Below are 56,036 nucleotides of genomic sequence, written 5' to 3'. Positions count from 1 at the left end.
AGCGCGGAGGCGATCTCGGTCATCCACCGCGGATCGGTGCGCCGTCCCGACGCGTACCCGGCACCGATGTCGTCGTACAGGACCACGTCCGCCCCCAGCAGGTCGATGTCCTTCGAACCTAGCGATTCCCCGGCAGGACGGGGTGATGCGGATCAAATTCCAGGTCGTCACCTTCGACGCCGCCGACCTCGCCGCGGAGAGCCTGGGGTGGAGGATCTTTCCGAGGCGTACGACCAGGTCATGGCGCTCGGTGCCACCGTGCTGAAGCCGGCGCGCGGTGCCACCGCCGGGGACGACTTCCAGGTGTACGCCGACCCCGCCGGCCACCCGTTCTGCCTGTGCCGGCTGGTCGCCGAGCAGGGGCGCGCCACCTGAGCCGGAGCGGGTCAGACCTGGACCTGTCCTCCGTCCACGAAGAACTCGGCCCCGGTGGAGAACGAGCTCTGCTCGCTCGCGAGGAACGCGGCCATCGAGGCGACCTCCTCGGGCCTGCCCATGCGCTGGAGGGCGGTCGAGGAGGCGAGCGCCTGCTGGAAGTCCGCGGTGCTCTGGCCGGCCTCGGCGGCGAGACCGGCGATGGCGGGCGTCTCGACCGGGCCCGGCGTGATCACGTTGACCCTGATCCCGCGTGGTGCGAGCTCGGCGGCGAACGTGCGCCCCAGGCTGCGGATGGCGGCCTTCGACGCGGCGTACACGCCCAGGCCGGGAACGCCCTGGCTCGTCGTGGACGACGACAGCAGGATCACCGTCGTACCGGTTCCCATCAGCGGCAACGCCTTCTGCACGGTCTGCAGGGCGCCCTTGACGTTGACGCCGAACTCGTGGTCGAACTGCTCACCGGTGGCGTCCACGAGGCTGGCCGTCGTCCCCAGGCCCGCGTTGGCGACGACGGTGTCCAGGGTGCGGCCGTCCTGGCGGACGACGTCGAAGACGTGGTCGAGGTCGGAGGCCACGGACACGTCGCAGCGCACGGCCACGGCGTTCGGCCCGATCTCCTTCGCGGCCGTCTCCAGCTCGGCCTCGCGCCGGCCGGTCAGGTAGACCCGCGCGCCGTCGTCGGCGAAGCGCTGCGCGATGGCGCGCCCGATCCCGGTCGAGCCGCCGGTGACGAGCGCCGTCTTGCCGGTCATCGTTCCCATGATCCACCAATCGGAAGTAACCAAAACTGTTACATCGGAGGGCGGCGTGAGTCCCGGTCGGGGTCACGCGAGTTCTTCTAGTGAGGGGCGAGGACGTCTCGGAGGACGTCCTCCACGGTCGTGCCGGCCAGTTCGGCCCGAAGGGTCTGCTCGAGCCGGTCGTACACGGAGTTCATGGCGGGCTGGATGTTCGCGCCCACCACGCAGTCCTGTTTCGGCTCGCCCCGGTGCATGCCGAACAGCGGGCCGGGGTCGATCGCCTCGTAGACGTCCAGCAGCGTGATGCCGGCCAGCTCGCGGGTCACCGTCCAGCCGGCGCCGGAGCCGCGCTGCGACTTCACCAGCCCAGCTGCGCGCAGTTCGCCGAGCAGGCGCCTGATCACCACGGGATTGGTGTTGACGCTGGTGGCGACCTGTTCGGAGGTGGCGATCCCGTTCCCGAGGCGCTCGTTCAGACCGATCCACGCCAGGGCGTGCACGGCCACGGTGAGCCTGCTGTTCGCGCTCACGTCCACCTCCTCCCGTTGGAAGTAACCGTAATTGTTACGACGGGCCGGTGCAACTCGCCGCCCGGCCCGGCCGAGATCGCGGGTAACAATTCGGTTGAGCCGATGAACCTCTCCGTACGTACTCCCGGTCATGCGCCGCATGAGCGAGGAGTACGTATGACGCACCGAGTGACGGACAGACGGAAGTTCCGCCTGATCGCTTCGTTGTCGGCGGTGGCCGTGGTCGCGGCGGGCACCGCCACGGTGGCGTTGGCCGCCAAGAACGGTGAGCCGGCACCGCTCACCGCGTTCGTACCCATTGAGCAGGTGGGCAAGAACGTCGTCGAGCCGAAGGTCGGGAAGAACGGCGCCGCGGGCGTGTTCACCGTCGACTGCGGCACGAACGAGAACGGCAAGTTCAGCGCCGACAACCCGGTCGCCCAGCCGGGTCTGAAGCACGGTGCCCAGCACGTCCACGACTTCGTCGGCAACCTCTCGATCAGCGCGGAGTCGACCGACGAGAGCCTGGTCGACTCCGAGACGACCTGCCGCAACGGTGACCGTTCGTCCTACTTCTGGCCTGTCGTGCGCATCAACCCGAAGGCCAACCCGTCGTCCGTGGGCTCGAACCCGGACAAGATCAAGGAGAACGGCCCGGGCGAGGTCGCCTGCCCCGGTGTCGCGAACCGGCTGCCCGCCGTGCCGCAGCGGGTGCGCGACGAGATCATCCGCAACCTCCAGCAGCTCGCCCAGCAGCTCAGGGAGGCCAACGACCGGGTGACGCGCGCTCAGAACCCGGCCGACCCGAACTTCGTCAACAACACCGTCCTCGGCCCGTTGCGCGCCAAGCGCGCCGCGACCCTCGACCGCATCGCGACCGCGCTGAGCCGGTCCGGCCGCAAGCCGAACCTGACCTCCCTCGCGGACTGCGACCTGCGGTGGGGCCACGGCAACCACGGCGGCGGCAGCGGCCACAACCACTCGAAGCCGCGCAAGTTCGCCGCTGACGGCGTTCTGCAGCAGGCGGAGCAGAACGGTGCCGAGCAGGACGCCGCCACGCCCACCATCAAGTGCCCGTCGGTGCGCGAGGCGCTGCCCGGAGTTCCGGACCAGGCACTGGACGAGGTGGACAACAACCTCGATCAGCTGGACAAGCAGATCGCCGAGGGCAACCAGCGCCTGGTGACGACCAAGGGGCAGGGCGGGCCGAACTTCATCGACAACGCGATCCTCGGGCCGTTGAAGGACAAGCGGATCGCGACGATCGACCGGATCGCGATCGCGATCGGCCGAGCCGGCGAGAAGCCGCAGGGCCTGGAGCGCCTCGCGAAGTGCGGCCTCAACGAGGGCGAAGAGGGCAACGGCAACAACGGCGAGAACAACAACGGCAACGAGAACAACAACGGCGGTAACAACAACGGCGGCAACAACAACGGCGGTGCCACCACGGCCGCTCCTGCCACCACGACGGCTCCCGCCACCACCGCCCCGCCGCTGGCCGCCCCGACGGGCAAGAACCTCGAGCTCGTCGGCAACAACGGCAAGATCGTCCGCCCGGCCCAGGTGAAGATCGAGTACCGCGGCAACGCGACCAGCAAGGTCACGGGCATGCCGAAGTTCCTGAAGATGGTCACCGGTGACGCCAAGCCGACGAGCCGCGGCCCCGCCAACGCCCGCGCGACGTGGACCTGCAGCGGGTTCGAGGACCGGCTCTCCGACAAGTACGTGATCTGCCCCAACGGCAGCAAGGTCATGCGCGTGCACGACTTCGCGGGCTGCTGGGACGGTCAGAACGCCGACAGCGCCAACCACCGCGACCACGTCCGGTTCGCCGACAAGCAGACCGGCGCGTGCCCGCAGGGCTTCAAGGCCATCCCGCAGCTGCGGATCAGCATCTCCTACAACATCTCCCGCGACGTCCAGCAGAAGGGCCAGTACCAGCTCGACGCCTTCCCGGAGGAGGAGCACAACCCCTTCTCCGACCACAACGACTTCGCGAACGTCAACTCCGAGCAGACGATGGCGAAGATCGTGAAGTGCGTGAACGACGGGCGCAAGTGCTCGTAACCGTCGTCTGACCCACCACTCCGTGACACCACCAGGCGGGGCCGGCAGCTGCCGGCCCCGCCTTTCCCGTGTTTCAGCGCCGGGGGAAGGTCGAGGTGAGCGCGACCGTCCCTGCGGCGTCGCGGACGACGAGGCCGGAGGCGTTCGCGCGCAACACGGAGCTGTTCAGGTTGCAGCGCAGGAGGTTCTCGCCGGTGCCGATGAACGAACCGGCGGACACCTCGCTGCCGTCGGTGCCGGTGACGGCGACCCGGTAGGTCTGCCCGGAGACGAACCCCTGTCCGTCGAGCTTGATCTCGACGCCCCAGGTGTGCGGGACGAGGGACGCCTCCGCCGTCACGCCCGGTGCCTGCAGGACGAGCGCGACCGGTTCGAGAGGTGCGGTGGGGCGCAGGTACCACCAGGCGGCGCCGCCCGCGATCACCGCGGCGGCCGCGGCGGCGAGCAGCAGGGATCGGCGTAGCCGCCGGCCGCGGTGGGCCCCGACTCGCCGCACCACGAGCTCTTCGAGGTGTGCGGGCACGGTGACGTCGTCGGCGTTCACGCCGGACAGCGCCCGTGCCACGGGAGTGAGCTCGGCGACCGTGAGACGGCAGTCCGCGCACGCGTCGAGGTGGTCCCGCACCGCGGTGAGCTCGGGCTCGGCCAGGTGGTCGAGGACGTAGGCGCCGAGCAGGTCCGTTCGCCGTTGGTGCACGAAGTCGTTCACAGCCGCACCCCCATCTCCTCCATCGCGAGCCGCAGCGCCTTCAGCCCGAAGAAGACCCGGCTGCGCAGCGTCACCTTCGACACCCCGACCTCGGCCGCGACGTCCTCGTAGGACCGGCCGCGCAGGTAAGTCTCCACCAGGGCCACGCGGTGGTCGTCGCTGATCCTCAGCAGGGCCTGCTCCACCAGGCGTTGGTCGAGCACCGAGTCGGCGAAGTCGGAGGTGGTCGCGGGCGGGTCCGCCGCCACCGCGAGAAGCCGCCGCTCGTGCCGGACGCGTGCCCGCGCCTCGTCGATCACGACGTTGCGGGCGATGGCGAAGAGCCACACGCGCAGGCTCGCCAGGTCCGGGTCGAACCGCGCGGCGGAGCGCCAGGCCCGCAGGAACACCTCCTGCACGGCCTCCTCCGCAGCCTGGCCGTTCCCGAGCTGCCGGAGCGCGAAGCGGTAGATCTCCGGGCCGTGTGCGGCGTAGACGTCGCGGAGGTCCAGGTCCCCTCGTTTGCCGATGATCGCCATGAGCTCCCCGTCGCCTCTCCTGGAAGCCAGTTCGGCGCCGGGGCCGGGACGGATGGGTCTGATTTGTTCGGTTCGCGCTTCAACAGCGGCGGCCGACGCGTCGTACACACCCGTGTTCCGCGTTCACCGCACCTGGGAGAAACCATGCGCATCGTTCGCACGACCGTCATCGCCGCGGCGGCGGCACTGCTCGCCGGCGTGCTCGGCGCGGCGCCCGCCTCGGCGTCCGGCGACCAGCTCCGCGTCCACCTGCTCACCGACGACGGCGTGCTCAGCACCCGCACCTGGTCGTCCCCGCTGTTCGCCCAGCACCGCGTCCGCGTCACCGGCCTGAAGGCCCACGACCGGCTGGCGGGCATCGACGTGCGCCCCGCCACCGGCGTCCTCTACGCGATCGCCCGTTCCGGTCAGCTCTACACGCTCGACGCCCGCACCGGCCGCGCCACCGCCGTCGGCACCCCGGTCGCCCTCGACGGCACGGCGATCGGGTTCGACTTCAACCCGACCGTCGACCGCATCCGCCTGGTCACCTCGAACGGCCAGAACCTGCGCCTCGTTCCCGACACCGGCGCACTCGCCTCGACGGACGTCCCGCTGTCCTACGCGCCGGGCGACCGCGCGGCGGGCTCCACGCCCAAGGTGTCCGCGGCCGGCTACACCAACAGCGTCGCCGGAGCGACCTCCACGACGCTCTACGACCTCGACGCCGGCAAGGACACGCTCGTCACCCAGGGCACCGCCGCGGGCGTCACCCCGGTCGTGTCGCCGAACACCGGCCAGCTCTTCACCGTCGGCAGGCTCGGCGTCGACGTGGAGAAGACCAACGGTTTCGACATCGCGACCGTCAACGGCCGCCACCACGCCCTCGCGGCCGTGCGTCCGTCGCTGCTGGGCGGGTCGCTGCTGGTGAGGATCAACCTGGAGACCGGCCGGGCCTCGGCCGTCGGACTCGCGGGCGGCGAGGTCGTCGGCGTGGCGTTCGCGAAGTAGCGGCCGTGCTGCCGGAGTTCCTCCGTCACCGCCCCGCGAGGGCATGGCGGAGGAACTCCAGCACGACGAAGCGCGCGGCCTGGGCGGGGATCGAGCCCCAGACGAGGTCGAAGCAGTGATCGGCCCGCTTGAGCGCGACCAGCGTCGGCAGTTCCGGGGCCACCATGTACGGCGTGATCGTCTCCAGCGGCACCCACTGGTCCTGGGCCCCCGTGACGACGCAGACGCGTGCCGGCGCGGACTCGACGTGAGCGAGGGGCGAACTCCACTCCCAGCGGTCCGCCACCTCCCGCGGCGTGCCACCGAGGAAGTCGACCAGCGGAGACACCTCCCGGTCGACCGGACTGACGCGCCTGCGCCGCAACGTGTCGTAGAGCGACAGCAGGTCCACCGGCCCGTACACCGACACGACCGCCCGCGGGAGCTCGTCAAGACTCGCCGCGAGCAACGCGAGGTGCCCGCCCGCGGACGAACCGAACAACGCGATCCGATCCGGATCGACACCGAGCTCACCCGCGTGCGCCTCCACCCACCGCACCCCGTCGACCACGTCGAACGGAGCGACGTCCCACCGGGCAGGGGGAGCCAGCCGATAGCTGATGCACACGGCGCGATAACCGTTGTCCGCCAACCAGTTCGCGTACGCGCGCAGCTGCCGCCAGTTCCCGCTCGCCCACCCGCCGCCGTGCACAAGCACCACAGCGGGTCCTGTCGTCGTGCGGTCCGCCGGATGCCAGACACCGAGCGGAAGACGAACGCCGTCGCGCGAGACGAGCTCGTGCGTCTCCGGCGCACGAGCGCGAAGGAACCCGGTGAGGTCGAAGAACGCGGAAGTCAGGGAGGGACGAACACCTATCGCCAGCGCCTGCCCCCACTGCGCTCCGGCCACGCAGACCTGCGCGCCCGCCGTGACCGCCGCGACGACCGCGAAGACGAGGTCCCCGTCGACCGCGGCCACGACGGCCAGCGCGGTCGCGAGCAGTGCCAGAGGAGGCGCGAGGCTCAGCGCCAGCGCGCGCACCACCCACAGCACCGGTGCGGGGGAGGGGAGCAGCGACACCGCCGCGAGCACGGCGATCAGCACGATGCCGGTCTGGTACAAGCCGATCGGCCTCTCGGACGGGCTTCAGCGCCGAGCCACGCCGCCCAGCGCCGCGGACACCGGTGATTCGGCGACTTCCGCGGTGCGGATTGGTGTCGACGCGAAACGCGGCGCAGGCCGGGAGACGGGTCCCTCCCGGAGCACGCCGCCGGGGACTCCGCGGGACGGCGTGAACCGTGCCACCGGTGGTCGGGCAGTCCACCGCTCCCGGCCCGGCCAGGAGAGGCCCGGGTTCTCGGCCGGCCTTCCCGGTTCAGACGGTGGCGATCCCGGCGATCGGGTACCGCACCAGGCCCGTGCGGTGGTCGCCGTGCGGGACCAGGGCGTTCGAGGTTTCGTTCCCGGCCACGGTGACGACCTCGCGGTCGTCCCCCCGCTCGGCGAGCGTGGCGCGGAAGAGGTCGTCGAGGTAGTAGCGGTCGGGGCCGGCGATCTCGACCACGCTGCCCCTCTCCAGCGTGGTGACGGCCTCGGCGAGCAGTTCGACGACCTCGTCCAGTTCGACCGGCTGGATGAGCGATCTCGGGGCGAGGACCTTTCCGTCCACGGTGTGCTGATCGGCCAGGACCGGAACGTAACTCTGGAACTGGGTGGCGCGCACGATGGTGGCGGGAATCGAGCCGGACCTCGCTGTCCTCTCCTGCGCCACTTTGCCCAGGTAGTAGCCGACCTCGGAAGCGTTCTCGTCTCCGACTCCGACGATGGAGAGCACGACGTGGTGGCGCACGCCTGCCCGCTCGCCTTCGGAGATCAGGTTCTTCGTGGACGTCTCGAAGAAGGAGATCGCCCCTTCGGGATCGAAGCGGTCGGTGTTGAGCACGTTCACGATGGTGTCGACTCCGACGAGTGCGTCAGCGAGCCCGTCGTTCGAGATCACGTCGATCCCGTCCTCGAGCCCACCGGACACGACCTCGATTCCTTTCTCCTCCAGATTGGAGGCGAGACGAGCCCCCACACGACCGCGTCCACCTGCGATGAAGACCTTCACTTCGCGACTCCGTTCGAGGCAGCGCCCGCTGCCCTCACCTCTATGACGACGCAACGGAGAAGAATGTGAGGCGAGCACGCGGGAACGCCGTCCTGGCTCCTCGGCCGCGTCCGCTTCTCGTGGTGAGTGCGACGGCCGGCCCCCTGTCTCACTCGACCGGGCGGTGGTCCTCGCTGTTCAGCCAGTCGTCGAAGGTCGTCTCGCCTTCCAGACGAGGTGGGGTTCCCCGCAGCGCGCCGGAAGCCAGCCCCCTTCCGTACAGACCGGGCAGTCCGAGCTCCACGGCCCGGCGCCTGGAGCCGTCGTGGGCCAGCATGCGGCGGACGAGGTCCGCGAGCCGTTCGTCCTCGGGGCCGACGAAGTCCACGGCTCGACCGACCGGACCCGCCTCCGCGACGTCGACCAGATGTCCTCCGGCCTCACGTGCCGAGACGGATCGCAGCAGCGTTCGGGGAACCAAGACGACCGGCCCCCTCATGGTGGACAGGAGTTGCTCGGCGAACTCGTGGAACTGGCCGGTGCGCGCGATGCTGTAGGGCACTCTCCCGGCTGCCACCGCGCGTTCCTGTGCGAGCTTGCCCGCGTAGTACGACGCGTCCAGATCGTCGATGCCCACGATCGAGAGAGCGATGTGATGGCCCACTCCGGCTTCTTCCCCGGCCTTGAGCAGAGTGCGCGTCGCGGTCTCGAAGAACTTCCGGGACCTGCGTGCGGACATCGTCGTGAGGTTGGTCGTGTCGATGACCGCGTCCACTCCGGCGAGCGCCGTCCTCAGTCCGGCGCCGGTGATGACGTCCACCCCCTCGGCGCGCGCGAGAACGACGACGTCGTGTCCTCGACTCCGTGCGGCGGATACGACATGACGGCCGACGGTTCCTGTTCCGCCGGCCACTGCGATCTTCACTCTCGTTCTCCGATGCTCGTTCTCACCCGCATTGGTGGGCCGGCTCGCCGGCCGTCAACGCCCTTCGCCGACATGACGACGGAAGAGCGAGAAGTGTGAGACGAAGCGCCGCACCTCACACTTCGTCGATCTGCATCGTCATTCCCCTGAGTTGAACGCCGGACAAGAGCGCTCGGAACCCTAGGAACCGTTGATGGAACTCGATGAGCTTTTCGGCGAGCGGCGTCGGCTGATGTCGCTCGCCTTTCGCATGACAGGGACCCTCGCGGACGCGGAAGACGTCGTGCAGGAGACCTATCTGCGCTGGTACCGGCTCGAGGAGGCGGAGCGCGAGGCGATCGCCAATCCTGTCGGGTGGCTGACCCGCGTCGCGAGCCGCGTCGCCCTCGACCTGCTCGGATCGGCACGCCGACGACGGGAGCGGTACATCGGGCAGTGGCTGCCCGAACCCGTGAACGCCGAGCTCTTCAGGTACACCGCCCCTCACCGCGACGGTCAGGTCCGGGGAACCGCGGATCTCGTCGATCCGCTCGATCGGGTGACTCTCGATGACGCCGTCGGCTCCGCTCTGCTCGTCGTGCTGGAGGCGATGACGCCCGCGGAGCGCGTCGCGTTCGTGATGCACGACGTCTTCGGCATCTCGTTCAACGAGATCGCGGAGGTCGTCGGGCGGTCTCCCGCGGCCGTCAGACAGCTCGCCACGGCTGGACGGCGGCACGTTCGCGAGAGCCGGGTGGCCGGCGTGTCCCGCGCGGAACACGATCGCGCGGTACGGGCGTTCCTCGCCGCCAGCCGCACCGGAGACGTCCAGTCGCTCATGCGGACGCTGGCGCCGGACGTTCAGCTGCGCGTGGACGGCGGCGGCTACGTCAACGCGGCGGCCAACGTCGTGGAGGGCCAGGACCGGGTCGCGCGCTTCCTGCTCGGGTCTCAGGCGAAGCTGCCGATGCTCGCCCTCGAGGAGCAGCGGTTGGGAGACGGACTCGGTGTGCGGATCCAGAACGGTCACGTGCTGACCGGTGTCGTGAGCTTCGGCGCGCACGAAGGGCTGATCACCCAGGTTCTGATCATGATCAATCCGGAGAAGCTCACCAGCTGGATCCGGGTCCCGGGCGACAGCGGAAGAGGTGAGGGGAATGTCTGAGACGTCGGCACGAGGGCGTGCGGCGGCCCACGGCGCGGAACATGCGGGCCCCGTTCAGAAGGGGGCACTGGTCGCCTCCGTCGTCATCGCGGGGGTGGTGGGGGTCTGGTCCTACTTCTTCGCGGAGTCGTTCTTCGACCACTTCCCGGTGGTGCTGGGGGAGTGGATCTCCCAGGACGGTCCGTACAACGAGCACCTCGTCCGCGACCACGGTGCGATGTACCTCGCACTGGGAGCCGGGAGCGTGTTCGGACTCCTCCGCCCTTCACGACACGTCTACCAGCTGCTCGGCATCGCGTGGACGGTCTTCGGGGTGCTGCACATCGCCTACCACGTCGCCCACCTCGGCCACATGTCCCGGGCGGACGCCATCGGCCAGGTGACCGTGCTCGGGGTCGCCGTGCTCCTCGCGGTCGCACTCTTCGCACCCGGTCGGAGCCCGGCCTCACGATGAGTCCGCACAGGCCGGAACGTCCTCTCGCGACCTGAAGTCGCGCGGTCGAAGGACCGTCCGGCCAGGAGCACGTCCTGGTCGGACATGCCGCCACCTGGTTCAGGCCCGGAGCGAGCGCGGTTCGTGAGAACCCGGACGCGCTGAACAGGTGGCGGCGTGCTCGCGCCTGCCCGCGCACACCGCTTGTCGCAGAACGACTTCCGGGCCGCGTGGTGCACGGGCCAGCAGTGCGCGGAGTGTGACCCACAGCGCTGAATGACCATTTGACCGAAACGGTCAGTGGTTCTACGTTGGTGGCATGACCAAGACTCAAGACGGAGGCCACCGGGTCCTGGTGGTCGGCCTGGGAATCAGCGGGATCACGACGGCGCTGCGCCTGAGGGAGATCGGCTGGACGCCCGTGATCATCGAGAGGGCGCCGGAGCGGCGCACCGGCGGATACTTCGTCGGGCTGTTCGGCGCGGGCAAGGCCGCGGCACGACGGATGGGCGTGCTCGACCGGATCAAGGACAGGACGTCGGTCGGAGGGCACAACTTCGAGATCGACCGGACCGGCAACAGGCGTGTGTCGATCGGATTCCGCGATCTGCCGGGCAAGCCGCTGATGTTGTTGCGCGGTGATGTCGAGCAGGCGGCGTTCGAGGGGCTCCCGGACGACGTGGAGATCCGCTTCGGCACCGTCCCCACGGCGATCACGCAGGACGCGGACGGCGTCACCGTGACCCTGTCGGGCGGTGGGCGGACCAGCACCGAACGCTTCGACCTCGTCGTCGGTGCGGATGGGCTCCGGTCAAGCGTCCGGCAGATGGTGTTCGGGCCGCACGAGTCGTACCTGCACAGGTTCGACAAGATGGTGGCGGCGTTCGCCCTTCCCGACTCGTTGTCCGAGCTCGCCGGTGGGGACGGTGCCACGCTGCTGGAGCCCGGCAGGTCGATGTGGATCTTCCCGTTCGCCGATCACGCGCCGTGCGCCATGTTGTCGTGGCAGACGGAGGACGTGGACGCGGAGTTCACCAAGCCCCACGCGGAACGTCTGCGCGAGGTGTTCGGGCCGGAACCGCTCGGCAGGGCGCTCGAGGAGACGCTGGCCGCCGCCGAGCACGCGGAAGCCATGCTGTTCGATTCGATCGCGCAGGTGCGGATGGGCAGATGGAGCCGGGGAAGGGTCGTCCTCGTCGGTGACTCGGCCTGGTGCGTGACGCTGTGGGCGGGCATGGGGGTGTCGGCAGGACTCGCCGGCGCCGACCTGCTCGCGACGATGCTGCAGCGGTACCCGGTGGACCGGGCGCTGGCCGAATGGGAGCGGCGACTCCGCCCGTACATCGACTTCTACCAGCACAACGCCGTGCAGCAGCGCGCGTTCTTCCTGCCCGTGAACCGCTGGGAAATGCTGCTGCGGTGGTTCCTCACGCGCGGCCACAAGATGCCCGTCGTCGGCCGGTTCATCGAACAGCAGCGGACCTCGGGCAAAGCGAGCCGGATGAAGGAAGCCGACATCGCGTGCGTGTGACCGGTAGTTTCCCGCCCATGGAAGCACTGGTCGAACACGAGTCACCCAAGGCTGCCCGCATCCTCGCGGTGGCCGGGGAGCTCGTCCTCAAACGCGGGGCGAAGGGGGTCTCGATCGCGGAGATCGCCGAGAAGGCCCACGTCGGAAAGGGCACGATCTACCTGTACTGGGCGACCAAGGAGGACCTCGTCCTCGGACTGTGCGCCCGGGACTTCCTCGCTGAGATCGACGGGTTCATCGTGGCGTTCACCGAGGATCCCGGTGTGGTGGTACCGCGGAGGTTCTGCGCGATGCTCCAGCAGAGCGCCCGCGACCACCACTTCATCCGAGCCATCCAGTACGGCGACACCGATCTCCTCGGGGTGCTGACCGAACACCCCAACGCACAGGACCTGCTCTCCCGGTTCGGCTACGGTGCGATGCTGCGGGTGGTGCTGCCCGTGTGGCGTGCGCACGGCATGGCCCGCACCGACTGGTCCGTGCAGGACCAGGCGTACGCACTGCAGGCGGTCCTGGCGGGATTCGTCGAACTCGACGGTGCGGCGAACCCGAGTGACGTGTCCAGCCCCGAGGTGCTGGCCGCCACCGTGGACGCGCTGCTCGGCTCGTCCTCCGCGGAGCAGCACGACGTCGAAGCGGTTGCGGCGGAAGGTCTTCGGCTTCTCGATGAGGCGCGGACCGCCGTCCTCGCCACCATCGCGAGCACGAGGGCCAGGCAAGGGCAGCAGTGAAAGGCCTCCACGACTCCGGGCCGCGACGTCACCGCTGTTCCCGTTGTCCCAGCGGGAGAAGTCGCAGGCGTTTCGTGGTAGGGCTCGCCGGCCGGGCGCGGTAGGTGTCCGCCGTAGCGCTGGTGTGAGCACAGGACCATCGGCTGCCGGCGTTCTCCCGCTGATCGAGTGGCGTGGAAGTGCGTGAGGTGTTGTTCGTCGGTGATGACCGGGCCGAAGGTCATCACCGACATCGAGGTGGTGGACGCGCGGCGTGCCGCACAACGCCGCACTGCGCCACCTCGTCGGCATCCCCCACGGCTGTTTCACCAGCCGCACCACCTACCACGAGACCACCGCCCGGGCCTGCCACCTGGCTGCGGCGTGAGCCCTTGATCCCAGGGATGTCCTCGGGCTCGCGAACCATGATCCAGAGCCACGAAAGGCAGAATTCGGATGAGTACGCGAAAAGCAGAGAAGCGGGTAGAGACGAATCTCTACCCGCTTCTCCGGTGTACGCCGCCAGGGACTCGAACCCCGGACCCGCTGATTAAGAGTCAGCTGCTCTAACCAACTGAGCTAGCGGCGCTTGTTTGTGTGCCGGAGGCTTGCTCGTTCCGACGTGAAGAACGTTAGCACAGCGCCTTCGCGCGCTCCCAATCGGCTGGTCAGTGCCGGTTTGGGGGAGCATCGGCCACGTAACGATCCGGCCACTCGCGCAACTCGGGGCCACCTCGTGTCGTCACCTAATCGGGGGACGCCAAAACGCCTTACGTGCAGGCAGTCTCGGGAGTGGCGACAAGCAGATCGGAAGTACGCCGATGGGGATGTGGAGCAGGCGCGGTCGTGGGGTGGTCATGGCGGGAGTCGCTGTGATGCTGATCGCAGGCTGTTCAGGTGGAGCCGACACCGCGAGCGGGGGTGCCGGTGGTGAGTCGAGCAGTGCTCCTCCGCCGCCCAAGCCCGTCACGCTGACGCTGGCGCTGAACAACGGTGCGGCCGACGTGTCGCCCGGCCTGCCCGTGATCGCCACGGCCGCGGACGGGAAGCTGACCGACGTCAAGCTGACCAACCCCGAGGGCAAGGTCGTCGAGGGGAAGATGAACCCCGAGTCGACGCAGTGGACGAACACGGAGCCGCTCGGGTACGCCAAGACGTACAAGCTCGTCGCGACGGCCACGGGTGCGGACGGCAAGACGGAGACCAAGGAGTCGTCCTTCACCACGGTGAAGCCGCGCACGCTCACGTACGTGTCGACGAACCCCCAGGACGGCACCACGATCGGCGTGGGGCAGCCGCTCGCCTTCTACTTCGACGAGCCGGTGGCCGACAAGGTCGCGGCCGAGAAGATGCTGGAGATCACCACCGAGCCCAAGGTCGAGGGCGCCTTCTACTGGTTCAACAAGAAGGAGGTGCACTGGCGTCCGGAGAAGTTCTGGAAGTCGGGCACCAAGATCACCATGCACGTCAAGGTGTACGGCAAGCACGTCGGTGACGGCATCTACGGCCAAGAGGACCGCACGATCACCACGACGGTCGGCGACGAGGTCATCCACGAGGCCGACGGCCAGACGCACCAGGTGATCACCAAGGTCAACGGCCAGGTCGTGCGCACCATGCCGACGTCGATGGGCAACGCCGCCAACACCACTCCCACCGGCACCTACGTGCTGATGGAGAAGCACGACCACATGATCATGGACTCGACGACGTACGGCCTCGCGCTGGAGAACGGCGGCTACAAGACGCCGGTCGACTGGGCGTACCGCATGTCCAACAGCGGCATCTTCTTCCACAGCGCCCCGTGGTCGGTCGGGGACCAGGGGCACCGCAACGTGAGCCACGGCTGCCTCAACCTGTCGCCGGAGAACGCCAGGTGGGTGTTCGACAACAGCAAGCAGGGCGACGTCGTCATCGTCACCAACTCCGGCGGCCCCGCGCTGGAGTCGTGGGACGGCTTCGGCGACTGGCAGGTCCCGTGGTCGACCTGGGTCCAGGGCAACCGCTAGTGGTGTGGCGCCGACCTCCTGGGACGCGCCACTAGCTACGACACCGTCACCTGGCCGGCCGCCACGGTCAGGTGACGGTTCACCTGCACGGCCTCCAGCATCCGCCGGTCGTGCGTGACCAGCAGCAACGTGCCGGTGTAGCTCTCGAGCGCCGACTCCAGCTGCTCGATCGCGGCCAGGTCCAGGTGGTTCGTCGGCTCGTCCAGCACCAGCAGGTTCACGCCGCGGCCCTGGAGCAACGCGAGCGCCGCCCGCGTCCGTTCGCCAGGGGACAGCGACGCGGCGGTCCGCAGCACGTGCGCCGCCTTCAGGCCGAACTTCGCCAGCAACGTGCGCACGTCGGCCGGGTTCATCTCCGGCACGGCCTCCTGGAACGCGTCCACCAGCGGCAGGTCGCCCAGGAACAGGCCGCGCGCCTGGTCGACCTCGCCGACGACGACGCCGGACCCCAGGGTCGCGTGGCCGGAGGACAGTTCCGCCCTTCCGAGCAGGGCGGCGAGCAGCGTCGACTTGCCCGCGCCGTTCGCGCCGGTGATCGCGACCCGGTCCGCCCAGTCGATCTGCAGGTCCACCGGGCCCAAGCGGAATCCACCGCGTTCGACCACGGCCGCCCGCAGCGACGCCACGACGGCGCCGGAACGGGGTGCGGACGCGATCTCCATCCGCAGCTCCCACTCCTTGCGGGGCTCCTCGACGACGTCCAGGCGTTCGATCATGCGGTCGGTCTGCCGGGCCTTCGAGGCCTGCTTCTCCGTGGCGTCGGCACGGAACTTGCGGGCGTTCTTGTCGTTGTCGCCCGCCTTGCGCCGTGCGTTCTTCACGCCCTTGTCCATCCACGCCCGCTGCATGCGCCCACGGGCCTCCAACGAGGCCTTGGTGTCCGCGTACTCCTCGTAGTCGTCACGGGCGTGCTGACGCGCCCGTGCGCGCTCCTCGAGGTACGACTCGTAGCCGCCGCCGTACATGCGCACGGAGTTCTGGTGCAGGTCCAGTTCCAGCACGCTGGTGACCGTGCGGGCCAGGAACTCGCGGTCGTGCGACACCAGCACGGTGGCGGCGCGCAGACCCGTGACGAACTTCTCCAGCCGCTCCAGGCCGTCGAGGTCCAGGTCGTTGGTCGGCTCGTCGAGCAGGAAGACGTCGTAGCGGCTCAGCAGCAGCGACGCCATGCCAGCCCGTGCGGCCTGGCCACCGGACAGCGAGGTCATCAGCGCGTCGAGGCCGACCGAGAGCCCGAGGTCGGCGATGACCTCCAGCGAGCGTTCCTCCAGGTCCGCGCCGCCCAGGGCGAGCCACTGGTCCAGCGCGTCCGAGTAGCCCTCGTCGTTGCCCGCGGTCAACGCCTCCGTGGCCACGTCCAGCGCACGCTGCGCCTCGGCGACACCGGTGCGGCGGGCCAGGAAGTCGCGCACGGTCTCGCCTTCGAGGCGTTCCGGCTCCTGGGCGAGGTGCCCGACGTTGGCCGACGGCGGGTTCAGCGTGACGCGGCCCGACTCGGCCGGGATCAGCCCGGCGAGCGTTCGAAGCAAGGTCGACTTGCCCGCGCCGTTCACCCCGACCAGGCCGATTACGTCGCCGGGAGCGACGACGAGGTCCAGGCCGGAGAACAGGACGCGATCACCGTGACCGGCGGCGAGGTCCTTGGCGACGAGCGTGGTCATGAAGGCTCCCGTAAACGTGAAGAAAGGCCCCCGCAAAAGCGGAGGCCTTTCGACAAAGGGTGAGTGACGGGACTTGAACCCGCGACACCTGGGATCACAACCCAGTGCTCTACCGACTGAGCTACACCCACCACGTACCGGTCTCTGACCGGCGGGGAAAGCATAGCAACGGCAGCCACCGATATTGAAATCGGGGTCTACTTGACGTCCTTCAGCAGGTCAGCGGCCACCGCCTGGGCCTGCTCGGTCGACGGCCCCGGCTGCGGCACGAACGCCGTCCGCCGGTAGTACGCGAGCTCCCGGATCGACTCGACGATGTCGGCGAGCGCCCGGTGCGCGAGACCCTTGCCCGGCTGCGCGTAGTAGATGCGCGGGTACCAGCGCCGGCACAGCTCCTTGATCGACGACACGTCGACCATGCGGTAGTGCAGGTGGGCGTCCAGCGCCGGCATGTCGCGGGCGATGAAGCCGCGGTCCGTGGCGATAGAGTTGCCGGCCAGGGGAGCGGTGCGGGGGTCCGGCACCCACTCCTTGATGTAGGCCAGCACGGCGGCCTCGGCCTCCTCCAGGGAGACGGTGGACGCGCGCACCTCCTCGGTCAGGCCCGACTTGGCGTGCATCTCCATGACGACTTCCGGCATCGAGGCGAGCACTTCGTCGGAGGCGTGGATCACGATGTCCACACCCTCGCCGAGCACGTTGAGCTCGGCGTCCGTGACCAGTGCCGCGATCTCGATCAGAGCGTCCTTGCCCAGGTCGAGTCCGGTCATCTCGCAGTCGATCCACACCAGACGATCCATCACGGGCTGAACATTACTGCGCGGAGCGTCAACTTCGAGTGGCGGCGTGCAGCAACCTGGTTACGCTCCCCGTGCATGACGGCTCAAGCTGAGATCGCCGCGGGGTACGCGTCCGAGGGCGCGGCCATCGAACTCGGCGCCGTGCTGGTCGACGGGACCGTCGAGCCGGCCGCGCACGTCCGCATCCCGTTGTCCATGGTCAACCGCCACGGACTTGTCGCGGGCGCAACGGGAACCGGCAAGACGAAGACCCTCCAGCTGCTCGCCGAGCAGCTGTCGAACAACGGCGTTCCCGTGCTCATGGCGGACGTGAAGGGCGACCTGTCCGGTCTGTCCCGGCAGGGCGCGGAGAGCGACCGCACGAAGACCAGGGCCGCCGACACCGGCGACGACTGGCAGCCGCAGTCGTTCCCCGTGCAGTTCCTGTCGATCGGCACCGGCGGCATCGGCGTGCCGCTGCGGGCGACGGTCACGAGCTTCGGGCCGGTCCTGCTGTCGAAGGTGCTCGGCCTGAACGACACGCAGGAGTCGACGCTCGGCCTGATCTTCCACTGGGCCGACTCGCGGGGCCTCCCGCTGCTCGACACCAAGGACCTGCGCAGCGTCATCCAGCACCTCACCGGTGACGAGGGCAAGGCCGACCTCAAGGGCATCGGCGGAGTCTCCAGCTCCACGGCCGGTGTGATCCTGCGGGCCCTGGTGAACCTGGAGGCGCAGGGCGGCGACCGGTTCTTCGGCGAACCCGAGCTCGACCCCGCCGACCTGATGCGCGAACGCGACGGCAAGGGCGTCGTCAGCCTGCTGGAACTGGCGGAGCTGCAGGGCAACCCGGCGCTGTTCTCCACGTTCCTGATGTGGCTGCTGGCCGAGTTGTTCGAGACGTTGCCGGAGGAGGGGGACGTCGAGAAGCCCAAGCTCGTCTTCTTCTTCGACGAGGCGCATCTGCTGTTCTCAGGCGCCTCCAAGGCGTTCCTCGACCAGATCACCCAGACCGTGAAGCTCATCCGGTCCAAGGGGATCGGCGTCTTCTTCTGCACCCAGCTGCCGACCGACATCCCGAACGACGTGCTGTCGCAGCTCGGCGCACGCGTCCAGCACGCCCTGCGCGCGTTCACGCCGGACGACCAGAAGGCGTTGGCCCGCACGGTGAAGACGTACCCGACGACACCGCACTACGACCTGGAGAAGGCGCTCACGTCGCTCGGCATCGGCGAGGCGGTCATCACCGTGCTGAGCGAGAAGGGCGCGCCGACGCCGGTCGCGTGGACCCGGTTGCGGGCGCCGCGGTCGTTGATGGACACCATCGGCAACGACGCGATCAAGCAGGCCTCGTCCCAAAGCGACCTGCACGGCAAGTACGCGGAGACCGTCGACCGCGAGTCTGCCTACGAGCAGCTGATGCAGAAGGTCGCGCCACCACAGGAAGAACAGCACCAGGCCCCGGAAGCTCCTCCTCAGCGGCAGGAGAAGGAGGAACCGGGGCTCGTCGAGAAGGTGCTCGGCAACAGCGCCGTGAAGTCCTTCCTGCGGTCAGCGGGCAGCGCCCTGGCGCGCGAGATCACGCGCGGCATCTTCGGGACCTCGCGCAAGCGACGCTGACAGCGCCGCCGCGCCGATGCAGAGCCCGCCCGCGACGTACCAGGCCAGGTCGTAGCTGCCCAGGTGGTCGCGGGTGAGGCCGGCCGCCGACGCCGCGAGTGCCGCGCCGAGCTGGTGCGAGGCGAAGACCCAGCCGAACACGACGGGCCCGGACATGCCGAAGTACTGGCGGCACAACGCGACGGTCGGCGGCACGGTCGCGACCCAGTCGAGGCCGTAGAAGATGATGAACACCAGCATCGACGGGTGCGCCGACTCGCTGAAGAGCTGCGGCAGGATCATCAGCGACAGGCCGCGCAACGCGTAGTAGCCCGCGAGCAGCATCCGCGAGTCGACCTTGTCGGTCAGCCAGCCGGACGCGATCGTGCCCACGATGTCGAACACGCCCACCAGTGCCAGCAGGCCGGCCGCGGTCGTCGTCGGCATGCCGTGGTCGTGCGCGGCAGGGATGAAGTGCGTGCCCACCAGGCCGTTCGTGGACGCCCCGCAGATCGCGAACCCACCGGCCAGCAACCAGAACGGCCGGGTCCTCGCGGCGGTGGCCAACGCGCCCAGCGCACGACGAGCCGCGCCACCGGACGGCGGCGGGGGAGTGTCCTCGGTGGCGCCCAGCGGCAGCAGCCCCACGTCACGCGGGTACTCGCGCAGGAAGAACGCCGCCAGCGGCACCACGGCGAACGCGGCGATGCAGATCACCAGCGACGCGGGCCGCCAGCCGTAGCTCTCCGACAGCCACGCCACCAGGGGCAGGAACACCAGCTGCCCGGCCGCGCCACCCGCCGTCAGCACGCCCGTGACCAGGCCGCGGTGCTTCACGAACCAGCGCCCGGTGATCGTCGCGACGAACGCGAGCGCCATCGAACCGGTGCCGAGCCCGACCACGACACCCCACAGCAGGATCAGCTGCCAGGACGCGGTCATGAACACGGTCAGCCCGCTGCCGATCGCGACCATCGTCAGCGCGTAGGTCACCACGACCCGCACGCCGAACTTGTCCATCAGAGCGGCCGCGAACGGCGCGGTCAGCCCGTACAGCAACAGGTTGATCGAGATGGCGAGCGAGATCGTGCCGGTCGACCAGCCGAACTCCGCCCGCAGCGGCTCGATCAACGCACCCGGCGCCGCGCGGAACGACGCCGCGCCCACCAGGGCGATGAAGGACACACCTGCGACAACCCAGGCCCAATGCAGTCTCACGCCGACCAGGTTCGACGATGACCGACGCTCCAACCAGTGGCCCGATGGCCAACATGTGAAAGAATCGGGCCATGCACCGGATCGCCGTTCTCGCGCTGGAGCAGTCGGTGGCGTTCGACATCGGCAGCTCGACGCACATGTTCGCCCGGCTCGCCGACCGCTACGAGGTCGTCGTGTGCTCGCCGGACCGCCGCCCGATCCCCACGACCGGCGGCTTCACCATCGCGCCCGAGCACGGTCTCGAAGCTCTGAAGGACGCGGACACGGTGCTCGTGCCGGGCACCCACTACCAGCCCGCACGGGAGGGGTGGCTCGAACCGGCCGTCCTGGAAGCGCTCACGACGACGAACGCGTCGCGGATCATGTCGATCTGCACGGGCGCGTTCGTGCTGGCCGCGGCCGGGTTGCTCGACGGCAGGCCCGCGACCACGCACTGGCGGACCACCGACGAGTTCCAGCGGCTGTACCCGAAGGTGCGGCTCAACCCGGACGTGCTGTTCATCGACGACGGCGACGTGCTCACGTCGGCGGGCGTCGCGGCGGGCATCGACCTGTGCCTGCACGTCATCCGGTCCGACCACGGCAGCGAGGTGGCGAACTGGATCGCCCGCTACTGCGTCGTTCCGGCGTGGCGGCAGGGCGGCCAGTCGCAGTTCGTCGACCGGCCGGTGCCGAGCTATCCGGACACCTCCACGGCGCTCGCCCGCGAGTGGGCCCTGGAGCGGCTCCAGGAACCGCTCGACCTCGCCGCGATGGCCGGGCAGGTGCGGATGAGCGTGCGCACGTTCACCCGCCGGTTCCGCGCGGAGACCGGCATGTCACCGGGCCAGTGGCTGACGCAGCAGCGCGTCGACAGGGCCCGGCACCTGCTGGAGTCCACCGACCTGCCGATCGACCAGGTCGCGAGCCACGCCGGCTTCGGCACCGGCGCGGCCCTGCGTCAGCAGCTGGCGGCCTCGATCGGGGTCTCGCCGAGCGCCTACCGTCAGACGTTCCGTTCCGCCTGACCGTCCACATCGGACTCGACCAGGAACGGCCGCAGCAGGTCCGGCACGGCCTCGTCGGCCAGCGCCAGCCCGTGGGACTCGCCGACGTCCGTGACGTGGTAGATGCCCGCACCGGCCGCCGTGGTGGCGCCGATCGTCATCAACCCGCTGCGGCGCTGGAAGAACGACCGCCGGATGCGCCAGCCGATGATGCCGGTGCGTTGCAGGGCGACGGTGCTGCGCACGACGGAGTTGTTGCGCGTCACCAGGTAGCGCTCGTCCATCGCGTTGCCGAGCGACCGGTAGTTGTCCCAGCCGACCAGCGCGGCGAGCGGGATGACGGCGGCCGGGATCGGCCACGCCCACGAGGGTGCCCAGACCGCCAGGCCGACCGCGATCACGACCCACGGCACCACGTGCCGGAAGACGCTGCGGCGCAACGCGGCGAACGGGTGCTTGCGCAGGCGCAGCGTCGTCGGGTCGTTGCCGACTTTCAGCACGTCCCGTGACACCTGGTGCGCCACGGACAACGGCGCGGGCGGCAGCAGCAGGTTGCTCTCGCCCTTCGAGCCGAGGCCCGTCGTCACCGCGGCGAGCTTCGCGCCCTTGCCCGCGCGCACCAGCAGCGGTTCCTGGATGTCGACGCCCCGGAGCCGTTGCTCCTCCACCGAAACCGAGCGGGTGGTGAGCAGACCCCGTTGCACCCGCAGGGTTCCGTCCGGCTCGCGGGTCAGCCGGTAGTTCCAGAACTGCAGGACGTAGAGCGGGATCGACAGCACGAGCCCGACTACGGCCAGCACGACGAGGAACCCGGCGAACAGCGCGAAGCTCGGGTTCTCGAACAGCCACTCCCACAGGTCCTGCACCGGGTGCAGGCCGAGGTCGTCCGCGTAGTTGGACAGCACGCCGAACAGGGCGCCGATCGCGACGAGACCGGACAACGACAGCGGCGCGAACTTCAGCCACTTCAGGTCGAGCTGCGAGATCACCTCGGACTCGGGCAGCGGGACCGGTTCCGCGCCGGGCTCGTCCGGTGAGGCCGCCTTGGGCGCGGCACCCTTCTGCAGCAACAACAACCGCAGCCGTTCGGCCTCCTGCTGCGTCACCGCGTCGAGGGTCAGCCCGTCGGTGCCGGGCACGTCCTGCTGGCCCGTGCCGATCCGCACCGCCGAGAGCCCGAAGATCCGGTGGCCCGGCTTGGAGGTGAGGTCGACCGTCCTGATGCGATCACGCGGCACCGCGAGCTGCTTGCGGGTCAGCAGTCCCGTGTGCAGCTCGACCTGGTCGTCGGTGATGCGGTACTTCGTGGTGCGCCAGATGAGGTAGCTGAACGACAGGATCGCCGCGACCGTCACACCGCTCGCGATCAGCCGCCACTTCTCGCCGTTGCCGGTGAACAGCAGCACGAGGATCGGCACCAGCATCGCGATGCCCTCGTTGAGCGGCCGCACGACCAGCATCCGCACGTGCAGGCGGTGCCACTCCTGCAACGGCTCCGTGAACTCCGGTGCGGCGGGGAGCCCGGCCGGCACCTCGGACGGCAGGCTCACGTCGCATCACCCGGCGTGGCCTGGGTGGTGTTCGTCAGTTCCACGACGAGCCTCTGCGCGGTCTCGTGCTCGAGCCCCTCGATCTCCACCGGACCGGCGGCCGACGCCGTCGTCACCGTGACGGTCGACAGGCCGAGCAACTGCTGGAACGGGCCGCGTTTCGTGTCGATCGTCTGGATGCGCGACACGGGCGCGACCCGCCACTCCTGGTTCAGCCAGCCGGAGAGGGTGTAGACGGCGTCCGGCGTGGTCTCCCAGCGGTGGACGCGGTAGCGCCAGCTCGGTTCGACCGCGGTGTGCACGAGGCCGACGACCCCGGTGGCGACCAGGAGCACGAACTCCCACGTCGGCGGGTTCCTCACCAGCAGGTACACGACCAGCTGGGGCACGAACAGCACGAGCCAGAAGAGGGCGGCCTGCATCGTCCACAGCAGGACCGACTTCGGGCTCACCTGGTGACGAGGCGTGCGCAGTTGCAGAGTCACCCCACCAGGGTGCCTCACCGGAACCCGGTGGTGTGGACAGGTGTGTCAATTGGTGTGTCGGTGGTGTGGTGGTCCCGCATGCGAGGGAGGCAGGACCACCGCACCACCGACGACCGGTCAGGGCTGTGCGCAGTACGGCGGCGTGAAGACCGGCGGTTGCACGGACTCAGCCGCGGACGCGCCGCCACTGGTCGCCAGCAGTGCGCCCAAACTGAGGAGCACGGCGGCGGCGGTGCGGGCGATAGTGTTCAACTTCATGAAGGGGCTCCTTCGTTAGGTGGCGGCCGTGACTGAGGGCAGGAAGTCGTTGACGAGGTTCGGTGCGCGGTTGCGGGCGGTCCGGCTGCAACGCGGTCTGTCGCAAAAGGACCTCGCCTGCCCCGGCGTCTCGATGAGCTACGTGTCGCGCCTCGAGTCCGGTGAACGGGTGCCGTCGCCCGCGGTCGTGCGCAGGCTCGCCGAGGTGCTCGGCGTCGACCCGTCCGAGCTCGTGGCCGACGAGGACGGCACCGCGATGCAGGACGAGGCGCTGACGTGGTGCGAGGCGGTGCTGGCCTACCACGACGGCGACCTGGTGCTGGCGGGCGACCTGCTGGAGGCACTGGGAAAGCGGTCCGACGAGGAGATGTTCGGCTGGTGCGTGCGCTGGACCCGCCTGGGCGTGCTCGCCCGGCAGCGGGACCACGAGGGCCTGCTCCTGGCGGCGGCGAAGCTGCGCAAGTCGTGGTCTCCCGGTCCGGCCGTGGACGCGCTCGTGGAGATCCTGCGCGCATCCTCGTTGCGGCGCCTCGGCCGGACGGCCGAATCCGTGAAGGCCGCGACCGAGGCCGTGGAGCTGGCGGCGGGGGACGGCGAACGGGTGCGCCGCGTCCACACCCGCGCGCTCGTCGCGCTGTGCGCGGAGCTCACCGCGGCAGGCCGTCTCGCCGACGCCGAGCAGGTCGTGGACCAGCTCTCCGCGCGGCTGCCCGAGCTCGGCGGCGACCGGCTCGCGATCTCCACGTGGTGGGTGCGCGCGAAGGTCGCTGATCGGCTGGGGGACCGGATGGAGGCCGCGCACTGCATCCGCGAGGCGCTCGCGCTGCTCGAGGACTTCGACGGCGACCCCGAGTACCGGTGCCGCGTCCGCCTCGCCGGCGCCGCCATCGCGCTGCGCGCACCGGAGGCGAACCTCGGCGACGTGACCGCGGCGCTGGACGAGGTCGAGACCACGGTCACGGCGTTGCGCCGGCACGAGAACCTCCTCGCACACGCCCGCGCCCTGCGGGCGGAGCTCGCGTTGCGCGACGGCGAGGTCGGCCGGGCGCGCGAGCTCGCGGAGGCCGCGCTCGCGACGGGGCGCCTCAACGCCGAGCAGCGGCTGCGGTGCCACCTCCTGCTCGTGCGGGCCGCGGACGAGGACGACACCGACGGCGGCGCCGCGCGGGAGGCGCTCGCCGCACTGCTGGAGCACATCGACCCCGAGGGCGTCGACCCGCTGCTGTGGCGGGACGTGGCGCGCATCGCGCTGCGCAAGCACTGAGGCCCCGTGTCCTGGCGCCGGGCGGCGTTGCCTCGTCATGACCGCCCCTCGCTCACTCACCGGGCACCTTGTTAACGGAGCATGACACAGACCAGTTACCCATCACATCACCCAATTGCGCCGCACGTACGTGGGTAGAACACCCGGTAACCGGCAGTTCCCCGGGAGGGGCAAGCGGCCGAACGGGCGATGATCAGCATCGCCCGCACGGACTACTTGTCAGCGGCTTGACAACGCATGACTACGTTGCCGTCAGGTTCATCCACCACACGATGGCGCCGGCGCGGCCGTTGACGTCCAGAGTCGTGTAGATGCGCTGGAGGTGGTTCTGCACGGTCTTGGGGGACAGGCCGAGCGACTCCGCGATCATCGCCGTGCTCGCCCCGGCGGCCACGAGCCGCAGCACCTCGATGCCGCGTTTCGTGAGCCCCGCCCTCAAAGCGCGGGCGATGCGGGTGTTCGTGTGCTCCGCGGTGCCGGTCTCGTGCAGTTCGCCGGAGTGCGGGACGCGCATCGCGGTGCCTTCCCGTTTCGGCTCGAAACGCTTGTGCGCCAGCTGTTCCACGAGTCGTGACGACAGGTCGTGCTCGCGCATCCGCAGGAGGTCCCTGCCCTCCTGCAGCTCCCACAACCGGTACTGCTCCAGCTGCATCCGCGCGTGCCGCAGTGCGCGTTCGAGGTCGCCGGACCGTTCGTGCGCCTCACTCAGCTGCTGGTGCGCGTGCACCGCCACCTCCCGGGCGAGGCAGCTCATCGCGAGCTCGGCGGCCTGGGTGAGCTGGGCGATCTGCTCGGGGTGCCGCTCCCGCGCACCGCTCAGCCGCGCCCGTGCCATCAGCGCCTCCGCCCGCGCCACCGGGCGGTTCCTTCCGGCAAGCAACTGGTCAGCGCGCTGCCAGCTGCGGTGCGCGCGGTCAAGTTCACCCAGATCGATGCGGACGTGTGTCAGCAGGACGTTGACCATCGCCATCCGCACGGGGTCGCCGAGCGTCTTCCACCGGTCGCGCACCTGGGCGCACAACGCCTCCGCGCGGCGGAGTTTGCGCACGCACGGCTCCCCGTCGAGGTTGCAGCGGTTCTCCTCGGTGCGGATCATGCAGTGCTCGTGGTACTGCGAGCGCAGCGACTTCGCCTGTTCGAACAGCACCGAGCCGATCAGCTCGTTGTCACCGGTGAGCTCCGCGAGTCCGAGCGCGCGGGCGAACGAGTGGAAGCTCCGTTCCCGCGAATCGAGACGCAGTTCCACCACGGCACGGGAGAAGCTGCACCGCGCCTGGAGTCCGATGTGGCGGTTGGCCGCCGCGATCGCCTGCACCTTGTCGATCGTGTCGAGCGCGCTGGGCCACAGCCCCCGCTTGCCCAGCGCCACCGACTGCGCCAGCACCCCCTCGGCGACGCCTTCCGCGTCGTCCAGCCACGAGAACGCCGCCACGGCCTTCTCCGCGTGCTCCAAGGCATCGCCCGGTCTGCCTTCGTCCAGTGCGATCCTCGCCTCGCGCAGGTTGTGCACGGCGGTGGACCGCGGATCCGCGGTCCTGCCGGGAACCGTCATGGTCAAGCCCCCTCGACTCGGGGCTGACTCTAGCGCCGCGGCGACCGGCCGCCGCGGTGCTAGTGCTGCTCGCGCAATTGACGTTTCAACACTTTTCCGGCCGCGTTGCGCGGCAACTCGTTGACGAAGAAAACATCGCGGGGAACGGAGTACCGCGCCAGGTTCGCCTTCACGTGGTCGCGGATCTGTTCGGCGGTCAGGGTTTCCGCGCCGACGACGAAGGCGGCGAGGCGCTGGCCCCACTCCTCGTCCGGCACCCCGAGCACCGCGACCTCCGTCACGCCGTCGAGCGTCGAGAGGAGGTCCTCGACGTCGTGCGGGTAGACGTTCTCGCCACCTGAGACGATCATCTCGTCGTCGCGGCCCGCCACGAACAGCAGGCCGCCCTTGCGGTAACCGAGGTCGCCGGTCGACATCAGGCCGTCCAGCGACTCCTTGCTCGTGCCGTTGGTGTAGCCGTCGAACAGCATCTCGTTGCCGACGAAGATCCGCCCGGTCTCGCCCTCCGGCACCGGCCTGCCCTGGTCGTCCACAATGGCCAGTCGCGTGCCGAGTGGCGGTTTCCCCGCCGTGCCGGGCTCGCGCAGCATCTCCTCGGGCGTGGCGATGCTCGCCCAGCTCACTTCCGTTGAGCCGTAGAGGTTGTACAGCACCGGGCCGAACTCCTCGAGCGTGCGGGCGGCGACCTTCGGCGGCAGCGCCGACCCGCTGGAGGCGATGATCCGCAGTTCCGGCCGGTGCTCCTGCTCCAGCATCCGTTGCAGCATCACGGGAACGACGAACATCGCCGTGCACTTGTCGGCGTCCCGCAACGCCTGCGCCGGGTCGAAGCGGCGGCGCAGCACCAGGGTCGCGCCGAGCACGAGCCCGAGCTGGAACGCGGCGAGTCCCCAGGCGTGGAAGAGCGGGGAGGTGATGGAGATGACGTCGCCGTGCCTCAGCGGGATCCGCGACAGCAGCGCGGCGGCGGGGGCGAGGCTCGCGGGTTCCGGTCTGCGGGCGCCCTTCGGCGTGCCGGTGGTGCCGGAGGTGAGGATGATCAGCCTGCCGCGCGGAGGCCTGCGGGGCAGCGGCGCGGCAGGCCCGCCGGCGATCAGCGACTCGAGCTCGTCGGTGAAGTGCACCGGGAGGTCCGGCAGCACGCCGGCGAACTCGCGGTCGGCGACGATCCTGTCGATCTCCTGATCCGCCGCGACCTGCGCGAGCTGCCCCTGGCTCAACCCGGTGTTGAGCAGGACGGCGTCGGCGCCGACCTTCGTGCACGCCGTCATCGTCTCGATGAACGCACGGCCGTTGCGGCACAACAGCCCGACGCGTTCCCTGGGGCGGAAGGCATGTGCCAGACGGCTGGTGCGCTCGTTCACCTGCGCGTACGTGAGCACGCCGTCGTCGTCGATGATCGCCGCACGGTCCGGGTGGCGCCCGGCCCCCGTCTGGTAGCCCCACGCCAGCGTGATGTCCCAGTGCAGGTAGCCGCGCACGGTACCGGCGAGCCCTCGCGGGCCCAGCGGCCGGATCACTCCGGCTTTGACCAGGGTCAGCAGCACGCGGGTCACCATGGGACCCACTGTGCCATCAACCTACTTGCGAGTAGGTAACGGTGTGACGGCGGTCACGCCTCAGTGTTGGACGCGCTCACGACGGCGTCGCGCAACGCGGCCCGCAGCCGGCCGACCTCCAGAGGCGTCAGGACGGCGGCCTCTCCCGGCGGCACGGTGATCACTATGTGCCCCTGGCTGACGAACACCGTCATGTCCCGTCGGCGCGAAGCGATGTCGCGGCAGCTCACCTGCCACTCCTCTTTGGCTCCCACGGGGTTCTTCCTCCAGCTCACTCGATGCACCGGCCCGGTGTACCCGGTGCCCACGAAGAAGAGACGTGCGTCACCGGAAGTCATGACGAAGGTTTCCGTTCTTCGTCGAGCGACTGCGCCGAGCTGCGGATAGCGTCGCACGTGGGACGAGTTCAGGTCACCTGGAGGGGTGAAAATGGCGGAACCGCAACGCATCGTGATCGTGGGGACCGGCCTCGCCGGTGCCTCTGCGGCAGGCGCGCTCCGAGACCGCGGCTACGGCGGCGAGATCGTCGTGTACGGCACCGAACGCCACCGCCCGTACGAACTTCCCGCGCTGTCCAAGGACGTCCTGCTGGGCAAGGCGGGCGAACCGGCGTGGGTGCACGAACCGGGTTTCTACGCCGACAACGAGATCGACCTCCGGCTCGGGGTGTCCGTGTTGGAGCTGCGACCGGGTGATCACACGATCGTCGACTCGGACGGAGCAGTGCGCTCCTACGACCGGTTGCTGCTCGCGACCGGGTCGCGCCCCCGCGTTCTGCCTGGGGCGCAAGGACATGTGCTGCGCACGCTGGACGACTCCCTCGCGTTGCGGTCCGCGTTGCGCGAAGGCAGGCACGTCGTGGTGATCGGCGCGGGCTGGATCGGCTGCGAGGTGGCCTCCGCCGCTCGCGCGCACGGTTGCCGCGTCACGGTCGTCGACCCGCTGGCCGAACCGCTCGTGCGCGTGCTCGGACCGGAGATGGGCGCGGTGTTCCGCGGCCTGCACGAGGAACACGGCGTGGAGTTCGAGCTCGGCACGGGCGTCGAGGGCTTCTCCCCCTCCGGAGTGCGCCTCTCCGACGGCACCGAACTGCTGCCGGACGTGACGGTGCTGGCCGTGGGTGCGACACCCCGCCTCGAACTCGCCGAGGCCGCCGGCCTGGAACTGGCCGAAGGCGGCGTGGCGGTCGACGCGGCACTGCGCACCTCCGCGCCGGACGTGTTCGCGGCGGGCGACATCGCCGCGCACGACCACCCGCGCCACGGCGGGCGGGTGCGCGTCGAGCACTGGGCGAACGCGAAGGACCAGGGCACGCACGTCGCGGGGTCGTTGCTCGGGCTGGACGAGCCGTACGCGAAGTCGCCGTACTTCTTCACCGACCAGTACGACCTGGGCATGGAGTACCGCGGCCTCGCCGGCCCGGACGACGAACTGGTGGTGCGCGGCGACGTGTCCGCGCGGGAGTTCATCGCGTTCTGGCTGCGCGACGGGCGGCTGCGGGCCGCGATGAACGTCAACGTCTGGGACCACGGCACGGCGTTGAAGGCGCTGGTGGACGCGCAGGCGACCGTGACGTCGGAACAACTGCGCGAGGCGGACCTCGGAGCGCTCGTCTAGAGCTAGATGCAGGAGCCGTGCATCGGGCCCTCGCCGCGCGAGAGGTCCTGCAGGGCCTTGCGGATGATCACCATCTCCTGGTGGGTGAAGCGCGCCTGGAACGCCCTGTCGACCTCGGCGAGCGCGTCGCCCGCCTCCTTCTGCAGCTCACGGCCCTTGTCCGTGATCACCGGCGTGCGCACGCGCCGGTCGCTGGGGTCGGGCACGCGCTGGACGAGGCCCGCCCGCTCCAGCTTGTCGAGCTCGCTCGTCAGCGTGGTCTTGTCGAGGCCGAGCATCGCGCCGAGCTTGAGCTGCGTGCGCTGGAGCTCCTCGTTGGCGAGCGCCTGCAGGACGAGCTGACCGCGCAGTGAGATCCCGAACTTCGCGATCTCCTCGGCATACGCGGCGCCGACGCGCTGAGTGGCGCGGTGCAGCAGCCAGTTGAAGTCCCACTTCTCCACGCAGGCTTCGACGAGATCCGGCTGCTCCTCCATGTGTCCCATCCTACATCCCGGGAGAGATGTTCTCGGCTAGGAACATCTTGACTCGGAAGTTCTTAACTCGTATGTTCTGGGTATGACCACTCTGCTTCACATCGACACGAGCATTCGGTACGAGGGGTCCGTGACCCGCGAGATCTCCGGTGCGTTCGCCGAGAACTGGCGTGCCGCGAACCCGGGGTCCGGCTACACCTACCGGGACCTGCACGCGTCGCCGATCCCGCACAAGGACGGCACGGAGCAGGGCATCGCCGCCGACCTGATCGCCGAGGTCGACGCGGCCGACGTGATCCTCCTCGGCGCGCCGATGTACAACTTCTCGATCCCGTCGACCCTCAAGGCCTGGATCGACCAGGTCGCGACCTCGGCGAACTTCGCCCGCGAGGACGGCACGTTCGCGTGGGGCGGCAAGCGCGTCGTCGTCGTGACCGCCCGCGGCGGTTCCTACAAGCCGGGCACGCCCCGCGAGGGTTTCGACTTCCAGGAGCCGTACCTGCGCGCCGTGCTGTCGATGGTCGGCCTCGACCAGAACCTGGAGTTCGTGCACGCCGAGCTGACCCTGGCGGACGTGGTGCCGCAGATGCACCAGTTCCGCGAGCTCGCCGTCGAGTCGCTGGCCGACGCGCACCGCGTGGTCAAGGAGCTGGCCAGCGCCTAGGGTTCGGCCTTGTGATCGACAAGGTTGCTTGGATCCATCTCAGGGACGGCCAGGTGCTCGGCACCCGGTCGAAGGGCAAGGACACGTTCTACCTGCCCGGTGGCAAGCGCGAGCCGGGCGAGTCCGACGTCGAGACGCTCGTGCGCGAGATCCGCGAGGAGCTGTCGATCGAGATCGACGCGGCGTCGGCGGAGCACCTGGGGACGTTCGAAGCGCAGGCACACGGCCACTCGTCGGGGGTGACCGTGCGCATGACCTGCTACACCGCGTCGTTCGACGGGGAACCGGTGGCATCGGCCGAGATCGAGGAACTCGCCTGGCTGACCACCGCCGACGCGGACCGGATCTCCCCGGTCGACCGGATCATCTTCGCCCACCTGGAGTCAGCGGGCCTTCTTCGCTGACCCCTGAAACGACGAAAGGGGGAGAGCTCCGCTCTCCTCCCACTTCAACATATAGCGCACCGGGGGCCTTGCCACAAGACCCCGGGCGTACCCCATCATTTCCCGGCCAACGTCATCCACCTGGGGAAATGGGGAACTCCATGATCGACGTCATCATCGCCGGCGGCGGGCCGACCGGCATGATGCTGGCCGGGGAACTGCGCCTGCACGGCGTGGACGTGGTCGTGCTGGAACGGGACGCGGAGCCGACGAAGGTCGTCCGGGCGCTCGGGCTGCACGCCCGCAGCATCGAGGTGATGGACCAGCGCGGCATCGCCGGCCGGTTCCTGGACGCGGGCACGACCCATCCGCTCGCCGGGTTCTTCGCGGGCATCGACCGGCCGGCGCCGGAGCGGCTGGACACGAAGTACCCGGTCGTCCTCGGTCTGCCGCAGCCGCAGATCGAGCGGCTGCTCACCGAGCACGCCGTCGCGGCCGGTGCCGACGTCCGGCGTTCGACCACGGTCGTCGGGCTGGCGCAGGACGACGAGGGCGTGACCGTCGAGCTCGCGGACGGCACCTCGCTGCGGGCGCGGTACCTGGTCGGATGCGACGGCGGCCGCAGCACCGTGCGCAAGCTGGCCGGCATCGACTTCCCCGGCGAGCCCTCGCGGGTGGAGACGCTGCTCGGCGAGATGGAGATCGGCATCCCGTGGGAGGAGGCGATGCCGCTGATGCTGGAGGTCCGCAAGACGCAGAAGCGCTTCGGCGTCGGCCCGATCGGCGGTTCCGCGACGTACCGCGTCGTCGTGCCCGCGGAGGGCGTCAACGAGGACCGCGCGGTCATGCCGACCCTCGACGACTTCAAGCAGCAGCTCGTCAGGATCGCGGGCACCGACTTCGGCGTGCACTCGCCGCGGTGGATGTCCCGCTTCGGCGACGCCACCCGCCAGGCCGAGCGGTACCGGTCGGGCCGCGTGTTCCTCGCGGGCGACGCCGCGCACGTCCACCCGCCGACCGGCGGCCAGGGCCTCAACCTGGGCGTGCAGGACGCGTTCAACCTGGGCTGGAAGCTCGCCGCGGCTGTGCACGGGTGGGCGCCCGCGGACCTGCTGGACACCTACGAGGCCGAGCGGCACCCGGTGGCCGAGGAGGTGCTGAACAACACCCGCGCGCAGATCGAGCTGATGAAGGTCGAGCCCGGCCCGCAGTCGGTGCGGCGGCTGCTGACCGAGCTCGTGCGGTTCGAGGAGGTCAACCGGTACCTGATCGAGAAGATCATCGCGGTCGCCGTCCGGTACGACCTCGGGTCCGACGACGAGCTGGTCGGGCGGCGGATCGGGGACCTGGCGCTCAAGCGCGGCGGGCTCTACGACCAGATGCACGCCGGACGCGGCATCCTGCTCGACCAGGCCGGGACGCTGTCGGTCGGTGGCTGGGCGGACCGGGTCGACCACCTGGTGGACGTGAGCGAGGACCTCGACGCACCCGCGGTGCTGATCCGGCCGGACGGGCACGTGGCGTGGGCGGGAGAGGACCAGGCGGGGGTGGAGGGGGCGCTGGCGCGCTGGTTCGGGGCCGCGCGCTGAGCACCCGGCCGGGGTGGCGGGACGGGGCCGCCACCCCGGCCGCGGTCCGCCGCCCGAGGTCACCCGTTCGAGGGCCGGAGGCGCTTTGTCACACTGGTGCCCGTGTCCGAGCCGATGACAGCGGTTCTCCTGCGCGCCGCGGAACTCACCGCCTCGGGGAAGCCGCGGCAGGCCGTCGACCTGTTGCGGCCCCTCGTGGCGGCGAACCCTCGGCACGCCGAGGCGTGGTGCCGCCTCGCCGCCGCCCACCTCGACCTGGGTGAGGCGGACCAGGCACTCGACTCCGCCAAGCGCGCGATGATCCTCGACGGCGAGCCCGCGTGGCCCCAGCGGCTCGCGGCGCTGGCGCTGAGCGACCTCGGCCGGCACCAGGAGGCGGCGGTCGCGGCGCGGGAGTCCGTGCGGCGCAAGCCCGGTGACTGGCGCGGCTACGTCGTGCTCGCCGAGGTCCTGGCCGACGTGCAGGACGGCGCCGTCGAGGCGTTCGACTCGGCCCTGCACGCCTCGCAGCTCGCCCCGACCGAGGCGCGCGCGTTCCAGGTGCTGGGTGACGCGGCGCTGCGGATGCGCGACTGGGGCACCGCCGAGCACGCGTACCGCTCGGCGATCAAGCTCGACCCGTCCGACGCGGACTCGAAGGCGAACCTCGCGACCGTGCAACGGCGGCGTTCGGCCAGGCCCGCGCCGCAGCGCCTCAACAAGGTGCAGGTGTGGCGTTCGCTGCGCACGCTCTCGTTGCTGCTGGTCGGCGGCGGTTTACTCGCGCTCGTCGCCGGCATGCCCCGGCCGACGCCCTACCTCGCGTTCTTCACGGGCGCGCTGGTGCTGTGCTGCCTGGTCGTGGCGCTGCGGCTGCGTCCGTTCAAGCTGCTCTTCAGCCTGCGCAAGCTCGCCGTGACGGTGTCGCTGCTCGCCGCGTCGGCGCTCGTCCTGCTCGGCTGGACCGTCGCGTTGATGTTCGGGGCTACGACGATGCAGCCACTTGTGCTTTCCTGGTTGTGCGCTGTCGTCGGGGGAGCGCTCGTCTACGTCGGCGGAGGCAGGAAGCGGTGATGCGTCGCAACGCGGTCGCGCTCGCGTTCCTGCTGTTCCTCGGACAGCTGTTCATCGTCGCCGCGCCCGCCGAGCCCACCGCCTCCGGTGCCGTCGTCCGCCACGGCCACGACTACGCGAACCTGCCGGTCACCGCGCCCAAGCCGCACAACCCGAACGCCGCCCAGGTCCCGCAGACCCAGGTGCCGTCCGACGTGCCACCGGTCGCGAAGCCCGCGCTGCCGATGCGGTACGTCGTCTCCTTCGCCCGGCGCGTGCACCGCACGCCCGAGGGCATCCGCTGGACCCCGCAGCCCGCGCGCTCCCCGCCTTCCGGTCGCTGAAGTCCCTTCTCCAGCAACCACTTTCTTCTCCGGAAGGCCTTTCACCCATGTCGCGCGACACCGCGCGACGGGGCCTGCTCGTGCGCGGTCTCACAGCGCTCGGGGTCCTCGTCGCATCCGCATTCCTGCTGCTCACCTCCGATCCGCGCCTCGGCCTCGACCTGCGCGGCGGAACCCAGATCGTGCTCGAAGCCAAGGGCGACTCCGACGCCGCCGACCGTTCCATGGAGGTCCTGCGGCGCCGCGTCGACGCGCTGGGCGTCGCCGAACCGGTGATCGCCCGCTCCGGCGAGAACCGCATCGTCGTCGAACTGCCCGGGGTCCAGGACCCCGAGGAGGCCGTGAAGGTCCTCGGCCAGACCGCGCAGCTCACCGTGCAGCGCAACGGCCAGACCGTCATGACCGGCGAAGGCATCTCGGACGCTTCGGCCAACGCCAACCCCCAGGGTGCGGGGTTCGTGGTCAACGTCCAGTTCCAGGGCGAGGGCTCGAAGACCTGGCAGAAGGTCACCGGCGAGGCGGCCTGCGAACCGTCCGGCACGCCCGGCCGCCAGATCGCGTTCGTGCTCGACGGCAAGCCGATCTCGTCACCCGAGGTCAGCCTCGACACGCCCTGCGGCGCCGGTCAGGCCGGGGGCGCGACCACGATCACCGGCCGCTTCTCCCAGCCGGAGGCCAAGGAACTCGCCCTCGTCATCCGCTCCGGCGCGCTGCCCGTGCCGGTCGAGGTCATCGAACAGCGCACCGTCGGCGCCACCCTGGGTGCCGACGCCATCGAGGCCAGCGCCAAGGCCGCGATCATCGGCATCGCCCTGACCTCGTTGTTCCTGATGTTCGCCTACCGCCTGGCCGGATTCCTGGCCGTCGTCGCCCTGGTCGGGTACGCGGGCGTCGCCTACGCCGGTCTGCTGGCCGTGGGGGCGACGCTGACCTTGCCGGGCCTGGCCGGCTTCGTGCTGGCGATCGGCATGGCGGTCGACGCGAACGTCCTGATCTTCGAACGAGCGCGCGAGGAGTACGCGCGCAAACCGAACCTCCGGCGCGCCTCGGAGAGCGGCTTCCGCGGCGCGTTGAGCGCGATCGCCGACTCGAACGTGACGACGCTGCTGGCGGCCGGCTTGCTGTTCTGGCTGGCCACGGGCCCGGTGCGTGGCTTCGGCGTCACGCTCACGATCGGTGTGCTCGCGTCGATGTTCAGCGCCCTGGTGCTGTCGCGCGTGCTCGTGGTGTCGATCGTCGGCAGCAGGTGGATGGCGCGTCGCCCGAAGCTGAGCGGCCTGCACACGCTGGGCTACGTCCGCCAGCGCCTGTCGGTCGTGCTGTACCGGCGCCCGTCGCGGTGGCTGATCAGCGCCGGCGTGCTGGTGCTCGTGGCGTTCGCCGGACTGTTCGTGCGCGGCCTCAACCTGGGCGTCGAGTTCACCGGCGGCCGCATGCTCGACTTCACCGCGGGCGGCGCCGTGGACTCCGGCCGCGTCCGTGACGCGTTGTCCGATGCGGGCTTCTCCGACGTCGTCGTGTCGTCCTCGGGCAACGAGGTGTCTTTGCGCACCGGCCCGATCGACGACGCCACGTCGTCCCGCATCGGCCAGGTCGTCTCCTCGGCCGTCGACGGCGGCGCCCGCCAGTCCAGCAACGAGCTGATCGGCCCGTCGCTCTCGTCGGAGCTGCGCCGCAACGCGCTGATCGGCCTCGCCATCGCCGTCGCCGCTCAGCTGGTCTACCTGGCCATCCGCTTCGACTGGCGCCTCGGCCTCGCCACGGTGGCCGCGCTGATCAGCGACGTCCTGGTGCTGGTCGGCCTGTTCGCGTGGATGGGCAAGACGGCGGACGGCGTGTTCCTCGCGGCCCTGCTGACCGTGATCGGCTACTCGGTCAACGACTCGGTGGTCGTCTTCGACCGCCTGCGCGAGCTCCGCGGCTCCCGCTTCAAGGGGTCGTACCCGGACGTGGTGTCGGACGCGGTCGTGCAGACCGTGCCACGCACCGTGAACACGGGCATCGGCGTGCTTTTCGTCCTGTCCGCGCTGCTCGTGCTGGGCGACGGTTCCCTGGCGGACTTCGCCGTGGCGCTGCTGATCGGCCTCGTGGCGGGCACGGTGTCCACAGTGGTCACCGCCGCGCCGATCGCCATCTGGCTCGAGTCGCGGTGGCCGCGGCAGGGGGCGTCGTCGAAGAAGCGCCCGGCGGCCGCGCGGGTCTAGCCCGTGCCGCCCGCTTCTAGCAGAGTGGGCGGCATGACCTCCTTCGCCTCGTACCAGAACGAGATCTACCTGCAGGGGCTCGGTGGCGCCGTGCCCCCGTTCACCACCGACCCGGACGCGCTGGAGCAGTCGGCGCGCGACAGGCTCGGGCCGGGTCCGTTCTGGTACGTGGCGGGAGGCGCGGGCTCCGGCGCGACCGTGCGCGCGAACCGCGCCGCTTTCGAGCGCGTGCAGCTCGTGCCGCGGATGCTGACCAACGCGACCGAGCGGCACCTCGGCGTGACCGTGCTGGGTACCGAGCTGCCCGCCCCGGTGATGCTCGCACCCGTTGGCGTGCAGGCGATCCTGCACCCGGACGGCGAGCTGGCGACGGCGCGGGCGGCGGCCGAGCTCGGCGTGCCGATGGTGTTGTCGACGGCGTCCTCCCACACCATCGAGGAGGTCGCGGAGGCCTCTGGTGACGGGCCGCGCTGGTACCAGCTCTACTGGCCGAACGACCCCGACGTGTGCGCGTCGCTGCTGGAGCGGGCGAAGAAGGCCGGGTACACGGCGCTGGTCGTCACGCTGGACACGTGGACGCTGGCGTGGCGGCCGCACGACCTGGACCAGGCCTACCTGCCGTTCCTGCGCGGCATCGGCACGGCGATCCCGTTCAGCGACCCGGCCTTCCGCGCGGGGCTGCAGAAGTCGCCCGAGGAGGACATGCCGATGGCGATCCTGCGGTGGGTGCAGCTGTTCACCGGCACCGACAAGTCGTGGGACCAGCTGTCGTTCCTGCGCGAGCACTGGGACGGCCCGATCGTCCTCAAAGGAATCCAGCACGCGGACGACGCCCGCAAGGCTGTGGAGTGCGGAATGGACGGTGTCGTCGTCTCGAACCACGGCGGGCGCCAGGTCGACGGCGCGGTCGGGTCGCTGGACGCGTTGCCGTCGATCGTCGAGGCGGTGGGGGAGCAGGTCGACGTGCTGTTCGACTCCGGGATCCGCACCGGCTCCGACATCGTGAAGGCGTTGGCGCTGGGCGCCAAGGCCGTGATGGTCGGGCGGCCGTTCGCGTACGGGCTCGCGCACGGCGGGCAGGTCGGGGTGAAGCACGTGCTGCGCAGCCTGCTCGCGGACTTCGACCTGACGCTGGGGTTGTCGGGTCACCGCAGCCCGGCCGACCTGGGGCCGGACGCGCTGCGGTTCTCCTGAAACGACAACGGGTGGGCCGCGATCGCGGCCCACCCGGTTCGCTTGTCTCTCAGGGCATCGTGGCCGTCATGTGGGCCAGCGTCCCGAAGTCGGCCGGCTGCACCCGCAGCCAGCCGTCGCTCTTGGCCGCGAGGTACCGCCCGCTCGGCGTGTCGATGTAGGTGAGCGGGTTGACGCAGCGCTGCTTGCGGCCCAGGTGGTCGCGCTTGGCCGAGAAGACCTGACCACCGCCGGTGCGCGGCTGGCTCATGATCTCCGTGAGCTGCGCGACGAGCTGGTCGTTCGGCGTGCTCGTCGGCCTGCTCTGCTGCAGGAACGAACCGGTGTCCTCATAGGACGGTTGCCGCTTCGGCTGCAACGCGTCCTCCGGCAGCGTGATCGGGGCACCCCTGCCCGCCGGGGTGGGCGGCAGGGCACCGACCAACGCCTGCGGTGCCTCGTCCGCCCTAATCGGTTCGAGCACGAACTGCTGGTCCGCCGTGAGCACGATCCGCAGCGCGTCCTGGCCGTTCGACACGACCAGCGCGCTCTGCTGCGGGCCGTCCTTGAGGCTGAAGAACGCCCAGTACTCCACGCCGGCCTCGACCACGAGCCGCAGCGCGTTGGCCAGGTCCGGGTGGATCTGGTTGCCGCGCGCGAGCCCGTACTGCTCGAGCTGCGCCCACGCCGAGCGCTGCAACCGTTCGAGCTCGCTCACGTCGCCCGACTCGAGGAGTGCCTCGTCGAACTCGACCTGGGCGAGCAGCGCCCGGTGCATCGTCGGCAGGCCCGCGGCCTGCCAGGCCTGATAAAGCGCCGTGACAGGGATGGCGACCCTGCTCCGCAGCACGTTTCCCCCTTATCCGCCGATGACCGGCGGAGCAACCATCGTTCCGTCGCCGAAGATGTCCTCGGTCTCCTGAAGGTAGGACGCCGACTTGTGCTCGGAGTCTTCCGCTCCGTCACCACGCGCGCCACCCGCGCCCATGCCGCCGGCACCCATGCCCGCCGCGCCACCACGACCGGCGGCACCCGCGGCACCACCGGAAGGTCCGAAGCCACCGGCGCCACCGGAACCGCTGCCGGCCACACCGGCCGCGCCGCCGAAGCCACCGCCCATGCCACCGGGCCCACCGAGACCCTTCGCGGCCGCGGCACCACCGAGGCCACCGCCACCGGGTCCACCCAGACCACCGGCACCACGCCCGCCGCCTCCGGCACCGCCACCACCGCCACCGGGTCCACCGACCCCGCGGCCACCAGGACCGTTGGGGTTACCGGGCCCGCCGGGACGGTTGCGCGGGTTGTTGGGGTCGAGCGGTCCACCGGGCCGCCGCGGGTCGTTCGGGTTGAACACACCGCCGGGCGGATCGGTCGGGTTGCCGATGTTGGGCGGCGTACGCCGGCCGCCGTCGTCAGTGGGCGGCGGGGTGAACTTGGGGTCGTTCACGCCGGCCGTGTTGGTGCCGTCGCTGCCGCCGTTGTTGCCACCGGTGCCGGGCGGGGTCCAGCCGGACGTGCCCGTGTCGGTTCCGCCGCTGCGGTCGCCGCCGCCGGGGTTGCCGATGCTCGGCGGGGTGTTGTTCCCGACCTTGCCGACCTCGTCGACGTTGTACTGACCGCTCGACTGCTCGTCGACGGAGCCCTCGGTGGCGGTCGGCGCGATGAACGTCGGCTGGTTGTTCATGCTCGCGTTGACCGCACCCGCGTACTGGTTGAAGGCGCGGATGTTCTGTTCGCTGACCTGCTGGTTCTTTTCCAGCGCCTTGTCGTAGTCCGTGTCCCACGGGCGCAGGTCGTTGAGGAAGGGCTTGTCCGGGACGGACGGCGGCATGGCCATCGAGTTCTTGGCGTCGACGTATGCGCTGCCAACCGTGTCGGCCGTGGTTCCTGCCTGAGTCGCCGAGTCGCCCGTGACGGTTGCCCAGGTGGCGAGCGGTGAGGTGCCGCTGCGGGCCGAGTCACCGGCGGAACCCTCCCAGGCAGCCCCGGAGTCGCGCACGGCCTTCTCGATCAGCTGGGCGACATCTCCGTGACCACTGGACAGATCACGCCATGCCTGCGCCATGAGCGACGTGCTCTGACCAGGGCCACTGCCGTTCTCGAACCACTTGTAGATCGTTTCACCGCCCGCGAGGGGCAGAAAGGCGAAACCGCCGATGTTCGGCTCATCCCCAGCCATCTCGCTACCCCTTCAGGTTTGTGATGATCAGCTGTGCGACCCGCTCGGACTCCTGGCAGGCGGGTTTGCTCGCACGCTCTTCAGCGGCGGTGGAGACCTGCACCGTGATCGAGTCGGTCTTGGACGCTTGCAGAGAAGTCAGGCAGCCGGTCGACGCGTCGGTCTGACTGGTCGAGATGACCCTCACGCCATCGATCGTCTTGTCCGTGAAGACCGGGTTGGCTTTGACGTTGGCCACGAGGTCTTCAAAGGACTTGTTCTCGGTCACATGCACCGTGTACTTCGAGTTCTTGATGACGTCCTGGCCCATCCACACGCAGTTGGGGCCCAGCGTTCCCGATCCGGGAGCGGGCTCGCGGACCGAACCCAGCGAGGACACCTGGCTCGCGGTGAGGATGCTGCAAGGGCTGCTCACGTACTTGGCGATGCTGAGCCCCGCGTCAGATCCGTCGCTGGTCGGCTGGCTGCTCGTCTGTCCGGCGCCCGTCGTGGATGCCGAGGTCGGATTTCCGCCGGTCTGGGTGCTGGTGCACCCCGCCAGCACACCGAGAGCGAGCACGGCGGTCAGCAGGGCGGTCATGCGCTTCAAGGTCTGTCAGCCCTTCATCGCGGACGTCGCCGCTTCGTCGGTCTTCCGGTACTCGGCCAGAGCCTTCTCGATGTTCATCACAGTCTGTTCCAGGGCCTTCTGCGCTTCCTGGTTCGCCCACAGGTACCCGCCTTGCTCAGCACCTGCGGTTTTGCGCATCGCGAGCGTCGCGTAGCCGCTGTAGGGATCTGGACCGGGAGCGCCTGACGCCTGGATCTCATCGGACTTGTCCCGAAGTTGGACCAGCTTCTCGATGGCGAGCTTCAGGCCGTCGATCATCTTCTGCGCCTGGTCCGGGTCGACGCTGAACTTCGCCACACCGCCGCCACCAGCACCGGCAGCAGCCCCAGCCGCCGCGCCGAGCGCCGCTCCGACGCCCTTGCCGACGGACCCGGCGGTCTTCACGGGTACGAGTGCGTCGAACATCAGCATCTCAGCCAGCTCCCCTCAGAACTCTCCACACCCCTGTTGGAGGATTTTCGCATAGGACCGGTTCCCGGAGGAGGCGAACGAATCAGCAGATCAGGTCACATGGCCGATTCGTTCAAGACCGCGTGTCACGATCGGCCTAGGTTCGACGCATGATCGAAGAAGCGAGGACCTTCCTCTGGCTGAACGCCCGCACGCTGGAACAGCGCTGGTTCGAGCACGCCTTCGACGGCGGGAGTGCGGACGCGGTGGTCAGGGCGGTGCTGGCCTACCGCAACGACGACGGCGGGTACGGGCACGGGCTCGAACCCGACCACCGGGGGCCGACCAGCCAGCCGTTGCACGCCCTGCGCGCGCTGCAGATGTTCGGGCAGGCCGGTGCCCCTGAGCAGGCCGAATCGATCCTTGCCTGGCTGACCGACACCTGTCCTGACGGCAGCGTGCCGTTCGGGTTCTCCACCTCCAAGGACCACCCCAAGGCGCCGTGGGTCGCGGCCGACGACCAGGGCGGGCTCCTCATCACCTCGCAGATCGCCGCGGCCCTGCACGAGCTCGGGGTGAGCGACCCGTGGCTCGACAAGGCGACGGACTACTGCTGGCGCGAGATCGAAGAGCTCGAGCAGACCCACCCGTACGAGCTGCGGGGTGCGGCGATGTTCCTCGACGCCGTGCCGGACCGGGCGCGGGCCGAGCTGGTGGCCGAGAAGCTCAGGCACCTGACGCCGAGCACCGAGGGGTACGCGGAGGGCGAGGGGCTCGACCCGCACGAGTTCGCGCAGAAGCCCAGTAGCGTCGCGAGCCGCTGGTTCACGCCGGAGGAGATCGAGAAAGACCTCGACGCGCTCCAGAACGGCCAGCAGGCGGACGGCGGCTGGAACTTCGGCTTTCCCGCCTTCACGCCGGTCGTCAACTTCGAATGGCGTTCGATCGCCACCCTCGACTCGTTGCTGACGCTGCGCCGCTACGGCCGGATCAGCTGACCCAAAGACACCCCTGCCAGCGCCTTCACCTCGCGGGCCAGGTGCGCCTGGTCCGCGTAACCCGCCTCGAAGGCCACGGAAGCGAAAGGTCGGCCCGCCCAGGCGCGCTTCACCGCGAAGTCGAACCGCAGCACGCGCTGCAGCACCTTGGGCGGGTAGCCGAACGCGTCGAGGCACCGGCGTCGCAGCTGGCGCGAGCTCAGGCCGATCTCCCACGCCGCCGAGGCCACGTCGCCGGTGCGCAGCAACGACGCCGTCGCGGCGAGAGCCGGATCGACGACGACCCGTGAGGCGCAGAACTCCACCATCGAAGAGAACGACGTCAGGCGCGCCGAAGGCACCAGGTCCGACAGCGGCACCCGCAGGTCGCGCACAGCATGGGCGGGCACGCCGAAAACGGACGGGAACGCGCCCGGAGGCAGTCGCACTCCGTACAACGTGCCGGGAGCAACGGAGGCGAGCTGTGCGACAGCGTCCGGGCCGGCCACGAAGAGAGCGCCGGAGGCAGGTGTCCACATGAGGTCCGTGCAGCCGTCCGGCACGACGCGCTGCACGGTCGGCGACGACACCGTGCGCGTCCAGAGGCAGGCCAGTCCGGCGGGAGCGGGACGTTCGGCGTACACGGGTCCATCAAAGCAAATGGCGCCGCGTCCCGGAGGACGCGGCGCCAGCTGAGCGGGGTCCGGGGGTTGCACCCCTGGAAAACACAACGGAGCAAGTCGGTTCGCGCTTTCCGCGAACACAACTCGCTCCGAGTGGAGTGGACGATACTGGGATTGAACCAGTGACCCCTACCGTGTCAAGGTAGTGCTCTCCCGCTGAGCTAATCATCCGTGGTCGTGCGGATGTCATCTTAGCGGACGGGCCTCCCCGACACCGAATCCAGGGGTCAGGTTCCGAACTTCACCCAGTTCACGCTCACGTACGGCGCAGGCTGCCCGCTCGTGAAGGTGATGTAGACGTCGTGCGTGCCGGAGATGTTCGAGATGTTCGCGGGGATGGTTCTCCACGCGTCCCAGCCCCCGGTGTTGCCGACCGCGATCGAGCCGACCGGTGTGGCCGTGCGCGAGCCGAGGCGGACCTCGACCAGGCCGCTCACGCCGCCGGCGGCGCCCGAGGCGACTCGCGCGTAGAACTGCCGGGCCGGTCCGGTGCCGAAGTTGACGCCGGAGAACTTCAGGTAGCCGCCGTTCGCGATCTGGTGGACGCCGGAGCCGCCGTCACCGGGGGCGACTGAGCCGCCGGAGCGTTCGGAGGCGTTCTCCGCCTGCAGGTCGCTGTACGCGGAACCCCCACCGCCGGGGTTCGACGTCGTGGTCGTGGTCGTCGGGGGAGTGGTGGTCCCGCCACCAGACGAGTAGACGGCCACGTAGTCCACGACCATGGAGTGCCCGGACTGGGTGGCCGCGACAGGGGTCGGCTGGTTGTTGTTCAGCGCGTTCGGGAACGCGCCGCCCATCGCGAGGTTGAGCAGGATGAAGTGGCCTGCGTGCGACGTCATCGCGTTCCACACGTTGACGCCCACGCGGGCCTGCGTGACCTGGTGGAACGACTGGCCGTCGACGAACCAGGTGAACGTCTTCGCGGCGTCGTCCCACTCGAAGCGGTACGTGTGGAAGGCGCTCTGGCAGGACGAGCCGGGGCACGCCCGCGAGTTGCCGATGCCGGTGAACTCGCCGCAGGCGCCGCCGGGGGCGACGTCGCAGTGCAGGACGCCCCAGACCGAGTTGAGGCCGTTGACGTTCTCCATGATGTCGAACTCGCCGATGCCCGGCCAGTTCCAGTAGTTGCCGCGGTAGGGCGAACCCAGGGTCCAGAACGCGGGCCAGTAACCCAGGGCCGCTTCGCCCGTCACGTTCGGCATCTGGATGCGGCCCTCGATGGCGAGCTTGCCGCCCGCCGGGGGCTTGAAGTTGGAGCGCTGGGTCTCGATGCGCGCCGACGTCCAGTTGCCGGCACCGTCCTTCAGGGCGGTGATGCGCAGGTTGCCGTTGCCGTCGAGCTTGAGGTTGTTGGTGCTGTTCGTGTAGTTCTGGATCTCGCCCGTGCCCCAGTTGGCGGGGCCGCCCGGGTAGCCGTGGCCGGTGTCGATGATCCAGTTGGCGCTCGACGGCAGCGATCCGTTCGAACCGTTGAAGTCGTCACCCCACACCTGCGTCCATCCCGATGCAGGGGGTGGGATCGAAGCGTTGGCGGACATGGCGGCGATCGCCAGGGGTACCGCGGCAAGAAGAGCTGTCGAGGCCGCGAGGACGCGGCGGCGTTGCTTCATGCGCGAGTGACCTCCTCGTCACGGGTGCAGTCCATTTATGAGAGCGCTCTCACGGTGCAAGAACAAGCGACCAATCGGCGTAACGGGGAAATTACGCGGAGTCTCGTTTGGACTCACTTCGCGTCGGCGTAGCAGGTCACGGGCACCGCGTTCATCGGGAAGCGCACCGATGTCTCGCCGAAGAGCAACCGCGTCGCCTCGCGCCCGGCCTCGGCGATCGCCTCGACCACCGCGTCCGCGTCGGCGCGCGGGCAGTGCACGAGCACCTCGTCGTGCTGGAAGAACACGAGCTGCGCCTCGGCGGGCAGACGGCCTCGCAGCACGGCCAGCAACGCCGCCGTCCAGTCCGCCGCGCTGCCCTGCACGACGAAGTTGCGGGTGAACCGGCCCCAGTTGCGCGCCGCCTGCCGCGACGACCGCGACACGTCCCCCGAGTCGTCCGCGCCCCCGGTCAGCTCCTGCCAGGCCGCGGACGGCGTGGGCGAGGTGCGCCCGAGCCGCGTGCGCACCATCCGGCCCTGTTCACCGGCCTGCGCCGCCGCCTCCACGTACCCGACGGCGACGGGGAACCTCTTGCGCAGCACGGCGAGCAGCGGCCCGGCCTCACCCGACGTGCCGCCGTACATCGCCGACAGCATCGCGATCTTCGCGCGCGGCCGCTCGCCCCGGAACGAGTCCGCGGCCAGCGCGGCGTACAGGTCGTCGTCCCCGCACACGTCGATCAGGCGCGCATCCCCTGACAGGGCAGCGAGAATCCGCGGTTCGAGCTGCGACGCGTCCGCCGCCACGAGCACCCAGCCGTCGTCCGCGATCACGGCCTGCCGCATCAGCCGCGGGATCTGCAACGCCGCACCGCCCCGCGACGCCCACCGCCCCGAAACCACGCCTCCCACGACGTAATCCGGCCGGAACCGCCCCTCCGACACCCACGCGTCGAGCCACGTCCAGCCGTGCGCCACCCACAGCCGTGCGCGCTCCTTGTAGTCCAGAAGCGGTGCCACAGCAGGATGATCGACCTTCTTCAGCACCCACCGCCGCGCCGACGGCACCTCGACGCCCGCCCGCGCGAACGCCCGCACGATGCTCGCGGGCGCGTCCGGGTTGATCTCCTTGCCGCCGAACGCCTCCTGGATCCGATCGGCCAGGTCCTGCAACAACTTCGGCCGCTGGCCGGGGGCGGGACGGGGCCCGAGCACCTCCTCCAGCAACCGCGTGTGCACGTCCTCGCGCCACGGCAGCCCGTGGAACGTCATCTCGGCCGCCACCAACGCCGACGCCGACTCCGCCGCGATCAGCAGCCCCAGCGCCGGATTCCGTTGCTGCGCCCGGAAGACCAGCGACAGCGCGGCCAGCTCGTCCGTCCCGCCCGGCAGCATCACCGGTTCCGGCCCGAACAACGTCAGCGCGTCGTCCTTCTTCGGCGGTCCCACGTCGGCCGGGGCGGGCAGCCCCAGCACCCGCGCCAGCGCGCCCGCCAGCTCGCGCGGCTCGCGGTGCCGCCCCTCGGCGCCGAGCAGCAACGCCTCCGTCAGGTGCAGGTCCCAGCACCGTTCGACGCGCACGCCGGCACGCAGCAGCACGGGGTAGACCTCGGACGTGTCCGCCCACACCCACCGCGGCCGGTGGGCGCGCTCCAGCGACGCGACGGCCGCGGCGGCGGACGAAGCCGCCATCGCGGGACCCGCCGGGCTCCCGTCGTCGTGCAGCTTCTGCCACCGCCCCGCACCGTCCGCGTCCAGAACCAGGGCGACCAGCACACCCCAGATTGTGCAGAGGAGGTCCGACAGTTTCAGTGCGGGCTGAACAGAAAACGTTTGCAGTCAGTGGCTATCCGGTGGAGGTTCTCCAAGCCAGTCAGCAAAGGTGTGAAGGAAAAACGGCAAAAGACCACGATGGTGTGGTCTTGCTACCCCTGACCTGAGCCGCGACCGACTATGAACTGGTGGACCGAGCACTCAGCGTCGCCGCTTTGCTGGATCCCACCCGTCAGGTGGTCCCCTTTCACGGCAGAGAATCCGAGCTCCGCTCGCTCGCGCTCTGGCGCGACAGCCCCGTGCCCCAGGCGTCGCTGCTGCTGCACGGCCCGGCCGGTGCGGGCAAGACCAGGCTGCTCCAGCACTTCCGGGACGAGCACTGGGCCGACGAGGAGCACGGCAGGCTGCTGGTCGTCGACGACGCCGACCGCCTCCCGTGGCAGGACGTCTTCCGGCAGCTGCAGGACACGCTGCGCCACGGCCCGGCGCGCACGCGGGTCCTGCTGGCCGCGCGGACCACGGGGTGGTGGTGGTCCTCCACCCGCCAGCGCATCGCGGACTTCGACCACGAGGTCACCGCCGTCGAGCTGGCGCCGACGCTCGACGGCCGGGAGGAGTCGTTCACGCTCGCCTGCCAGCACTTCGCGAAGCACCTCGACGTCACCGCCCCGGACGAGCCGCCGCCCAACATCGCCCAGGAGACGGTCCTCGACCTGCACGTGGCCGCGCTGACGGTCGTGCACGGCGACCCCTGCGACGTGAACCGCACCCAACTGCTCCGGCAGCTCCTCCAGCGCGACGACGGCCCCGCGACCGGCCGCCTCGCCGAGGACCACCTCGCGGTCGCCACCCCCGCCACGCCGGACCCGGACCTGCTCGCCCGAGCCGCCCAGCGGTGGCCGGCCCTCCGGCCCAGGCTCGACGAGTTGATCACCGGCGACCCCGGCGTCGTGCACGTCATGGCCCCCGACAGCCTCCGCATCGCCGCCGAGATCGGGTCGTGCGCGACCGTGGAGGCCATCGCGCGCAAGATCTTCCGCGACGAGCGGTTCGCCACCGACGCCCTCCCGTCGATCCTCACCCGGCGCCTGGCCGAGCGCGCCGAGGACGTCCTCGACCGCGCCGAGATGTACGGGATGCTCAGCGCCCGCACGATGGTGTGCGGCCTGCGCCAGGAGTCCGTCGAGGCGTCGCAGGCCGAGGTCGCCTGCTACCGCGAGCTCGTCGCGCGGGACCGCGAGAACCGGCCGCTGCTCGCGGACGCGCTGGGGGACCTGGGACTCAGGCTGATCAACGCGCACCGCAACGACGAGGTGCTCGCCGTCTCGGAGGAGGCGATCGACCTCTGGCGCGAGATCGCGGAGGACGACCCGGAGACCGTCCCGCAGCTCGCGTCCGCCCTGGAGCAGATCAGCTACCGCTACCAGGCGCTCGGCCGCGACGAGGACGCGATGACCGCGATCAGCCGCGCCACCCTGCTCTTCCAGGAGCTCGCCAAGAACCACCCGGCGCTCTTCCGCGCCGACTTCGCGCGGGTCGCCGCCGCGATGGCCCGCCGCTTCCACGTCGAGGGCAACAGGCAGCACGCCGCCGACTCGATGCAGCTCGCCATCGCGAACTGGCGGGTGCTCGCCCAGGAGGACCCGCGCTTCGAACCCGAGCTCGCCCGCAACCTCGTCGCGGCCGGCACCATGCTCACCGACCTGGGCAGGGCCGAGGCCGCGAGCGAGACGCTGAAGGAGGCCGTCGACCTGTTCCGCCGCCTCGCCGTCGCCAACCCCGGCACGTTCGGCAAGGAGCTCGCCGAAGCGCTGACGCACCGCAGCAAGGCGTTGCTGGAGCTGGCCGACGACGTCGACGCCGCGCTCACCGCCCGCGAGGCCGTGATGCTGTGGCGGGAGACGGGAGACCTCAAGGGGCTGGCCGCGGCACTGCTCAACGTCGCCCAGGTCGTCGGTGACGTCGGCGCGGCCGAGGAGGCCGTGCGGGTGTACCGGGACCTGGTCGCGCAGGACCTCGTCTGGAACCAGGCCGGACTGGTGATCGCCCTCGCGACCCTAGTCCGCCAGCAGCTCCTGCACGGCCAGGACGGCGAAGCGCTGACCACCGCCGACGAATGCCTCGACCTCTGCCGCCGCCTGCCGTCGCAACTGGTCGAGTTCTTCGGCGCGAACCTGGCCCCACCGCTGCAGAACACGGCCCGCGCACTGTCCGATTCGGACCACCACGTCCGCGCGCTGGGCATGTCCGAGTTCACCGTCGGGGTCTGCGAGGCGATCAGGTCGAGAACCGCGCCCACCGTCTACCTCGACGCGCTGCAACGGCATGTGTGCCGGCTTCGGGCGGCGGAACGCAAGGAGGAGGCGCGCGACACGGCGCACACGGCCGTCGTGCTGTGGCACCTGGCCGGCGTCGAGCTCGACCGGCACGTGGACTACGCCGACGCCCTGACGATCTACGGAAAGCTCTGCGCGGAAACGCGGTTCGAGACCGGGAAAGCACTCCGGCTCACCCACCGCGCGGTCGACATCCTGCGCGAGGTGGGTGAGCCGGTGAAACTGCAGTTCGCCCTGGCGACGGCCGAGGAGCTCAGCTCTTGGTGAGCAGCGACCGCGCGAAGAACGCGACGTTGGCCGGGCGCTCCGCGAGACGGCGCATGAAGTAGCCGTACCACTCGTCGCCGTACGGCAGGTACACGCGCATGCGGTTGCCCTCACCGGCGATGCGCTTCTGCTCCTCGGGCCGGATGCCGTACAGCATCTGGAACTCGTAGCTGTCCTTGGAACGCGAGGACGCCAGGTCGGTGGCGATCGCGATCAGACGCGGGTCGTGCGAGGCCACCATCGGGTAGCCCTGACCCTCCATGAGGATCTTCAGGCAGCGCACGTACGACAGGTCGACGTCGTGCTTGTCCTGGTAGGCAACGGTTGCGGGCTCCTGGTAGGCGCCCTTGCACAGCCGCACGCGCGAACCGGAGTGCGCGAGGTCGCGGCAGTCCTGCTCGGTCCGGCGGAGGTAGGCCTGCAGCACCGCGCCGACCCACGGGAAGTCCACGCGCAGCTCCCGCAGGATGCCCAGCGTGGAGTCCGTGGTGGTGTGGTCCTCCATGTCGAGCGTCACGGTCGTGCCGACGACAGCGGCGGCGGCACAGATGCGCCGGGCGTTCTCCAGCGCGATCTTCTCGCCGTCCACGGCCAGCGACTGACCGACGGCCGACAGCTTCACCGACACCTCGGCGCCCTCGGTGAGCCCGTGCGCCTCCAGTCGCGACAGCAGCGTCAGGTACGCCTCGACGGTGTCGTTCGCCTGCGACTCCTCGAGGGTGTCCTCACCGAGGTGGTCGAGGGTGACCAGACGGCCGTCACCGAGCACCTCGGCGGTCGCCCGGATCGCGGACGAGACGTCGTCACCGGCGATGAACCGGTCGACGACCGGCCGGGTCAGCGGCGTCGACTCGACGAGCTTGCGGGCACCCGCGCTGCGGGACGCCAGAAGGAGGCTGGAGCGCAACATAGGTTCACGTCCTCAGGGTGTGAAAGGTGAGGGGAACGTCGAAGTGCTTGTGGCACAACGACGTTCCCCTCACTCGGGAGGGCCGGATCTAGCCCTGGTGCGGGTGGAGGTGGGAGGTGGGCGCCGCGAAGGTCTCCTTGATGGAGCGCGGGCTGACCCAGCGGAGCAGGTTGTGGACCGACCCCGCCTTGTCGTTCGTGCCGGACGCGCGGCCGCCGCCGAACGGCTGCTGACCCACGACGGCACCGGTGGGCTTGTCGTTGACGTAGAAGTTGCCGGCGGCGAACCGCAGCTCCTCCTGCGCGTGCGCCACGGCGGCGCGGTCACGGGCGATGATCGAGCCGGTCAGGCCGTACGGCGCCGCGTTCTCCATCTGCTTGAGCACGGTCAGGTAGTCCGCGTCCTCGAACACGTGGATCGCGAGCACCGGACCGAAGAACTCGGTGGTGAACACGGAGTTCGTCGGGTCGGTGCCGAGCAGCACGGTCGGCCGCACGAAGAAGCCGTCCGAGTCGTCCGCGGTGCCACCGGCGGCGATCTCCAGCGACGAGTCGGCGCGCGCGGCCTGCAGCACGCCCGACAGCTTGTCGAACGAACGGCGGTCGATCACCGCGCCACCGAAGTTCGAGAAGTCGGTGACGTCACCGTAGGTCAGGGCGTTGACCTCGTCGAGGAACCGGTCCTTGATCTTGTTCCACACCGAGCGCGGCACGTAGGCGCGCGAGGCGGCGGAGCACTTCTGGCCCTGGTACTCGAAGGCGCCGCGGATCAGGGCGACGCGCAGCACGTCCGGGTCGGCCGACGGGTGGGCGAGGATGAAGTCCTTGCCGCCGGTCTCGCCGACGATGCGCGGGTACGAGCGGTAGTTCGCGATGTTCGACCCGACCTGCGCCCACAGCTTCTGGAACGTCGGCGTGGAACCGGTGAAGTGGATGCCCGCGAGGTCGGGGGAGTTGAGCGCGACCTCGGACACGGCGAGACCGTCACCGGGCAGCAGGTTGATGACGCCGGGCGGCATGCCCGCCTCTTCCAGCAGCCGCATGGTGAGGTGCGCGGCGAACGACTGGGTGGGCGACGGCTTCCACAGCACCACGTTGCCCATCAGCGCGGGCGCGGTCGGCAGGTTGCCGGCGATGGCGGTGAAGTTGAACGGCGTGATCGCGTAGACGAAACCCTCGAGCGGACGGTGGTCCGTGCGGTTCCACACGCCGGGGGAGGAGATCGGCTGCTCGGCCATCAGGTTGCGGGCGAACTGCACGTTGAAGCGCCAGAAGTCGATGAGCTCGCACGCCGAGTCGATCTCCGCCTGGATCGCGGTCTTCGACTGGCCGAGCATCGTGGCCGCGTTCAGGGTGGAGCGCCACGGGCCGGCGAGCAGGTCGGCGGCGCGCAGGATGATCGCCGCGCGGTCGTCGAACGACAGCGCGCGCCACGCCGGGGCGGCCTCGCGGGCCGCAGCCAGGGCGTCGACGGTGTCCTGCTGGGTCGCGCCGGCGAGCGTGCCGAGGACCGAGCGGTGGTTGTGCGGCTGGACGACGTCGAAACGCTCACCGCCACCCATGCGCTGCTCGCCACCGATGGTCAGCGTGAGGTCGAGCGGCTCCTTCTGCAGCTCGACCAGCTTGGCCTGCAGCTCAGCGCGCTCCGGGGTGCCGGGGGCGTACTGCAGGACCGGCTCGTTGACCGGGGCGGGAACCTGGGTGACCGCGTCCACTCGCAACTCCTTCTGGGCTTGTTCGGTACGCACACCGTAAGTCCGCGCGACCTGGCCTCGGTTGTCCGAACCGCCAAGATTCACCAGGTCAGATGTACGATCGAACAGTGTCGAGCCTCCGCCACGTCCTCATCGCACTCGGCGATCCGCTCGTCGAACTGCAGGTCGCCCCGCAGGGCCTGGAGGTGGACGTGCGCGAGGTGGTGATCGTGGACCCGGACGACCCGCCGGACGTGTCGGCCGGTGATCTCGCCCTGGTGATCGGTGCCCGCGGCCGGGCCGCGTTGCCGCTGGTCAGAGCTGCGGGACGGGCGAAAGCGGCGGCCGTCGCGGTCAAGGAGAGTTCCCAGGCGCTCGAACAGGCGGCAACGGACGCGGGCGTGGCGCTGCTGGAGGTCAGGCCCGAGGTCCGCTGGGGGCACCTGGAGTCGCTCGCCAAGGGCGTTCTCACCACGACCACCGACGACGGCGAGGTCCTCGGCGACCTGTTCGCGCTGGCGCAAACGATTGCCACCCTGACCGGCGGCATCGTCAGCATCGAGGACACCGCGAGCCGCGTGCTGGCCTACTCCCGCTCGTCCGACGAGGTCGACGAGCTGCGCCGCCTCTCGATCCTCGGCCGCCAGGGTCCCGAGCCGTACCTGAAGATGCTGCGCGAGTGGGGCGTCTACAACCTGCTCCGCTCGGGCGAGGAGGTCGTCCGCATCGACGAACGCCCCGAGCTCGGCATCCGCAGGCGCATCGCTGTCGGCATCCACGCGGGGCAGCAGCCGCTCGGAACGATCTGGGTGCAGGAGGGCGACCAGCCGCTGACCGAGCAGGCCGAACGAGCCTTGCTCGGCGCCGCCCGCGTCACCGCCCCGCACCTCATCCAGCAGCGCAACCAGCCCACGTCGAGGTTCCGCGAGAACCTGCTGGCCGCGTTGCTCACCGGCCGCATGGACGCCGCCACGGTCGCCGGCCAGATCGGCGCCGATCCCGGGAAACCCGCCGCCGTCGTGGTGTTCGCGGTCCGCGGCGCCGAGGGCGACCGCAGCGAGCACGAACTCCGCCGCGCCGAGATGACCGGCCTGATCTCCGTGCACGCGGCCGCGTACCGGCGCAGCGCGCTCGTCAGCGAGTCCGGCGGCCGCACCTACGTCCTGCTCCCGGACCTCGCCCCGAACGCGCAGCTGCTGAACCTGACGCGGGAGATCGTCACCACCGCACGCCGCCACCTGCACACGGCGGTGCAGGCCGCGGTCGGCTCGACGGTGTCCACACTGGACGACGCGCGGATCTCCCGCCAGGAGGCCGAACGCGTGCTGGACGCGATGGCGCGCGACCTCGACGCCGAGGTCGCGACGCTCGCCGACGTCCGCTCGCAGGTGCTCGTCAGCGAGATCCTGGCCCTGCTCCAGGACAACCCGAGGATCCGCGATCCCAGGATCGACGCGCTCGACCCGGAACTCGCCAAGTCACTACTGGCGTACCTCGACGCGTTGGGCGACGTGCGCGCGGCGGCAGACCGGCTGCACGTGCACCCCAACACGTTGAGGTACCGCCTCAAGCGGATCGACCTCGACCTGGACGACCCGCTCGTGCGGTTGATCGCCCAGCTTCAGCTCAGGATGCGGTAGAGCAGCGCGCGTTCCGCGATCGTCCACGTCGTGGTCGTGAGCAGGTACACCCCGGCGGCCAGCGGCAGGTAGGCCGCCACCAGGATCGTCCCGAACGGCAGCACCTTGACCAGCCCGGTCATGAACCCGGGCTGCGGCGCGGCGGTCATCCGCGACTGCTGCCACTTCACGGTCAGATAGGCGACCACGGCCAGCAGCCCGAACAGCACGAAGAACACCCACGCGAAGCCGGTCGTGAAGTGCGAGCCGAGCGAAACACCGAACAAGGTGCCTTCCAGCAACGGGTTCGGTGTCGTGACCACCTGGTAGATGACCATGAAGAACGGGATGGTGGCGAGCATCGGCAACATGCCCGCGAACATCGACACGCCGTTGCTCTTGTAGACCTTCTGCGACTCCTCCGAGAACCGCATCAGGTCCTTGCCGTACTTCTTCTGCAGCTTCTGGATCTCCGGTGCCAGCCTGGCCTTGGCCTTCTCGCCACGCACGGCCGCGCGGTAGAAGGGGTGCAGCGCGAGCCGCACGACGATCGTGAACAGAACGATGGCGAGCGCGGGCGTGCCGAAGCTCGCCAGGGCAGCGCCCAGGTCAGCGAACAAGGGGGTTTTCTCCGTCTTGAGTTGGGACTTGCGGACGTGTCAGAACGTCCGGCATCCCGGTGCTCGGGGACGGGGTTTCCCTGCCGCGTCGGGGTTTCGCAGACGCAGCTGTGCCGTGCGCTGGGCTCGTTCCCGGATCGAGAGCGACCGCGCCGGCGCCACCGAGAGCGGCACCAGCGCGACGACCACGATCAGCGCGAGGGCGAGCGCGGTCACGGCCGCGACGACCTCGGTCGGCGACGAGAACAGCGTGAAGGCGTAGAGGGCGGGCAGGAAGACGGCGAGCACGAGCATCGCCCGCTGCTTGGTCTCCGGCCGCCACATGCCTTGCAGACTACCTGTGTTCGACGGGAATCGGGGCGGTCTGCAGGACAACGCCCGCTTCGTCGAGGAGCCTGACGTCCTTCGGCCTGCCCAGGCTCGGCCACCAGGCCAGAACCCGGCCGTTGCCGATGGTCGCGGTCACCTCCAGCCCGTCCTCGGTGCTGATGACCACCTTGCCGACCGCGCGGCTCACCCGTCCGTTCAGGACGGTCATGGCGTTGCGACCACCCACGTCGTGCATGCCCACGACCGGGGAGAAGTCGGCGAACAGCCTGTCGCCGAGCGGTTCCTGGTTCTGGAGGTTCCCCCTTCCGCTCCCGCCGACGCCCGCCGGTGTCCGCAGACACAACATCTCGGACTCCGGACCGATGTACTGGACCATCGTCATGTCTCCGCGCTGGTCGACGACGGCCACGTCCCGGGGAGCAGGCCAGTCCGGCCCGTTCACCCCCCGTTCGGCGTCGTGCCGGTCGAGCGTCTTCCCGCAGTCCGCCAGCACGGGTGCCAGATCGCCGGGGGCCCGCGGTTCGGCGGTCCACGACGCGGAGGCGTCCTGGTTCGTCGGTGTCCACAGCACCAGCGTCACGGCCACGGCGGCCACGAGAGCCGTCGCGGGCACCGTGAAGCGCCACCACCGGCGCGACGGCTTCGCGTCGATCTCGTTCAGCAGTGCGTGCTTGCGGGTCTGCAACCGCATCGGGTCGAGCTGCGGGATGTCGGGCGTGATGTTCACAGTGCCTCCTCCACCAGGGCGCCACGCACGGTGCGTTGCGCGCGAGCGAGTCGGGACTTCACCGTGCCGACCGGGATGCCGAGCACCTGGGCGATCTGGGCCTGGGACAGGTCCGACCACGCGGACATCTCCAGCACCTCCCGGTCCCCGGCGGGCAGGTTCTCCAGCTCCGCGATCACCGCCCGTGTGCGAGCCTCCGCGTCCACGCGCCGTGCGACGTCATCGGCGTGGTCGTCGTCCGATCCGTGTGGCGGAACCTTGCCCAGCGCTGCCTTGTACCGCGTGCGGGCGCGTTGGTGATTGCGGGTGGCGCCCAGGGCGACGGTGTACAGCCACGGCAGCAGGGACCCCTCGACCGTCACGGACGTGCGTTTGCGCCAGGTCTCCATGAACACCACGGACACCAGGTCCTCGGCGACCGCCCAGGTGCCGGTGCGGCGCAGGCAGTACGCGAACACGGCTTGGGCGTGGCGTTCGAACAGCAGCCCGAACGCGTCGCCGTCACCGGCCCGGACCTGCCCCCAGAGTTCTTCGTCGGTCACGGACCCTCCTCTCTGCTCCACTCATGTCCGCAGAGAGGCGTCCGGTTCACGACTCGACCAGACCCGGCCGTTCGGGGTGGTCGTAGCGCACGAAGAGGTCGGCCACCGGGTCGTAGTCGTCGAACGCCGGCAGCGTCCACTCCTCGTCCGTCTTGCGCTTCAAGGCACCGGGGGAGAGCCAGAGGTGCACGGTCAGTTCGGCGGGCAGCCAGCGGTCGAGCATCAGGGTGCCGTCGACGAGCACGACGCCGTTCTCCGGCAGGTCGACGTACTCGGCGCGGCTCGCGCGGTCGGTGGCGGCGTTCCACAGCGACGGCAGCACCCTGCCGTCCAGCGCCGGGTCGAGCACCTCCCGTTGCAGGCCCTTGTAGTCGAACCAGTCGTGCCGGTACGAGTACGAGTCCGTGCGGCCGTGTTCGAGCCGCACCGACGCCGGGCGCAGGAAGTCGTCGAGGGACACCCGCTGCACCGCGCGGCCCAAGGCGCGCAACGGTTCCACGACGGCGTCCGCGAGCCTCCCGGGTTCGGCGGCGGGTGCGCCGTCGACGAGGACGCGCACCCGTCCGTCGAGCTCCGACACCTGGTCGACGATCTCGGCGACGAGCGTGTCGAAGGTCAGCGGCCGAACCTTCACGGCTGCCAGTCCGCCCAGGCGGTGCCCCACCAGACGTCCCCGGAGGCCAGCATCTTCTCGATCTTCGACGCCTCGGCCCTGATCGACTCGGCCTCGGCCGCCGAGTACTTGCCGGACGCCACCTGCTCCTCGAACTCGTCGAGGTCGCGCTGCGCCCACGTGCCGTCCGGGGCGACGGTGTAGTCCAGGGCGTGGTCGAGCGTCTCGAACCCGTCCTCGACGCGGCGGTACGGCGCCTGCAGGTTCAGGTAGTAGTTGCCGAAGACCCGGTTCTCGCCCTTCCAGAACAGGTCGACGGAGTAGGCGTCCTGCGGGCGGTGCAGCATGAGCTTGCCGTGGCCGCGCCAGAAGCCTCGGTCCGGTTTGTCCCACGGGTGCGGGTGGTGGTGGTCGGGGTAGGTGAGCCGCGTGCCGGGCTCCACGAACACCGCGAGCAGCCCCGGCTCGTCGACGACCACCCTGGTCGGCATCTCCGACCAGACCTTGCCGTGCAGCACCTCGCGCCGCACCACGACCTCACCCGGCGCGAACAACCTCATGCGCCGAACTTACGTGATCACGCTCGGCGGCGTCCTCGGCCATCATCTTCCGCTTGAGCGGCGGCACGGCGTTGGTCACGCGCAGGAACGTCCGCGAGAACGCCGCCACGACCCGTCCGATCACGGGCTTGTGGACGAGGCCGCGGCCGTCCATCATCTCGCGCGACGCCTCCACGGCCTGGAAGCCGTACTCGACCATCTCCCGCTCGTACTCGCCGACGGCCTGCACGACGTCCTTGCCCCCGGCGGCCTCGGTGAGCTTGCGGGACAACAGTTCCGCGTCCCGCAGCGCCGTGTTCGCGCCGATGCCGCGGCCGGGCGTCATGAGGTGCACCGAGTCGCCGATCAGCGTGACGTTGCTCGGCTGCCAGGGCTCCAGCCGTTCGGACGTGCGGACCTTGATCTGGAACACGGTCTCCGGAGTGGCCAGCGCGAACAGCTTCCGCAGGTCCGGGTGGAAGCGCGGGGTCAGGTTCAGCACGACCTGC

The 56,036-nt window shown here is 70.0% G+C and carries 56 protein-coding genes and 3 tRNA genes (2 of these 59 only partly in view); 22 read left to right on the top strand and 37 right to left on the bottom strand.

Features of this window, described 5'->3' with window-relative positions; translation table 11 throughout:
• Window positions 1-86: the start of a class I SAM-dependent methyltransferase gene (locus ND450_RS25045; protein WP_371927410.1), read on the bottom strand. Its footprint begins 652 nt before the window's first position; the window shows 86 of its 738 coding nt (coding positions 1-86); it begins with the start codon at window positions 84-86; its stop codon lies beyond the left edge, outside the window.
• 121 nt (window positions 87-207) lie between these two features.
• On the opposite strand from ND450_RS25045, the gene ND450_RS25040 reads away from it, so the two are divergent.
• Window positions 208-375 carry a VOC family protein gene (locus tag ND450_RS25040; protein ID WP_253321112.1) on the top strand — a complete coding sequence of 56 codons (168 nt, stop codon included), beginning with the start codon at window positions 208-210 and terminating at the stop codon, window positions 373-375.
• Window positions 376-386: 11 nt separating this feature from the next.
• Here the strand turns inward: ND450_RS25040 and ND450_RS25035 are convergent, their stop codons facing one another.
• Window positions 387-1,130, bottom strand: a complete 744-nt coding sequence (locus ND450_RS25035; protein ID WP_253321111.1) for an SDR family NAD(P)-dependent oxidoreductase — start codon at window positions 1,128-1,130, stop codon at window positions 387-389.
• Between the two features lie 86 nt (window positions 1,131-1,216).
• Window positions 1,217-1,648: an Rrf2 family transcriptional regulator gene (locus tag ND450_RS25030; RefSeq protein ID WP_253321110.1), complete on the bottom strand. Its 432-nt coding sequence runs from the start codon at window positions 1,646-1,648 to the stop codon at window positions 1,217-1,219.
• 156 nt (window positions 1,649-1,804) lie between these two features.
• Between ND450_RS25030 and ND450_RS25025 the strand changes: the two genes are divergently transcribed.
• Window positions 1,805-3,694, top strand: a complete 1,890-nt coding sequence (locus ND450_RS25025; protein ID WP_253321109.1) for a DUF1996 domain-containing protein — start codon at window positions 1,805-1,807, stop codon at window positions 3,692-3,694.
• A 73-nt stretch (window positions 3,695-3,767) separates the two neighbouring features.
• Here the strand turns inward: ND450_RS25025 and ND450_RS25020 are convergent, their stop codons facing one another.
• Complete coding sequence (locus ND450_RS25020; protein ID WP_253321108.1) at window positions 3,768-4,403, bottom strand: anti-sigma factor; 636 nt, start codon at window positions 4,401-4,403, stop codon at window positions 3,768-3,770.
• Window positions 4,400-4,921, bottom strand: coding sequence for a sigma-70 family RNA polymerase sigma factor (locus ND450_RS25015; RefSeq protein ID WP_253321107.1), 522 nt, complete (start codon window positions 4,919-4,921; stop codon window positions 4,400-4,402). Before ND450_RS25015 ends, ND450_RS25020 begins: the two co-directional genes overlap by 4 nt.
• Window positions 4,922-5,065: 144 nt before the next feature.
• On the opposite strand from ND450_RS25015, the gene ND450_RS25010 reads away from it, so the two are divergent.
• The gene (locus ND450_RS25010; RefSeq protein WP_253321106.1) at window positions 5,066-5,911 is read left to right on the top strand and encodes a DUF4394 domain-containing protein; all 846 of its coding nucleotides are present in this window, start codon (window positions 5,066-5,068) and stop codon (window positions 5,909-5,911) included.
• 25 nt (window positions 5,912-5,936) lie between these two features.
• On the opposite strand, the gene ND450_RS25005 is transcribed toward ND450_RS25010, so the two are convergent.
• The 3 genes from ND450_RS25005 to ND450_RS24995 form a co-directional block, all read right to left on the bottom strand.
• Window positions 5,937-7,013, bottom strand: a complete 1,077-nt coding sequence (locus ND450_RS25005; RefSeq protein WP_253321105.1) for an alpha/beta fold hydrolase — start codon at window positions 7,011-7,013, stop codon at window positions 5,937-5,939.
• A gap of 253 nt (window positions 7,014-7,266) precedes the next feature.
• Window positions 7,267-7,968, bottom strand: a complete 702-nt coding sequence (locus ND450_RS25000) for an SDR family oxidoreductase (RefSeq protein ID WP_256557565.1) — start codon at window positions 7,966-7,968, stop codon at window positions 7,267-7,269.
• 181 nt (window positions 7,969-8,149) lie between these two features.
• Window positions 8,150-8,905 (bottom strand): SDR family oxidoreductase, encoded by a 756-nt coding sequence (locus tag ND450_RS24995; RefSeq protein ID WP_253321103.1) that lies wholly within the window; start codon window positions 8,903-8,905, stop codon window positions 8,150-8,152.
• 193 nt (window positions 8,906-9,098) lie between these two features.
• Here ND450_RS24995 and sigJ point away from each other — a divergent pair, with 193 nt between their 5' ends.
• From sigJ to ND450_RS24975, 4 genes are all read left to right on the top strand, one after another.
• A complete protein-coding gene (gene sigJ, locus ND450_RS24990; protein WP_253321102.1) occupies window positions 9,099-10,049 on the top strand; it encodes an RNA polymerase sigma factor SigJ in 951 nt (316 codons plus the stop codon).
• Window positions 10,042-10,503 carry a hypothetical protein gene (locus ND450_RS24985; RefSeq protein ID WP_089922104.1) on the top strand — a complete coding sequence of 154 codons (462 nt, stop codon included), beginning with the start codon at window positions 10,042-10,044 and terminating at the stop codon, window positions 10,501-10,503. Before sigJ ends, ND450_RS24985 begins: the two co-directional genes overlap by 8 nt.
• 298 nt (window positions 10,504-10,801) lie before the next feature.
• The gene (locus ND450_RS24980) at window positions 10,802-12,013 is read left to right on the top strand and encodes an FAD-dependent monooxygenase (RefSeq protein ID WP_253321101.1); all 1,212 of its coding nucleotides are present in this window, start codon (window positions 10,802-10,804) and stop codon (window positions 12,011-12,013) included.
• 17 nt (window positions 12,014-12,030) lie between these two features.
• Entirely contained in the window at window positions 12,031-12,744 is a 714-nt protein-coding gene (locus tag ND450_RS24975; protein WP_089922106.1) for a TetR/AcrR family transcriptional regulator, read from the top strand.
• Window positions 12,745-13,238: 494 nt separating this feature from the next.
• Here the strand turns inward: ND450_RS24975 and ND450_RS24970 are convergent.
• Window positions 13,239-13,312: transfer RNA gene (locus ND450_RS24970), tRNA-Lys, on the bottom strand.
• A 286-nt stretch (window positions 13,313-13,598) separates the two neighbouring features.
• Here ND450_RS24970 and ND450_RS24965 point away from each other — a divergent pair.
• A complete protein-coding gene (locus tag ND450_RS24965; RefSeq protein WP_253327989.1) occupies window positions 13,599-14,732 on the top strand; it encodes an Ig-like domain-containing protein in 1,134 nt (377 codons plus the stop codon).
• A 35-nt stretch (window positions 14,733-14,767) separates the two neighbouring features.
• Here the strand turns inward: ND450_RS24965 and ND450_RS24960 are convergent, their stop codons facing one another.
• The 3 genes from ND450_RS24960 to orn form a co-directional block, all read right to left on the bottom strand.
• Window positions 14,768-16,393, bottom strand: coding sequence for an ABC-F family ATP-binding cassette domain-containing protein (locus ND450_RS24960; protein ID WP_253321100.1), 1,626 nt, complete (start codon window positions 16,391-16,393; stop codon window positions 14,768-14,770).
• 58 nt (window positions 16,394-16,451) lie between these two features.
• Window positions 16,452-16,524, bottom strand: a tRNA-His gene (locus ND450_RS24955).
• Between the two features lie 66 nt (window positions 16,525-16,590).
• Window positions 16,591-17,196 (bottom strand): oligoribonuclease, encoded by a 606-nt coding sequence (orn, locus tag ND450_RS24950; protein WP_089922109.1) that lies wholly within the window; start codon window positions 17,194-17,196, stop codon window positions 16,591-16,593.
• A gap of 72 nt (window positions 17,197-17,268) precedes the next feature.
• On the opposite strand from orn, the gene ND450_RS24945 reads away from it, so the two are divergent.
• Complete coding sequence (locus tag ND450_RS24945; RefSeq protein WP_253321099.1) at window positions 17,269-18,792, top strand: helicase HerA-like domain-containing protein; 1,524 nt, start codon at window positions 17,269-17,271, stop codon at window positions 18,790-18,792.
• On the opposite strand, the gene ND450_RS24940 is transcribed toward ND450_RS24945, so the two are convergent.
• A complete protein-coding gene (locus ND450_RS24940) occupies window positions 18,724-19,998 on the bottom strand; it encodes an MFS transporter (RefSeq protein ID WP_253327988.1) in 1,275 nt (424 codons plus the stop codon). The two genes, ND450_RS24945 and ND450_RS24940, sit on opposite strands and share 69 nt — an antisense overlap.
• A 62-nt stretch (window positions 19,999-20,060) precedes the next feature.
• Between ND450_RS24940 and ND450_RS24935 the strand changes: the two genes are divergently transcribed.
• The gene (locus ND450_RS24935) at window positions 20,061-20,996 is read left to right on the top strand and encodes a GlxA family transcriptional regulator (RefSeq protein ID WP_089922111.1); all 936 of its coding nucleotides are present in this window, start codon (window positions 20,061-20,063) and stop codon (window positions 20,994-20,996) included.
• Here the strand turns inward: ND450_RS24935 and ND450_RS24930 are convergent.
• The 3 genes from ND450_RS24930 to ND450_RS24920 all read right to left on the bottom strand — a co-directional run bounded on the left by ND450_RS24930 (window position 20,975) and on the right by ND450_RS24920 (window position 23,268).
• On the bottom strand, window positions 20,975-22,525 hold the full coding sequence (locus tag ND450_RS24930; RefSeq protein ID WP_253321098.1) for a PH domain-containing protein: 1,551 nt from the start codon (window positions 22,523-22,525) through the stop codon (window positions 20,975-20,977). The genes ND450_RS24935 and ND450_RS24930 overlap by 22 nt on opposite strands.
• Complete coding sequence (locus tag ND450_RS24925) at window positions 22,522-23,004, bottom strand: PH domain-containing protein (protein WP_371927784.1); 483 nt, start codon at window positions 23,002-23,004, stop codon at window positions 22,522-22,524. The genes ND450_RS24930 and ND450_RS24925 overlap by 4 nt, the downstream gene beginning before the upstream one ends.
• A 123-nt stretch (window positions 23,005-23,127) precedes the next feature.
• Window positions 23,128-23,268, bottom strand: coding sequence for a hypothetical protein (locus ND450_RS24920; RefSeq protein ID WP_177230006.1), 141 nt, complete (start codon window positions 23,266-23,268; stop codon window positions 23,128-23,130).
• 28 nt (window positions 23,269-23,296) lie between these two features.
• Between ND450_RS24920 and ND450_RS24915 the strand changes: the two genes are divergently transcribed.
• Window positions 23,297-24,532, top strand: coding sequence for a helix-turn-helix transcriptional regulator (locus ND450_RS24915; protein ID WP_253321097.1), 1,236 nt, complete (start codon window positions 23,297-23,299; stop codon window positions 24,530-24,532).
• 241 nt (window positions 24,533-24,773) lie between these two features.
• Here ND450_RS24915 and ND450_RS24910 read toward each other — a convergent pair whose 3' ends face one another.
• The 3 genes from ND450_RS24910 to ND450_RS24900 are packed head-to-tail and all read right to left on the bottom strand — an operon-like array spanning window position 24,774 to window position 27,897.
• Window positions 24,774-26,084 (bottom strand): helix-turn-helix transcriptional regulator, encoded by a 1,311-nt coding sequence (locus ND450_RS24910; RefSeq protein WP_253321096.1) that lies wholly within the window; start codon window positions 26,082-26,084, stop codon window positions 24,774-24,776.
• Window positions 26,085-26,143: 59 nt separating this feature from the next.
• Entirely contained in the window at window positions 26,144-27,643 is a 1,500-nt protein-coding gene (locus ND450_RS24905) for an AMP-binding protein (protein ID WP_253321095.1), read from the bottom strand.
• A 53-nt stretch (window positions 27,644-27,696) separates the two neighbouring features.
• A complete protein-coding gene (locus ND450_RS24900) occupies window positions 27,697-27,897 on the bottom strand; it encodes a hypothetical protein (protein WP_089922257.1) in 201 nt (66 codons plus the stop codon).
• A 175-nt stretch (window positions 27,898-28,072) separates the two neighbouring features.
• Here ND450_RS24900 and ND450_RS24895 point away from each other — a divergent pair, with 175 nt between their 5' ends.
• Window positions 28,073-29,260, top strand: coding sequence for an NAD(P)/FAD-dependent oxidoreductase (locus ND450_RS24895; protein WP_253321094.1), 1,188 nt, complete (start codon window positions 28,073-28,075; stop codon window positions 29,258-29,260).
• Between the two features lie 2 nt (window positions 29,261-29,262).
• Here ND450_RS24895 and ND450_RS24890 read toward each other — a convergent pair whose 3' ends face one another.
• Window positions 29,263-29,736 carry a MarR family winged helix-turn-helix transcriptional regulator gene (locus tag ND450_RS24890; RefSeq protein WP_253321093.1) on the bottom strand — a complete coding sequence of 158 codons (474 nt, stop codon included), beginning with the start codon at window positions 29,734-29,736 and terminating at the stop codon, window positions 29,263-29,265.
• An 82-nt stretch (window positions 29,737-29,818) separates the two neighbouring features.
• On the opposite strand from ND450_RS24890, the gene ND450_RS24885 reads away from it, so the two are divergent.
• The 7 genes from ND450_RS24885 (at window position 29,819) to ND450_RS24855 (ending at window position 37,146) form a co-directional block, all read left to right on the top strand.
• Window positions 29,819-30,400: an FMN-dependent NADH-azoreductase gene (locus ND450_RS24885; RefSeq protein WP_253321092.1), complete on the top strand. Its 582-nt coding sequence runs from the start codon at window positions 29,819-29,821 to the stop codon at window positions 30,398-30,400.
• Window positions 30,401-30,411: 11 nt separating this feature from the next.
• Window positions 30,412-30,804: an NUDIX domain-containing protein gene (locus ND450_RS24880; protein WP_253321091.1), complete on the top strand. Its 393-nt coding sequence runs from the start codon at window positions 30,412-30,414 to the stop codon at window positions 30,802-30,804.
• 140 nt (window positions 30,805-30,944) lie between these two features.
• On the top strand, window positions 30,945-32,372 hold the full coding sequence (gene rox, locus ND450_RS24875) for a rifampin monooxygenase (RefSeq protein ID WP_253321090.1): 1,428 nt from the start codon (window positions 30,945-30,947) through the stop codon (window positions 32,370-32,372).
• A gap of 102 nt (window positions 32,373-32,474) precedes the next feature.
• Window positions 32,475-33,425 carry a tetratricopeptide repeat protein gene (locus tag ND450_RS24870; protein ID WP_253321089.1) on the top strand — a complete coding sequence of 317 codons (951 nt, stop codon included), beginning with the start codon at window positions 32,475-32,477 and terminating at the stop codon, window positions 33,423-33,425.
• Window positions 33,425-33,748: a hypothetical protein gene (locus ND450_RS24865; RefSeq protein ID WP_253321088.1), complete on the top strand. Its 324-nt coding sequence runs from the start codon at window positions 33,425-33,427 to the stop codon at window positions 33,746-33,748. Before ND450_RS24870 ends, ND450_RS24865 begins: the two co-directional genes overlap by 1 nt.
• Before the next feature lie 47 nt (window positions 33,749-33,795).
• Complete coding sequence (gene secD / locus ND450_RS24860) at window positions 33,796-35,952, top strand: protein translocase subunit SecD (RefSeq protein ID WP_253321087.1); 2,157 nt, start codon at window positions 33,796-33,798, stop codon at window positions 35,950-35,952.
• Window positions 35,953-35,985: 33 nt separating this feature from the next.
• Window positions 35,986-37,146: a lactate 2-monooxygenase gene (locus tag ND450_RS24855; RefSeq protein ID WP_253321086.1), complete on the top strand. Its 1,161-nt coding sequence runs from the start codon at window positions 35,986-35,988 to the stop codon at window positions 37,144-37,146.
• A 49-nt stretch (window positions 37,147-37,195) separates the two neighbouring features.
• Here ND450_RS24855 and ND450_RS24850 read toward each other — a convergent pair whose 3' ends face one another.
• The 4 genes from ND450_RS24850 to ND450_RS24835 are packed head-to-tail and all read right to left on the bottom strand — an operon-like array spanning window position 37,196 to window position 40,301.
• Window positions 37,196-37,975 (bottom strand): ESX secretion-associated protein EspG, encoded by a 780-nt coding sequence (locus ND450_RS24850; protein ID WP_253321085.1) that lies wholly within the window; start codon window positions 37,973-37,975, stop codon window positions 37,196-37,198.
• 9 nt (window positions 37,976-37,984) lie between these two features.
• Complete coding sequence (locus ND450_RS24845; protein ID WP_253321084.1) at window positions 37,985-39,307, bottom strand: PPE domain-containing protein; 1,323 nt, start codon at window positions 39,305-39,307, stop codon at window positions 37,985-37,987.
• 4 nt (window positions 39,308-39,311) lie between these two features.
• Window positions 39,312-39,887 (bottom strand): DUF3558 domain-containing protein, encoded by a 576-nt coding sequence (locus tag ND450_RS24840; protein ID WP_253321083.1) that lies wholly within the window; start codon window positions 39,885-39,887, stop codon window positions 39,312-39,314.
• Window positions 39,888-39,902: 15 nt separating this feature from the next.
• Window positions 39,903-40,301 carry a hypothetical protein gene (locus ND450_RS24835; protein WP_253321082.1) on the bottom strand — a complete coding sequence of 133 codons (399 nt, stop codon included), beginning with the start codon at window positions 40,299-40,301 and terminating at the stop codon, window positions 39,903-39,905.
• Between the two features lie 176 nt (window positions 40,302-40,477).
• Here ND450_RS24835 and ND450_RS24830 point away from each other — a divergent pair, with 176 nt between their 5' ends.
• Complete coding sequence (locus ND450_RS24830; RefSeq protein WP_253321081.1) at window positions 40,478-41,305, top strand: hypothetical protein; 828 nt, start codon at window positions 40,478-40,480, stop codon at window positions 41,303-41,305.
• Here the strand turns inward: ND450_RS24830 and ND450_RS24825 are convergent.
• The 4 genes from ND450_RS24825 to ND450_RS24810 all read right to left on the bottom strand — a co-directional run bounded on the left by ND450_RS24825 (window position 41,287) and on the right by ND450_RS24810 (window position 45,334).
• Window positions 41,287-41,928 (bottom strand): helix-turn-helix domain-containing protein, encoded by a 642-nt coding sequence (locus tag ND450_RS24825; protein WP_253321080.1) that lies wholly within the window; start codon window positions 41,926-41,928, stop codon window positions 41,287-41,289. The genes ND450_RS24830 and ND450_RS24825 overlap by 19 nt on opposite strands.
• Before the next feature lie 138 nt (window positions 41,929-42,066).
• A tRNA-Val gene (locus ND450_RS24820) sits at window positions 42,067-42,138 on the bottom strand.
• A 56-nt stretch (window positions 42,139-42,194) separates the two neighbouring features.
• Complete coding sequence (locus ND450_RS24815; RefSeq protein WP_253321079.1) at window positions 42,195-43,577, bottom strand: carbohydrate-binding protein; 1,383 nt, start codon at window positions 43,575-43,577, stop codon at window positions 42,195-42,197.
• A 113-nt stretch (window positions 43,578-43,690) separates the two neighbouring features.
• Window positions 43,691-45,334, bottom strand: coding sequence for a bifunctional 3'-5' exonuclease/DNA polymerase (locus tag ND450_RS24810; RefSeq protein WP_253321078.1), 1,644 nt, complete (start codon window positions 45,332-45,334; stop codon window positions 43,691-43,693).
• 185 nt (window positions 45,335-45,519) lie between these two features.
• Between ND450_RS24810 and ND450_RS24805 the strand changes: the two genes are divergently transcribed.
• Window positions 45,520-47,934, top strand: coding sequence for an ATP-binding protein (locus ND450_RS24805; RefSeq protein WP_253321077.1), 2,415 nt, complete (start codon window positions 45,520-45,522; stop codon window positions 47,932-47,934).
• Here ND450_RS24805 and ND450_RS24800 read toward each other — a convergent pair.
• Both ND450_RS24800 and pruA read right to left on the bottom strand, forming a co-directional pair.
• Complete coding sequence (locus tag ND450_RS24800; RefSeq protein ID WP_253321076.1) at window positions 47,921-48,844, bottom strand: proline dehydrogenase family protein; 924 nt, start codon at window positions 48,842-48,844, stop codon at window positions 47,921-47,923. The genes ND450_RS24805 and ND450_RS24800 overlap by 14 nt on opposite strands.
• An 88-nt stretch (window positions 48,845-48,932) precedes the next feature.
• Window positions 48,933-50,558 carry an L-glutamate gamma-semialdehyde dehydrogenase gene (gene pruA, locus ND450_RS24795; protein ID WP_253321075.1) on the bottom strand — a complete coding sequence of 542 codons (1,626 nt, stop codon included), beginning with the start codon at window positions 50,556-50,558 and terminating at the stop codon, window positions 48,933-48,935.
• Window positions 50,559-50,650: 92 nt separating this feature from the next.
• Here pruA and ND450_RS24790 point away from each other — a divergent pair, with 92 nt between their 5' ends.
• Window positions 50,651-52,177 carry a PucR family transcriptional regulator gene (locus ND450_RS24790; RefSeq protein ID WP_371927409.1) on the top strand — a complete coding sequence of 509 codons (1,527 nt, stop codon included), beginning with the start codon at window positions 50,651-50,653 and terminating at the stop codon, window positions 52,175-52,177.
• On the opposite strand, the gene ND450_RS24785 is transcribed toward ND450_RS24790, so the two are convergent.
• The 7 genes in view from ND450_RS24785 to ND450_RS24755 are tightly spaced (at most 46 nt apart) and all read right to left on the bottom strand, a layout consistent with a single transcriptional unit that may run on beyond the window.
• Window positions 52,159-52,776 carry a YidC/Oxa1 family membrane protein insertase gene (locus ND450_RS24785; RefSeq protein ID WP_253321073.1) on the bottom strand — a complete coding sequence of 206 codons (618 nt, stop codon included), beginning with the start codon at window positions 52,774-52,776 and terminating at the stop codon, window positions 52,159-52,161. The genes ND450_RS24790 and ND450_RS24785 overlap by 19 nt on opposite strands.
• A 39-nt stretch (window positions 52,777-52,815) precedes the next feature.
• Window positions 52,816-53,100, bottom strand: a complete 285-nt coding sequence (locus tag ND450_RS24780; protein ID WP_245786463.1) for a DUF6412 domain-containing protein — start codon at window positions 53,098-53,100, stop codon at window positions 52,816-52,818.
• A gap of 10 nt (window positions 53,101-53,110) precedes the next feature.
• Window positions 53,111-53,833, bottom strand: a complete 723-nt coding sequence (locus ND450_RS24775; protein WP_253321072.1) for a hypothetical protein — start codon at window positions 53,831-53,833, stop codon at window positions 53,111-53,113.
• Window positions 53,830-54,375, bottom strand: a complete 546-nt coding sequence (locus ND450_RS24770) for an RNA polymerase sigma factor (RefSeq protein WP_253321071.1) — start codon at window positions 54,373-54,375, stop codon at window positions 53,830-53,832. The genes ND450_RS24775 and ND450_RS24770 overlap by 4 nt, the downstream gene beginning before the upstream one ends.
• 46 nt (window positions 54,376-54,421) lie before the next feature.
• Entirely contained in the window at window positions 54,422-55,009 is a 588-nt protein-coding gene (locus tag ND450_RS24765) for a uridine kinase (RefSeq protein ID WP_253327986.1), read from the bottom strand.
• A complete protein-coding gene (locus tag ND450_RS24760) occupies window positions 55,006-55,548 on the bottom strand; it encodes a DUF402 domain-containing protein (RefSeq protein WP_253321070.1) in 543 nt (180 codons plus the stop codon). The genes ND450_RS24765 and ND450_RS24760 overlap by 4 nt, the downstream gene beginning before the upstream one ends.
• Window positions 55,526-56,036, bottom strand: partial view of an NAD(P)/FAD-dependent oxidoreductase gene (locus ND450_RS24755; RefSeq protein WP_253321069.1) — the 3' end only. 764 nt of this gene lie beyond the right edge of the window; 511 of the gene's 1,275 nt are visible here — the last part of the coding sequence; the start codon falls outside the window, past its right edge; the stop codon is at window positions 55,526-55,528. The genes ND450_RS24760 and ND450_RS24755 overlap by 23 nt, the downstream gene beginning before the upstream one ends.

It is taken from the genome of Lentzea sp. HUAS12, from assembly GCF_024125735.1.
Classification (GTDB): Bacteria; Actinomycetota; Actinomycetes; order Mycobacteriales; family Pseudonocardiaceae; genus Lentzea; species Lentzea albida.
The sequence above is the reverse complement of the archived record's forward strand: the minus strand, read 5'-3'. Positions and strand labels throughout refer to the sequence as shown.

Bases quoted from the DNA above. Each gene is read 5' to 3' on its own strand.
- secD (WP_253321087.1), top strand. From the start codon at position 33,796: ATGTCGCGCGACACCGCGCGACGGGGCCTGCTCGTGCGCGGTCTCACA.
- ND450_RS24885 (WP_253321092.1), top strand. From the start codon at position 29,819: ATGACCACTCTGCTTCACATCGACACGAGCATTCGGTACGAGGGGTCC.
- ND450_RS24790 (WP_371927409.1), top strand. From the start codon at position 50,651: ATGTACGATCGAACAGTGTCGAGCCTCCGCCACGTCCTCATCGCACTC.
- ND450_RS24780 (WP_245786463.1), bottom strand. From the start codon at position 53,100: ATGTGGCGGCCGGAGACCAAGCAGCGGGCGATGCTCGTGCTCGCCGTC.
- ND450_RS24935 (WP_089922111.1), top strand. From the start codon at position 20,061: ATGCACCGGATCGCCGTTCTCGCGCTGGAGCAGTCGGTGGCGTTCGAC.
- ND450_RS25015 (WP_253321107.1), bottom strand. From the start codon at position 4,921: ATGGCGATCATCGGCAAACGAGGGGACCTGGACCTCCGCGACGTCTAC.
- ND450_RS24855 (WP_253321086.1), top strand. From the start codon at position 35,986: ATGACCTCCTTCGCCTCGTACCAGAACGAGATCTACCTGCAGGGGCTC.
- ND450_RS24985 (WP_089922104.1), top strand. From the start codon at position 10,042: ATGTCTGAGACGTCGGCACGAGGGCGTGCGGCGGCCCACGGCGCGGAA.
- ND450_RS24840 (WP_253321083.1), bottom strand. From the start codon at position 39,887: ATGACCGCCCTGCTGACCGCCGTGCTCGCTCTCGGTGTGCTGGCGGGG.
- rox (WP_253321090.1), top strand. From the start codon at position 30,945: ATGATCGACGTCATCATCGCCGGCGGCGGGCCGACCGGCATGATGCTG.
- ND450_RS24980 (WP_253321101.1), top strand. From the start codon at position 10,802: ATGACCAAGACTCAAGACGGAGGCCACCGGGTCCTGGTGGTCGGCCTG.
- ND450_RS25010 (WP_253321106.1), top strand. From the start codon at position 5,066: ATGCGCATCGTTCGCACGACCGTCATCGCCGCGGCGGCGGCACTGCTC.
- ND450_RS24960 (WP_253321100.1), bottom strand. From the start codon at position 16,393: ATGACCACGCTCGTCGCCAAGGACCTCGCCGCCGGTCACGGTGATCGC.
- ND450_RS24945 (WP_253321099.1), top strand. From the start codon at position 17,269: ATGACGGCTCAAGCTGAGATCGCCGCGGGGTACGCGTCCGAGGGCGCG.
- ND450_RS24905 (WP_253321095.1), bottom strand. From the start codon at position 27,643: ATGGTGACCCGCGTGCTGCTGACCCTGGTCAAAGCCGGAGTGATCCGG.
- ND450_RS24830 (WP_253321081.1), top strand. From the start codon at position 40,478: ATGATCGAAGAAGCGAGGACCTTCCTCTGGCTGAACGCCCGCACGCTG.
- sigJ (WP_253321102.1), top strand. From the start codon at position 9,099: ATGGAACTCGATGAGCTTTTCGGCGAGCGGCGTCGGCTGATGTCGCTC.
- ND450_RS24800 (WP_253321076.1), bottom strand. From the start codon at position 48,844: ATGTTGCGCTCCAGCCTCCTTCTGGCGTCCCGCAGCGCGGGTGCCCGC.
- ND450_RS24890 (WP_253321093.1), bottom strand. From the start codon at position 29,736: ATGGAGGAGCAGCCGGATCTCGTCGAAGCCTGCGTGGAGAAGTGGGAC.
- ND450_RS24845 (WP_253321084.1), bottom strand. From the start codon at position 39,307: ATGGCTGGGGATGAGCCGAACATCGGCGGTTTCGCCTTTCTGCCCCTC.
- ND450_RS25035 (WP_253321111.1), bottom strand. From the start codon at position 1,130: ATGACCGGCAAGACGGCGCTCGTCACCGGCGGCTCGACCGGGATCGGG.
- ND450_RS24965 (WP_253327989.1), top strand. From the start codon at position 13,599: ATGCTGATCGCAGGCTGTTCAGGTGGAGCCGACACCGCGAGCGGGGGT.
- ND450_RS24920 (WP_177230006.1), bottom strand. From the start codon at position 23,268: ATGAAGTTGAACACTATCGCCCGCACCGCCGCCGCCGTGCTCCTCAGT.
- ND450_RS24760 (WP_253321070.1), bottom strand. From the start codon at position 55,548: ATGAGGTTGTTCGCGCCGGGTGAGGTCGTGGTGCGGCGCGAGGTGCTG.
- ND450_RS24815 (WP_253321079.1), bottom strand. From the start codon at position 43,577: ATGAAGCAACGCCGCCGCGTCCTCGCGGCCTCGACAGCTCTTCTTGCC.
- ND450_RS24975 (WP_089922106.1), top strand. From the start codon at position 12,031: ATGGAAGCACTGGTCGAACACGAGTCACCCAAGGCTGCCCGCATCCTC.
- ND450_RS24910 (WP_253321096.1), bottom strand. From the start codon at position 26,084: ATGACGGTTCCCGGCAGGACCGCGGATCCGCGGTCCACCGCCGTGCAC.
- ND450_RS24895 (WP_253321094.1), top strand. From the start codon at position 28,073: ATGGCGGAACCGCAACGCATCGTGATCGTGGGGACCGGCCTCGCCGGT.
- ND450_RS24865 (WP_253321088.1), top strand. From the start codon at position 33,425: ATGCGTCGCAACGCGGTCGCGCTCGCGTTCCTGCTGTTCCTCGGACAG.
- ND450_RS25025 (WP_253321109.1), top strand. From the start codon at position 1,805: ATGACGCACCGAGTGACGGACAGACGGAAGTTCCGCCTGATCGCTTCG.